Origin of the sequence: Mannheimia haemolytica, from assembly GCA_900638155.1 — a bacterium.
Taxonomy (GTDB): Bacteria; Pseudomonadota; Gammaproteobacteria; order Enterobacterales; family Pasteurellaceae; genus Mannheimia; species Mannheimia glucosida.
The window spans coordinates 2,018,504-2,076,174 of sequence record LR134495.1; the positions used below are offsets into that span (position 1 = coordinate 2,018,504).

General features: G+C 41.8%; 51 protein-coding genes and 2 riboswitches (2 of these 53 running past the window's edge). Of the genes, 23 read left to right on the top strand and 28 right to left on the bottom strand.

Annotation, left to right across the window (positions count from 1 at the left end; genetic code table 11):
* The 6 genes from EL242_RS09870 to adk form a co-directional block, all read left to right on the top strand.
* Window positions 1-958 carry the 3' portion of an AmpG family muropeptide MFS transporter gene (locus EL242_RS09870; protein WP_126302447.1) on the top strand. 323 nt of this gene lie to the left of the window's left edge, so 958 of the gene's 1,281 nt are visible here — the last part of the coding sequence; the start codon falls outside the window, past its left edge; the stop codon is at window positions 956-958.
* Window positions 959-1,189: 231 nt separating this feature from the next.
* Window positions 1,190-1,978, top strand: a complete 789-nt coding sequence (locus EL242_RS09875) for an ABC transporter ATP-binding protein (RefSeq protein WP_006251866.1) — start codon at window positions 1,190-1,192, stop codon at window positions 1,976-1,978.
* On the top strand, window positions 1,975-2,856 hold the full coding sequence (locus EL242_RS09880; RefSeq protein WP_126302448.1) for an ABC transporter substrate-binding protein: 882 nt from the start codon (window positions 1,975-1,977) through the stop codon (window positions 2,854-2,856). Before EL242_RS09875 ends, EL242_RS09880 begins: the two co-directional genes overlap by 4 nt.
* Window positions 2,856-4,805, top strand: a complete 1,950-nt coding sequence (fhuB, locus tag EL242_RS09885; protein ID WP_126302449.1) for a Fe(3+)-hydroxamate ABC transporter permease FhuB — start codon at window positions 2,856-2,858, stop codon at window positions 4,803-4,805. Before EL242_RS09880 ends, fhuB begins: the two co-directional genes overlap by 1 nt.
* A 27-nt stretch (window positions 4,806-4,832) precedes the next feature.
* The gene (locus EL242_RS09890; RefSeq protein WP_126302450.1) at window positions 4,833-6,965 is read left to right on the top strand and encodes a TonB-dependent siderophore receptor; all 2,133 of its coding nucleotides are present in this window, start codon (window positions 4,833-4,835) and stop codon (window positions 6,963-6,965) included.
* Window positions 6,966-7,076: 111 nt separating this feature from the next.
* Window positions 7,077-7,721 carry an adenylate kinase gene (adk, locus tag EL242_RS09895; protein WP_126302451.1) on the top strand — a complete coding sequence of 215 codons (645 nt, stop codon included), beginning with the start codon at window positions 7,077-7,079 and terminating at the stop codon, window positions 7,719-7,721.
* A 62-nt stretch (window positions 7,722-7,783) separates the two neighbouring features.
* On the opposite strand, the gene EL242_RS09900 is transcribed toward adk, so the two are convergent.
* Complete coding sequence (locus EL242_RS09900; RefSeq protein WP_126302452.1) at window positions 7,784-8,599, bottom strand: dihydroorotate dehydrogenase; 816 nt, start codon at window positions 8,597-8,599, stop codon at window positions 7,784-7,786.
* A 189-nt stretch (window positions 8,600-8,788) separates the two neighbouring features.
* Here EL242_RS09900 and EL242_RS09905 point away from each other — a divergent pair, with 189 nt between their 5' ends.
* Window positions 8,789-9,004, top strand: a complete 216-nt coding sequence (locus EL242_RS09905; RefSeq protein ID WP_006250034.1) for a YdcH family protein — start codon at window positions 8,789-8,791, stop codon at window positions 9,002-9,004.
* 58 nt (window positions 9,005-9,062) lie between these two features.
* Here EL242_RS09905 and EL242_RS09910 read toward each other — a convergent pair whose 3' ends face one another.
* The 6 genes from EL242_RS09910 to focA form a co-directional block, all read right to left on the bottom strand.
* Entirely contained in the window at window positions 9,063-10,220 is a 1,158-nt protein-coding gene (locus EL242_RS09910) for a chorismate mutase (protein ID WP_126302453.1), read from the bottom strand.
* A 121-nt stretch (window positions 10,221-10,341) separates the two neighbouring features.
* Entirely contained in the window at window positions 10,342-12,408 is a 2,067-nt protein-coding gene (prlC, locus tag EL242_RS09915) for an oligopeptidase A (protein WP_126302454.1), read from the bottom strand.
* A gap of 129 nt (window positions 12,409-12,537) precedes the next feature.
* A complete protein-coding gene (gene pflA, locus EL242_RS09920; protein ID WP_044426939.1) occupies window positions 12,538-13,278 on the bottom strand; it encodes a pyruvate formate lyase 1-activating protein in 741 nt (246 codons plus the stop codon).
* Between the two features lie 248 nt (window positions 13,279-13,526).
* Complete coding sequence (locus tag EL242_RS09925) at window positions 13,527-14,552, bottom strand: virulence RhuM family protein (protein WP_126302455.1); 1,026 nt, start codon at window positions 14,550-14,552, stop codon at window positions 13,527-13,529.
* 234 nt (window positions 14,553-14,786) lie between these two features.
* Window positions 14,787-17,111 carry a formate C-acetyltransferase gene (pflB, locus tag EL242_RS09930; RefSeq protein WP_126302456.1) on the bottom strand — a complete coding sequence of 775 codons (2,325 nt, stop codon included), beginning with the start codon at window positions 17,109-17,111 and terminating at the stop codon, window positions 14,787-14,789.
* Between the two features lie 89 nt (window positions 17,112-17,200).
* Complete coding sequence (gene focA / locus EL242_RS09935) at window positions 17,201-18,025, bottom strand: formate transporter FocA (protein WP_126302457.1); 825 nt, start codon at window positions 18,023-18,025, stop codon at window positions 17,201-17,203.
* Window positions 18,026-18,225: 200 nt separating this feature from the next.
* Between focA and EL242_RS09940 the strand changes: the two genes are divergently transcribed.
* Complete coding sequence (locus EL242_RS09940; RefSeq protein ID WP_006253683.1) at window positions 18,226-18,720, top strand: YqaA family protein; 495 nt, start codon at window positions 18,226-18,228, stop codon at window positions 18,718-18,720.
* A 53-nt stretch (window positions 18,721-18,773) separates the two neighbouring features.
* Here EL242_RS09940 and htpX read toward each other — a convergent pair whose 3' ends face one another.
* Window positions 18,774-19,643 (bottom strand): protease HtpX, encoded by an 870-nt coding sequence (gene htpX, locus EL242_RS09945; RefSeq protein ID WP_006253684.1) that lies wholly within the window; start codon window positions 19,641-19,643, stop codon window positions 18,774-18,776.
* Window positions 19,644-19,728: 85 nt separating this feature from the next.
* Window positions 19,729-20,811 carry a DNA polymerase IV gene (dinB, locus tag EL242_RS09950; RefSeq protein WP_126302458.1) on the bottom strand — a complete coding sequence of 361 codons (1,083 nt, stop codon included), beginning with the start codon at window positions 20,809-20,811 and terminating at the stop codon, window positions 19,729-19,731.
* A gap of 122 nt (window positions 20,812-20,933) precedes the next feature.
* Here dinB and EL242_RS09955 point away from each other — a divergent pair, with 122 nt between their 5' ends.
* From EL242_RS09955 to EL242_RS09965, 3 genes are all read left to right on the top strand, one after another.
* Window positions 20,934-21,845 (top strand): lysine exporter LysO family protein, encoded by a 912-nt coding sequence (locus tag EL242_RS09955; protein WP_126302459.1) that lies wholly within the window; start codon window positions 20,934-20,936, stop codon window positions 21,843-21,845.
* Between the two features lie 153 nt (window positions 21,846-21,998).
* Window positions 21,999-23,765 (top strand): aspartate--tRNA ligase, encoded by a 1,767-nt coding sequence (gene aspS / locus EL242_RS09960; RefSeq protein WP_126302460.1) that lies wholly within the window; start codon window positions 21,999-22,001, stop codon window positions 23,763-23,765.
* Window positions 23,766-24,086: 321 nt separating this feature from the next.
* Window positions 24,087-28,835, top strand: a complete 4,749-nt coding sequence (locus EL242_RS09965; protein WP_232019670.1) for a S6 family peptidase — start codon at window positions 24,087-24,089, stop codon at window positions 28,833-28,835.
* A gap of 74 nt (window positions 28,836-28,909) precedes the next feature.
* On the opposite strand, the gene EL242_RS09975 is transcribed toward EL242_RS09965, so the two are convergent.
* The gene (locus EL242_RS09975; protein WP_126302461.1) at window positions 28,910-29,746 is read right to left on the bottom strand and encodes a DUF72 domain-containing protein; all 837 of its coding nucleotides are present in this window, start codon (window positions 29,744-29,746) and stop codon (window positions 28,910-28,912) included.
* A gap of 77 nt (window positions 29,747-29,823) precedes the next feature.
* Between EL242_RS09975 and EL242_RS09980 the strand changes: the two genes are divergently transcribed.
* The 5 genes from EL242_RS09980 (at window position 29,824) to ruvC (ending at window position 33,286) form a co-directional block, all read left to right on the top strand.
* Complete coding sequence (locus EL242_RS09980; protein ID WP_232019671.1) at window positions 29,824-30,729, top strand: DMT family transporter; 906 nt, start codon at window positions 29,824-29,826, stop codon at window positions 30,727-30,729.
* 61 nt (window positions 30,730-30,790) lie between these two features.
* Window positions 30,791-31,231, top strand: coding sequence for a dihydroneopterin triphosphate diphosphatase (nudB, locus tag EL242_RS09985; RefSeq protein WP_126302462.1), 441 nt, complete (start codon window positions 30,791-30,793; stop codon window positions 31,229-31,231).
* Between the two features lie 12 nt (window positions 31,232-31,243).
* Window positions 31,244-31,984, top strand: a complete 741-nt coding sequence (locus tag EL242_RS09990; RefSeq protein ID WP_006249687.1) for a YebC/PmpR family DNA-binding transcriptional regulator — start codon at window positions 31,244-31,246, stop codon at window positions 31,982-31,984.
* A gap of 129 nt (window positions 31,985-32,113) precedes the next feature.
* Window positions 32,114-32,641: a hypothetical protein gene (locus tag EL242_RS09995; RefSeq protein WP_006251789.1), complete on the top strand. Its 528-nt coding sequence runs from the start codon at window positions 32,114-32,116 to the stop codon at window positions 32,639-32,641.
* Between the two features lie 66 nt (window positions 32,642-32,707).
* Window positions 32,708-33,286 carry a crossover junction endodeoxyribonuclease RuvC gene (gene ruvC, locus EL242_RS10000; protein WP_126302463.1) on the top strand — a complete coding sequence of 193 codons (579 nt, stop codon included), beginning with the start codon at window positions 32,708-32,710 and terminating at the stop codon, window positions 33,284-33,286.
* A gap of 75 nt (window positions 33,287-33,361) precedes the next feature.
* Here ruvC and murA read toward each other — a convergent pair whose 3' ends face one another.
* From murA to mlaF, 7 genes are all read right to left on the bottom strand, one after another.
* Window positions 33,362-34,642: a UDP-N-acetylglucosamine 1-carboxyvinyltransferase gene (gene murA, locus EL242_RS10005; protein ID WP_126302464.1), complete on the bottom strand. Its 1,281-nt coding sequence runs from the start codon at window positions 34,640-34,642 to the stop codon at window positions 33,362-33,364.
* 108 nt (window positions 34,643-34,750) lie between these two features.
* Entirely contained in the window at window positions 34,751-35,011 is a 261-nt protein-coding gene (locus EL242_RS10010; RefSeq protein WP_126302465.1) for a BolA family protein, read from the bottom strand.
* Window positions 35,012-35,043: 32 nt separating this feature from the next.
* Window positions 35,044-35,367 (bottom strand): lipid asymmetry maintenance protein MlaB, encoded by a 324-nt coding sequence (locus EL242_RS10015; RefSeq protein WP_006249692.1) that lies wholly within the window; start codon window positions 35,365-35,367, stop codon window positions 35,044-35,046.
* A gap of 11 nt (window positions 35,368-35,378) precedes the next feature.
* Window positions 35,379-36,014, bottom strand: coding sequence for a phospholipid-binding protein MlaC (gene mlaC / locus EL242_RS10020; RefSeq protein WP_126302466.1), 636 nt, complete (start codon window positions 36,012-36,014; stop codon window positions 35,379-35,381).
* 45 nt (window positions 36,015-36,059) lie between these two features.
* A complete protein-coding gene (gene mlaD / locus EL242_RS10025; protein ID WP_126302467.1) occupies window positions 36,060-36,584 on the bottom strand; it encodes an outer membrane lipid asymmetry maintenance protein MlaD in 525 nt (174 codons plus the stop codon).
* A gap of 20 nt (window positions 36,585-36,604) precedes the next feature.
* A complete protein-coding gene (mlaE, locus tag EL242_RS10030) occupies window positions 36,605-37,381 on the bottom strand; it encodes a lipid asymmetry maintenance ABC transporter permease subunit MlaE (protein ID WP_126302468.1) in 777 nt (258 codons plus the stop codon).
* On the bottom strand, window positions 37,374-38,177 hold the full coding sequence (mlaF, locus tag EL242_RS10035) for a phospholipid ABC transporter ATP-binding protein MlaF (protein WP_006249696.1): 804 nt from the start codon (window positions 38,175-38,177) through the stop codon (window positions 37,374-37,376). Before mlaF ends, mlaE begins: the two co-directional genes overlap by 8 nt.
* Before the next feature lie 224 nt (window positions 38,178-38,401).
* Between mlaF and EL242_RS10040 the strand changes: the two genes are divergently transcribed.
* On the top strand, window positions 38,402-39,796 hold the full coding sequence (locus tag EL242_RS10040; protein ID WP_126302469.1) for a Do family serine endopeptidase: 1,395 nt from the start codon (window positions 38,402-38,404) through the stop codon (window positions 39,794-39,796).
* 51 nt (window positions 39,797-39,847) lie between these two features.
* Here the strand turns inward: EL242_RS10040 and EL242_RS10045 are convergent, their stop codons facing one another.
* The 8 genes from EL242_RS10045 to nrfA form a co-directional block, all read right to left on the bottom strand.
* A complete protein-coding gene (locus EL242_RS10045; protein ID WP_126302470.1) occupies window positions 39,848-40,609 on the bottom strand; it encodes a cytochrome C biogenesis protein in 762 nt (253 codons plus the stop codon).
* Entirely contained in the window at window positions 40,596-41,048 is a 453-nt protein-coding gene (nrfF, locus tag EL242_RS10050; RefSeq protein WP_126302471.1) for a heme lyase NrfEFG subunit NrfF, read from the bottom strand. The genes EL242_RS10045 and nrfF overlap by 14 nt, the downstream gene beginning before the upstream one ends.
* Window positions 41,038-41,571: a redoxin family protein gene (locus EL242_RS10055; RefSeq protein ID WP_126302472.1), complete on the bottom strand. Its 534-nt coding sequence runs from the start codon at window positions 41,569-41,571 to the stop codon at window positions 41,038-41,040. The genes nrfF and EL242_RS10055 overlap by 11 nt, the downstream gene beginning before the upstream one ends.
* On the bottom strand, window positions 41,568-43,472 hold the full coding sequence (gene nrfE / locus EL242_RS10060) for a heme lyase NrfEFG subunit NrfE (protein ID WP_126302473.1): 1,905 nt from the start codon (window positions 43,470-43,472) through the stop codon (window positions 41,568-41,570). The genes EL242_RS10055 and nrfE overlap by 4 nt, the downstream gene beginning before the upstream one ends.
* A 274-nt stretch (window positions 43,473-43,746) precedes the next feature.
* On the bottom strand, window positions 43,747-44,694 hold the full coding sequence (gene nrfD / locus EL242_RS10065) for a cytochrome c nitrite reductase subunit NrfD (protein ID WP_126302474.1): 948 nt from the start codon (window positions 44,692-44,694) through the stop codon (window positions 43,747-43,749).
* Window positions 44,694-45,371, bottom strand: coding sequence for a cytochrome c nitrite reductase Fe-S protein (gene nrfC, locus EL242_RS10070; protein WP_006251782.1), 678 nt, complete (start codon window positions 45,369-45,371; stop codon window positions 44,694-44,696). Before nrfC ends, nrfD begins: the two co-directional genes overlap by 1 nt.
* Window positions 45,371-46,027, bottom strand: coding sequence for a cytochrome c nitrite reductase pentaheme subunit (gene nrfB / locus EL242_RS10075; RefSeq protein WP_126302475.1), 657 nt, complete (start codon window positions 46,025-46,027; stop codon window positions 45,371-45,373). The genes nrfC and nrfB overlap by 1 nt, the downstream gene beginning before the upstream one ends.
* An 18-nt stretch (window positions 46,028-46,045) precedes the next feature.
* Entirely contained in the window at window positions 46,046-47,548 is a 1,503-nt protein-coding gene (gene nrfA / locus EL242_RS10080) for an ammonia-forming nitrite reductase cytochrome c552 subunit (protein WP_126302476.1), read from the bottom strand.
* Between the two features lie 341 nt (window positions 47,549-47,889).
* Between nrfA and ilvG the strand changes: the two genes are divergently transcribed.
* The 6 genes from ilvG (at window position 47,890) to EL242_RS10110 (ending at window position 54,565) form a co-directional block, all read left to right on the top strand.
* Window positions 47,890-49,542 (top strand): acetolactate synthase 2 catalytic subunit, encoded by a 1,653-nt coding sequence (gene ilvG, locus EL242_RS10085; protein ID WP_126302477.1) that lies wholly within the window; start codon window positions 47,890-47,892, stop codon window positions 49,540-49,542.
* A gap of 9 nt (window positions 49,543-49,551) precedes the next feature.
* Window positions 49,552-49,770 carry an acetolactate synthase 2 small subunit gene (ilvM, locus tag EL242_RS10090; RefSeq protein WP_126302478.1) on the top strand — a complete coding sequence of 73 codons (219 nt, stop codon included), beginning with the start codon at window positions 49,552-49,554 and terminating at the stop codon, window positions 49,768-49,770.
* Between the two features lie 212 nt (window positions 49,771-49,982).
* On the top strand, window positions 49,983-50,456 hold the full coding sequence (gene nrdG / locus EL242_RS10095) for an anaerobic ribonucleoside-triphosphate reductase activating protein (protein ID WP_126302479.1): 474 nt from the start codon (window positions 49,983-49,985) through the stop codon (window positions 50,454-50,456).
* On the top strand, window positions 50,453-52,234 hold the full coding sequence (nrdD, locus tag EL242_RS10100; RefSeq protein WP_126302480.1) for an anaerobic ribonucleoside-triphosphate reductase: 1,782 nt from the start codon (window positions 50,453-50,455) through the stop codon (window positions 52,232-52,234). Before nrdG ends, nrdD begins: the two co-directional genes overlap by 4 nt.
* Before the next feature lie 56 nt (window positions 52,235-52,290).
* A riboswitch (TPP riboswitch) is annotated at window positions 52,291-52,385 on the top strand.
* Window positions 52,386-52,440: 55 nt separating this feature from the next.
* Entirely contained in the window at window positions 52,441-53,259 is an 819-nt protein-coding gene (thiM, locus tag EL242_RS10105) for a hydroxyethylthiazole kinase (RefSeq protein ID WP_126302481.1), read from the top strand.
* Window positions 53,252-54,565 (top strand): MFS transporter, encoded by a 1,314-nt coding sequence (locus tag EL242_RS10110; RefSeq protein WP_126302482.1) that lies wholly within the window; start codon window positions 53,252-53,254, stop codon window positions 54,563-54,565. The genes thiM and EL242_RS10110 overlap by 8 nt, the downstream gene beginning before the upstream one ends.
* A 66-nt stretch (window positions 54,566-54,631) precedes the next feature.
* Here EL242_RS10110 and cytX read toward each other — a convergent pair whose 3' ends face one another.
* The 3 genes from cytX to sppA all read right to left on the bottom strand — a co-directional run.
* Window positions 54,632-55,804, bottom strand: coding sequence for a putative hydroxymethylpyrimidine transporter CytX (cytX, locus tag EL242_RS10115; RefSeq protein WP_126302483.1), 1,173 nt, complete (start codon window positions 55,802-55,804; stop codon window positions 54,632-54,634).
* Window positions 55,797-57,326, bottom strand: a complete 1,530-nt coding sequence (gene thiE / locus EL242_RS10120; RefSeq protein WP_126302484.1) for a thiamine phosphate synthase — start codon at window positions 57,324-57,326, stop codon at window positions 55,797-55,799. The genes cytX and thiE overlap by 8 nt, the downstream gene beginning before the upstream one ends.
* A gap of 67 nt (window positions 57,327-57,393) precedes the next feature.
* Window positions 57,394-57,490: riboswitch (TPP riboswitch) on the bottom strand.
* Between the two features lie 55 nt (window positions 57,491-57,545).
* Window positions 57,546-57,671: the end of a signal peptide peptidase SppA gene (sppA, locus tag EL242_RS10125; RefSeq protein ID WP_126302485.1), read on the bottom strand. The gene runs 1,731 nt beyond the window's last position; 126 of the gene's 1,857 nt are visible here — the last part of the coding sequence; its start codon lies beyond the right edge, outside the window — the gene reads right to left on this strand; it ends in the stop codon at window positions 57,546-57,548.

Sequence of the window (57,671 nt, forward strand, 5' to 3'; positions counted from 1 at the left end):
CCCTGTGCAAGATATCTCAATTATTGTTACCCTTTCCGTGCTGTTAGCTTTTCTTTCCGCCACGCAAGACATTGTGGTGGATGCCTTTCGGCGTGAAATTTTATCGGATAACGAGCTGGGTTTAGGTAATTCTATTCACGTTAATGCTTATCGCATTGCAGGGTTGATTCCGGGTGGGCTTTCATTATTTTTAGCCGACCACTATGCCTGGGATACGGTGTTTCTGATTACCGCTGCTTTTTTAGTGCCTTGCTTATTCGTTACGCTAATCGCTGCCGAGCCGAATCATAAGCCAATCGACCGTTCTAAGCCGTTTTATATGGCGTTTGTCGATCCGTTCAAAGAGTTTTTCACCCGCAAAGGCGTGGCTGGGGCGATTGGGCTGATTCTGTTTATCTTCCTGTATAAATTAGGCGATTCCCTTGCCACCACGCTACAAACCAAATTTATTTTGGATATAGGTTTTACTAAATCGCACATTGCCGGCATTGTGAAAATGACTTCACTTTGGTGCAGCATTGGTGGAGGCATTATTGGTGGCGTGGCAATGTTGAAATTGGGCGTTAACCGAGCCTTATGGCTGTTCGGATTTGTACAATTAATTACTATTTTAGGCTTCGCTTACCTTGCCAGTTTTGGGCATTTTCCTACCGAGAGTATCGGTGCAACAGAGCTGTGGAAACTTGGCTTAGTGATGGCAGGCGAATATTTGGGCGTTGGGCTGGGCACTGCCGCTTTTGTTGCTTTTATGGCTCGTGAAACCAACCCGGCTTATACCGCAATGCAACTGGCGATTTTCACCAGTCTGTCTGCTCTACCAAGCAAAATGCTCGGGGCTTACACCGGGCATTTAGTCGAAATGATGGGGTATTACCAATTCTTTTGGCTCTGCTTTTTTGTCGGTATTCCCGGTATGCTGATGTTGTTTAAGGTTGCTCCTTGGGGACAAGCTGAATAGCTATTCATAAAAATAAGATTTTTTATTAAATATCCGACCACTTATAACCGATTGAATTACCTAGTAATTTAGTCGGTTATTTTTTATTTATCCTAAAATTTACCCTCACCTAAAACTAAATGATATTGACTTTCATTTATAACAAAAATATATTTAGCACCGTTTTCATAATAGATTTTCATCTACTCATTTTCATTTTGATTGATTTGGTGGGGTAATCCCACCTTTTTTATGCTCTTAAAACACAACACTATGATTCAAATAAATTCCATTAGCTACTCTGTTGAACAAAACCGTAAACTGCTAAGCAATATTTCCCTCAATTTAAGCAAGGGGCGTTTATATGGCGTAATAGGCCATAACGGCTCGGGTAAATCAACGTTAATGCGTTTACTAAGCGGAGATATAACGCCTACCAGCGGTTCAATTTTAGTCGATGGATTACCACTTCATCAGCTTTCTACCAAAGAAGCGGCAAAACATATTGCCTATTTACCACAACGTTTACCTGAAGCGGCGGATTTCTTAGTGCAGGAACTGGTTGCTTTAGGGCGATTTCCATATCAAAAATGGCTACAAAAACCAACAGAATTTGATGTTCAAATTGTTGAGCAAGCAATGGAAAGCACCTCCGTTACTCAGTTTGCTAAACAGCCTGTAAATAGTCTATCAGGCGGAGAAAAACAACGAGTTTGGCTTGCTATGTGCTTAGCCCAACAAACACCCTATTTACTGCTAGATGAGCCATTGGCTGCCCTTGATATTGTCTATCAAGTTGAAGTAATGCAGCTTATTCGCAAGCTAGTGAATGAACAAGGTCTAACTGTCATTATCATTATTCACGATATTAATCTTGCCTCCCAATTTTGTGATGAAATTATTGCGTTAAAGCAAGGCGAACTCTGTATTCAAGGTTCTGTTGATGAAATTATGCAAGAACAGAAATTACTTGAGATCTTCGGGCTAAAACTGCACTTGTTTAACCATCCTGCAGGCTTACATAAAGTGGCGGTATTATGATGTTTAGGCAATACAAGCGGTTCATTTTTCTCTTTATTTTGCAAATTTCTACCGTATTTGCTCAACCTAATATTTTTACACCAGATTGGTCTATTGCCTCTGCCCTTACTGAAATGGGAAATCCGCCCATTGCGATGGGGGATAAGCGAATTTATCCGCTATGGTCGCACCGCCCTATTCAGCCTAATAGCGTGTTAGATATTGGAGCGCGTTATCAGCCTAATCGCGAATTATTAGCACAGCTTCCTGTTGAATTGGTGCTATCAAACTTTTTCTACGCTCACTTGGCTTCTGTTTACCCGAAAGAAATTCCACAAATAGACGTGCTATTTGATGGTGGCAATACTGAACCTCAGCAACATTGGCATACTTACCAAAAAGCCACTCGTATGATCGGAACAGCGATTAAAAACCCTAATGCGGCAGAAGCATATTTAACGAAAACTGAACAAACGTTGGCTCAATGGGGGAAAGAAATCCTTAACAGTAATCCAGATATTGATTACTACTCTGTTGTTCAATTTGGCTCTCCGAGAGAGTTACGCATATATGCGTCTAATTCAATGTTCCGTGTAGCCTTTGATTTGATGGGCTTAAAACAAGCTGATTTAGGTGTGGGAGATCGCTGGGGAAATAAACTTATTCCTGTGAGTGATTTAGCTAAATTACCCGAACGCACCTGTTTAATTGTCATCTCACCTTTTTCTAAAATGACGCAAGCAGATTTAGAAAATAGCTACATTTGGCAACGTTTAGGATTTGGTAAAAACCGTTGTATGAAAGTATTACCGCCTGTTTGGCTCTTTGGTGGGGCTGATTCCATCTCGCACTTTGCTGAGTTTTTACACAATGCAATGACACAAGGAGAAAAAGAGTAATGAAATCATCATTCTTATTGATTGGCTGTATTCTTTTATCCTTAGTAACAGCTGTTATCCGTTTAAATATGGTCTGGGAGTGGGAATGGCAGTTACTACTCATAAATGTTGATTTATTGCCGATTAATCAAGCTGCGGTAAAAGCAGCTCTTTTACCTGAAATGACAACGTCATTTTTAGCAGGCGGTTTATTGGCTATAGCCAGCAGTGGCTTACAACATATTGTCAGAAATAATTTAGCGTCAGATAGCACACTTGCCGTCAGTAGCGGGGCTCAACTTGCATTGATGATTGCGGTTATCTTTTTCCCAGCCGCCGAGCTTTTTTCTAGTTTCTGGATTGCGTTACTTGGCTCTTTAGCTGCTATCGTACTGGTTTTATTTATTGCTAAAGCCTCTAAGCTCAATCCCCTTACCCTTATTTTAGGGGGATTGATTGTTAATATTTTGTTTGGAGCTATTGCCTCTTTACTGACCCTTTTCTACTTTGATTTTTTATTTGGCGTGATGGTTTGGGGAAGTGGCTCACTTTTACAAGATGGTTGGGCAACTTCTATTACCTTAGCGATAACGGTAGTAGTTGCATTTTTTATCTTTGTCTTACTCTTTCGTCCACTCACAATTTTAAGTTTAGATGATGAACAAGCTCGCCGCTTAGGCGCGCCTGTTAATTTACTACGCTACTTAGTTATTTTTGTTTGTGCCGCCATTACAGCATTGGTTGTAAGCAAAGTAGGTGTGATTGGCTTTATTGGATTTGCAGGTGCAAGTTTGGCCCATTTTGCCAAAATACGACATTTATTACTTCGCCTCTTGATTGCTTTTCTAGCGGGCGGATTTTTACTCTTTTTTACCAATAATCTCATCGGCATTGTTGGCAGAATTTACGACACTCTACTACCTGTTGGTGCATTTACCGCAACACTAGGCGCACCATTATTAATTTTCTTGGTATTACGCCAACGTAAAGCACAATTTGAAGCAAGCAATACAGCATACTTCCCCGTTAAACGCCTCAATTCGTGGAAACTGCCAATATTGTTGTTATGCGCTGGAGTTATCCTATTTTGTCTATTACAAATCATTGCTCCAACAATGAATGGCTGGGCTATTAGCATTGATGAAAACCTGATGAGTTCCTACCGCTTGCCTCGTAGTCTAAGTGCGATAGCAACAGGGGCAATGCTTGCGGTAAGTGGTAGCCTATTACAAATCTTAACGAGAAACCCAATGGCAAGCCCTGAAGTATTAGGTGTGAGTTCAGGGGCAACTATTGCTGCAGTACTGTCATTCTTACTTTTCCCAACATTATCTAGCATTGGCTTCTTGTTATTTGGTGTATTAGGGAGTTTGACTGTTCTCGCTCTTATTATGTGGCTCTCTCGTAAATTACAACCATCAGCGTTAATGATTACAGGTGTTGCTATTGGAGCTTTAGTCAGTGGCTTAATGGCTATTATTCAACTAAGCGGCAGCCCTCGTTTAACGGCAGTTATTAGTTGGCTGTCTGGCTCAACCTATTACGCTAATCCGAATACAGTTTGGATTTTATTATCTGTTGCAATCCTACTTATCAGTGCCACTTTACTGTTTATCAAACCTTTACGTTTGATCTCACTTGGCGAGACCGTTTCTTACCATTTAGGGTTAGAGGTTAAAAAAGTACAAATGATTGTATTACTTTTAATTGCCCTAATGAGTGCCGCCTCTACACTTGCGGTAGGGCCAATGAGCTTCATTGGGCTAATGACCCCTCATTTAGCTAAAAATTTAGGTGCAATTACACCGGAGAAACAGATCCCTATATCGGCATTATTAGGGGCAATGCTAATGCTCATTGCCGATTGGCTCGGGCGTTATCTAATTTTCCCTTATGAGATTGGGGCAGGCATTATTGCCTCTATTCTCGGGGGTATCTATTTCTTACTGTTACTCAAACAACATAAATAATTTTTTATTCATTACTTAGGAGAAATTATGAACACGCTATCTAAAGCGATAAAACTTGCCTTATACAGTTCTGGTATAGGGATTATCTCAACAGCTTACGCTGAAACAGTTACTCATCTTGATACCGTAGAAGTAAGTGCCGAAACGCCAAATGCCTCATCGGAAGAAACTGGACGTTATGCACAGAAAAAAGCCAAAGGCTCTAATGGAATGGCATTGAGTGCGAAAGACACGCCACAAAGCGTAACGGCTGTAACGCATCAACAAATCAGAGATCAAAATCTTAATACGATTGCCAAAGCACTTGAAGCAACTCACGGTGTTTCTGTTTCTTTACTTGACAGAGGACGCTATTCTTTCAGTGCTCGTGGTTTTGGGATTGATAAAGTCAAGGTAGATGGTATGGATCTCAAAGTAAATAACCAATGGACAACGGGCGAAAATACAGGCAACAGCGTGTTATACGACCGAGTAGAAGTTGTGCGTGGTGCTACAGGCTTAACTACTGGGGCAGGCGATCCTTCTGCAAGTGTTAATCTTGTTCGTAAACGAGCCAATAGCATTTCCCGTTATACTATTTTAGAAGCTGGAATCGGGCGTTATGCTGATTTCAATACAATGATTGACCATAGCCAAGCATTGAATAATTCAGGATCAGTAAGAGGCCGCTTTATTGCAGAGCATAAAAACGGTAATACGTTCATTAAAAATGAAAAAGAACGTTACACCACGCTTTATGGCAATATTGAAGCAGACTTAACTGACACTACCAAACTTGGGTTAGGTGTAAGCTATCAAAAAGAAAAACGTGATGCAGCACTTTGGGGTGGTTTACCCGCATTCTATAGCGATGGTGGTGAAACTAACTGGAGCAGAAGCAAAAATGCCAGTCCGGAATGGGCTTACTGGGATAATGAATCCGTAAACTATTTTGCCGATATTACACAAAAACTAGGCGAAAAATGGGAACTTGCATTAAAAGGCAATTACCGTGTAGGCAAACATAATTCAGAACTTTTCTATTTCAGCGGCTCATCACTTAATCGCCAAGATGGATTAGGTTGGTCGCCTTGGCCGGGTAAATTTAAAAATGATAATACACAATCTAATGTGCAGCTTGATCTTACCGGTTCATTCTCTGCTTGGGGATTAGAACACGATGCGGCAATCGGTATTCAATACAATCGAGCACATCGTAATTCCTACGCTGCCGATAACAGCACCTTTGACGGAGCTTTCGACTTTAATAATTGGAATGGCATTTATGCTAGACCAAACTGGGGAAGTATGTCTGAAAAATACTACCAAAACTTAAAAGAGTTCGGGGTGTATGTTTCTACCCGTTTACGTCTTACAGATAGACTTTCTATGCTTCTAGGTTCTCGTATTTCATCGTACCGCACAGAAGGCACTTTCTATGGTTCAACACAAAACTTCCACGCTAACGATGTTTGGACACCTTATGCAGGATTAACCTTTGATATTAATCCACAAAATACCGTTTATGTAAGTTATACCGATATTTTCAAACCACAAAGTCAAGTGGACATCAATAACAAACTACTCTCTCCTGTTACGGGCGAAACCTACGAAGCAGGTTGGAAAGGGAGTTATTTCAATGACAACTTGCAAACTCAAATTAGCGTATTTGAAACAAGACAAGATAATCTAGCTCAATCTGCCGGTATTAACCCTAATACATTATTAGCCTACTACACAGCCTCTAAAGGTGCGAAAGTTCGAGGCTTTGAAGTAGAAGCATCTGGAAATGTAACTGAAAAATTAAAACTCAGTGCAGGATATACTCAGTGGAAAGGCGATGATGCTTCAGGTAACCCAATTAACACAACTCAACCACGCAAACAATTTAAATTCTTTGCAACTTACGATATGAACCGTTTAGTGCAAGGTTTAACGGTAGGAGCAGGTGTAAACTGGCAAAGCAGAATTTATACCAAACACGCTACTTATGGCGAATATGGTCAAAAAGCTTACACTTTAGTGAATTTGATGGCTCGTTATCAATTTAATGACAACTTCTCAGCACAGCTTAACATTGATAACTTATTCGATAAAAAATATCGTAACGCCCTCAGCTTTAGCCAATATAGCTACGGTGAGCCATTCTATACACGCTTAAATTTACGCTATGAATTCTAATTCCGTATAACAAGCGGTCAAAAAATTAAAAAAATTTGCAATTTTAGGCAGTAATCGGTAAGGTTACTGCCTAAGTAATTTTATTATTTTTAGTTTAATTGAGGTTTACAAATGAAAGTGATTTTATTAGGTGCACCGGGTGCGGGTAAAGGTACGCAAGCTCAGTTTATTATGAATAAATTCGGTATTCCGCAAATTTCAACCGGTGATATGTTCCGTGCGGCAATTAAAGAAGGCACTGAACTTGGCAAACAAGCAAAAGCATTGATGGACGAAGGCAAGTTAGTGCCTGATGAATTAACAGTCGCCTTAGTAAAAGATCGTATTGCTCAACCGGATTGTGCGAACGGCTTCTTATTAGACGGTTTCCCACGCACCATTCCACAAGCGGATGCGTTAAAAGAGTCAGGTGTAAAAATTGATTTAGTGTTAGAGTTTGATGTAGCTGATGAAGTCATTGTTGAGCGTATGAGTGGTCGTCGTGTTCACCAACCTTCAGGGCGTACTTACCACGTGGTGTACAATCCACCGAAAGTGGAAGGCAAAGATGATGTGACTGGTGAGGATTTAATTATCCGCCAAGATGACAAACCTGAAACGGTATTAGAGCGTTTAGCGATTTACCATAAACAAACCAAACCGTTAATCGCCTACTACACCACAGAAGCAGAAGCCGGCAACACTCGTTATGAGCGTTTAGATGGAACAAAACCAGTGGAAGAAGTAAGTGCTGAGTTAGCGAAAATTTTATCTTAAATGGATTATTAAAATGAACAAGCGGTAATATTTTTCGAGAATATTACCGCTTGTTATTTGGCTTAAACACAATATTTGGTGAGCATTAAGATATCATCATAAATTGGTGAAATGAACACTTCCGGATTTTCAATCTTCATCTCCTTTGGTTTTTCTTCTAGCTTTTCTGGCTCTTTCTTATCTTTATTCTCTACCGGTTGAGTCGCTTCATTTGCCACGCTGGATTGGGTCTTATCTACCTCTAGGGTTTCTGTTTTGTTTGATTCTTGCTCTACAGCTTGAGACTCTTTCATCTCCTTAGAAACCTCAGTATTGGCAATAGGTTCTTGTGCTTTCACTTCCGCTGATTTTTCCTCAGCTTGTGATTCTATATTTTTTGACTCAATTCTTGGCTTATAAGAGGGATCAAGTAATTGATGGCTAATATCCATTTTCGGATCAAGCCAAATTGCTACAATGGCATCATTGAAAGCTTTATTAAACACATCAGAGACTACTTTATCATTTAAAATAAAATAACCTCTATCTTCTAATGCAATATAGTGCAATGTATCTTCAGGCTTAATATCTGGGAAAGTTTTTCTCAGGTGGGTAATAACCTCATCTAGCTCTTTTTCAGGTAGCTTAATGCCTAAATTATTCCAAGTTCTTGCTAAAGAAACCGCAAAATCACGTCCCTCCCACGGTTTTTTATATTGTAGAGTAAGCATTAAAGGACGTGTACCTTCTACATAGGTACCACTCTCAGTAAAAAGCGTAATATGGTAAATATTAAATGGCCCCCACGTATAATTCACATCATTAATTTTTGTCCAATTTGCATTTGCTGTTGATAAAAATAGAGAAAACAACAGCAAAAAGACCACTTTATAGCTCATTATTTTTGTGTCCTTAAATCTAAAATTCCTACGCATTATTATAGCCTTAAATATGACTCGCACACATTATAATTTTCGATATAAATTTTGTGATCAAGTTCAAAAAAATAGAAAGATTTAACAGTAAATCAACAAAAAAATGCTAGTATTTAATCAAGTAAAATTTGCAACCACTATTAGGAGTTAAATATGTTTCCAGAATTTCGAGATCTCATAACCCAATTAAAGCAAAACAATTCACATTTTGCTCGCTTATTTGATAAACATAATGAGCTAGACCAGCGTATTAAGAATATGGAGGCAAATATTGAACTGGCAACGCATGAAGAAGTTGAGGCACTAAAAAAAGAAAAATTGCATTTAAAAGACCAACTTTATGCAATTCTAAAACAAGAATCAGCTTAACCTAAAGTAAAAGCTCAGAAAATATTCTGAGCTTTAATTTCGGTCATATTAGACAATATTACAGTTTTACCGGCTCAATAATTTCACTTGGGTAGCAGCCCAGCACTTTGAGGTAGCTGGTAACTTGCTCCAATTCCGCCAATACTTTTTGGGTGTTCTCGGAATGAATATTAGCCTCTAGCTCCACATAGAACATCTCTTCCCAAGGCTTGCCGTAAATCGGGCGGGATTCCAGTTTCATCATACGAATATGGTGATTTTTGAATACCATTAACGCATCGACCAATGCACCGGCTTGTTGTGTGGTGGTCATTAACAACAACGTTTTGGTTTGTACCTGTGGCGAAACCTTCACTGCCTCTTTAGCAACCACAATAAAACGGGTGATATTGTGAGCTTGGTTTGCAATATCGGTTTTGATATTCGTCAAACCATACAATTTTCCGCCATCTTCATTGCCCAAGGCAACAATATTCGGCTTATTCAAGCGAGCCACCATTTGCATTGCGTGCGAGCTGCTTTCGCAATATTTGATATGTACTTTATCTAGCCCGGCTAAAAATTGGCTACATTGCTGAGCCGGCTGTGGGTGCGTGTAAATGGTATCCACCTCCGCCAAATCAACCGTGCCGTTTGCCAATACACAATGTTTGATTGGGTACGCCAATTCACCCACTAAGGTTAAATCGGTATGCTGCAATAAATCATACACTTCATTGATCGAACCTGAAGTCGTGTTTTCAAGCGGCAGTACGCCAAAATCGGCTTCGCCAAGGCTGACTTTCTCAAATACTTCATTAAAAGAATGGCAGCTTAATTCCGCCAATGTGCCTTGATATTTTTTGGCAAACTGGCGAGATGCCATATTGGAATAAGAGCCTCGCATTCCCAAAAACGCAATCGAAACCTGCTCTTCTTTTTGTACATTCAATTTATTTTGCAGATAATTTTGCTGAGTCAGCACCGAATCTTCAATAATACGTTGGAAAATTTGGGTCACATATTGCGGATCAAGCTGGTAATTCTCCGCTTCGGCAAAATTTACCAGCTCTTGAAGCAAAATCTTTTCCCGTTCTAAATCTCTCAAGGGTTTTTGCGTGATTTCTTTGCTCCGCACCACATCAAAGGCTAAGCGATGGCGTTCTGCCAGTAGCTTTAATAAATTGCGGTCTAGGTTGGTAATTTGGGTTCGAATATCGGCTAAATCTAAAGACATTATTTCACTCTCTGTCAGGCTAAATGCTCAAAATTATAACGAGTTGCAAAAGAAAGAAAAGACAAGCGGTCAAATTTACAAAAAAATTTGCAAATCTAACCGCTTGTAAAACGTGTTTACTTTATTGAGTGCAATCAACCGGCTCGGCATTACCTAAAATGCCTTTGTGTCTGAGCAAGGCATCAAGGGTTGGCTTACGCCCACGGAAGCGTTCAAAAAGCACCATTGGCTCTTCTGAACCGCCTCGGGTTAAGATGTTATCTAAGAAAGATTGCCCCGTTTCAGGGTTGAAAATCCCCTCTTCCTCAAAGCGTGAATAGGCATCGGCTGAAAGCACTTCCGCCCATAAATAACTGTAGTAGCCTGCCGCATAGCCGCCCGCAAAAATATGCGAGAAACTGTGTGGCGTTCTCGCCCACTCTACGCCTTTGGCAACAGCGACTTGGTCTTTCACCTCTTTAAGTAAGGCTAACACTTGTCCTTGTTTGCTTGGGTCATATTCGGTGTGTAGGCGGAAATCAAACAAGCCAAATTCTAATTGGCGAAGCACAAACATTGCCGCTTGGAAGTTTTTCGCTGCCAATAATTGCTCCAGTTTCGCTTTTGGTAACGACTCGCCTGTTTCATAATGCCCTGAAATAAAGGCTAATGCCTCTTCTTCCCAGCACCAATTCTCTAAGAATTGGCTTGGTAGTTCCACTGCGTCCCACGGCACACCGTTAATACCGGCAACATCGCCCACATCAATTTCAGTTAGCATATGGTGAATACCGTGTCCGAATTCATGGAACAAGGTAGTCACTTCATCGTGGGTAAACAATGCCGGTTTATCGCCAATCGGTTTATTGAAGTTACAAGTTAAATATGCCACCGGTTTTTGTAATGTGCCGTCAGCCAAGCGTTTTTGGTTGATACAATCGTCCATCCACGCCCCACCACGTTTATTTTCACGGGCGTATAAATCTAAGTAGAACGAACCACGCAAGCGGTCATTTTTATCAAAAATATTGAAAAAACGTACGTCTTTATGCCATACATCAACCTCTTTTTGTTCTTCCACACGCATACCAAAAATGCGTTTAATTACTTCAAATAAGCCTGATAATACGCGATTTTCCGGGAAATACGGGCGAAGTTCTTCATCATTAACTGAATACAATGCCTGTTTTTGTTTTTCGCTATAGAACGGAATATCCCATAAATCTAAATGTTCAATGCCAAAATGTTCTTTGGCAAATTTTTTCAAATCGCATAATTCATTTTTGCCTTGAGCTTTCGAGCGAGTGGCTAAATCGTTCAAGAAATCCAACACCTGTTGTGGATTTTCCGCCATTTTGGTGGCTAATGAATAATCGGAATACGTTTTGAAGCCAAGCAGTTGAGCTTTTTCGTGACGCAGTTTTAAGATCTCATCAATCACCGCACTATTATCCCATTTTCCTGCATTCGGTCCTTGATCAGAGGCACGAGTAACATAAGCACGGTACATTTCCTCACGTAGTGCTTTGTTTTCACAATAAGTCATCACCGGTAAATAACTCGGGATTTCAAGGGTGAAGCGATAACCTTTTTTGCCTTTGCTTTCTGCAGATAATTTTGCCGCTTCTAACGCTGATTCCGGTAAGCCTTTGAGCTGTGCTTCATCGGTAATCACAATATCCCAGCCCATTGTCGCATCAAGTACGTTGTTGCTAAATTGCGAGTTGAGTTCCGACAAACGGGCAGAAATTTCGCCATAGCGTTTTTGTTTCTCTGCAGGTAGTGAAATGCCGGATAATTCAAAATCTTGCAAGCTGTTTTCAATCGCCTTTTTCTGTGCAACCGAATAAGTTTCAAATTCAGGGCTGTTTTTTAACTTCACATAGCCTTGATATAACCCTTGATGTTGCCCCGCCCAAGTGCTGTATTCCGATAATAACGGCAAACACGCTTGGTAAGCCTCACGCAACTCTGGGGAATTTTTCACCGCATTCAAATGCCCTACCGGCGACCACGCACGGGAAAATTTATCCCCAGCCATTGCTTGTGGCATATAGAAATTTTCCCACGTCGGGTTTTCAATTTGTGCGACTTTTTCAACGGTTTCACGGCATTCTTTGATCACCGCTTCCACCGCTGGTTTGATATGTTCAGGTTTGATTTGTGAAAACGCAGGCAAGCCTGTGTAATTTAAAAGAGGGTTAGACATTATTTTTCCTTTTATGGTCAAAATGAAAATTCGTATCAAGATAATACACAAAGTTAGAGAGAAAAGAAAACAAGCGGTCATATTTCAATAATTTTTTGCAAAAAAATCACAAAATATGACCGCTTGTCTTTAGAATTTGACTGTATGCCCGTAACTTTCAATGATTTTTTGGATACGCTCTAAATCCTCTTTAGGCGGTGGCATTACCCCTTCCAGCTCATATTTATAGCCTAAGGTTTCCCATTTATGTGCCCCTAAGCGATGGTAAGGCAGAAGCTCCACTTTCTCAATGTTATCCATTCCTTGAATAAACTGCCCCAAACGGTGGGCGGAATCATCGTCATCAGTATAGCCCGGCACGACCACATAGCGAACCCAAGTCGGTTTATTTAATTTGTGTAGATAACGGGCAAAATCAAGGGTACGCTTATTCGACACCCCGACTAAATCTTGGTGAACTTCATCATTGAGCTGTTTTAAATCCAGCAAGACCAAATCGGTCACTTCAAGCATTTCATCAACCACCGGGCTATAATGGCGAACAAAACCATTGGTATCTAAGCAGGTATTAATGCCCTCCGCTTTACAAGCACGAAACCAATCCCGCACAAACTCCATTTGCAACACCGCTTCCCCACCCGAAGCTGTCACACCACCGCCTGTTGCTTTCATAAAATGCTTATAAGTCGTGACTTCTTTCATCAGCTCTTCAACCGTAATTTCTTTGCCGCCATCAAGATCCCAAGTATCACGATTATGACAATATTTGCACCGCATCAAACAGCCTTGCAAGAACAGAATAAAACGAATCCCCGGTCCATCTACCGTACCGCAGGATTCAAAAGAATGGATACGTCCAACAACAGACATTTGTCACCTCAACCCTCAAAAAATTTTGAGAAATTGTAGCAAATTTTTATGTTGTTCGCAGAAATAAATCACGCTGGTATATTTTAAGAAAGGAGAAATTCATACTATTTTTTTGCCTATTTCAGGAATAGGCTTTTATTAATCTATTGACTCCATCAACATATCAACCGAATTGTTTAAATTTTTGCATTTTTTAAAGCTATTTCGACCGCTTGCAAGCGGTCGGTTTTTCTGAAAAATTTACAAATCTAGCCGGCGTGGTACTTGGCGGCGACCTCTTTTACCAGTAAATCGAAATCGCTTTCGTAGGTGAGATCCTGCTTGACCCGGTATTTTTCAAATTCGCTGAGGGCGAAAGATTTAGCGATTTCAGCGGTAACTTTGCCGGCATCTTGTAAGATTTCTCGGTCGGTGGCGGCAAGAAAGCGGTTAAGGCGGGTTTCCCAGTCTGCCATTGTCATCGGAATTTGGCGTTCTGCCATATCTTCTGCCATATCCAAATAGGCAGAGACAAGCCGTTGTAATTGTGCCAATTCGTTATCCGATAAATAATTTTTGGCAACCACCACATCGAAGGGATAAATTTTGCCTTGCGGAGCGTCTTTCCAATTCGTTAGACCCATATTCGGTTTTTCAGCGTTCGCTCGTGTCATAATTAGCTCGGCGGCGGTATGACCGTGAATTGCCCAATGGAGCTTGTTCTGCACGGTGGCAAAAAAGCGTTTGGTGGCGGTAGCGGTGCGGTCGTAGTCCACAGCGGTGGCGTAAATGTCTGTGATTTTTTGGTAGAACTTGCGTTCGGATAACCGAATTTCCCGAATGCGGGCAAGCTGTTCTTCAAAATATTTTTTGCCCAAAATCGTGCCGTCATTTTTCAGCCGTTCATCGTCCATCGCAAAACCTTTAATCGCAAAACTCTGCACAATTTCGGTCGCCCATTTGCGGAACTGAACTGCTCGCTCGGAATTGACTTTATAACCCACCGCAATAATCGCCGAGAGGTTGTAATGCTTGGTGTGGTAGTTTTTGCCATCTTGGGCAGTTATCCAAAAAAATTGGATAACTGAATTTTCAGCTAACTCATTGTCACTAAAGATTTTTTTGAGATGATAGCTGATGGTTCGTACATCAACATCATACAATACCGCCATCATTTTTTGGCTGAGCCAGACATTTTCATCGGCGTAAACAGCATCAACTTGGCTTTCGCCGGTGGCAGTAATAAAAGTCAGGTATTCCGCCACAGAGGAACGAATTAAATCTTGCTTAGACATCTATCTCTCCCATATAGAATACTGTAATTATAAACAATATTACGGACGCTGTGTCAATGAATAGCCAATTTTTCGAGCGAGATCACAAAAAAACCGCTTGCGGCATAAATGCTACAAGCGGTTGATTATTACTCACAAAATTGTTTCCAATTTTGTTCGCTCCTACGGAGCCGTTGGCAAAGCCAACGCTCAAAACGCAATGCGTTTTGTGGCTAAAAGTTTTGTAAATTGTAATTACATACTTTCAGTGAAGGTGCGGGTAATTACGTCCATTTGTTGCTCTTTGGTTAAAGAGTTGAAACGTACCGCATAGCCTGAAACACGAATCGTTAATTGCGGATATTTTTCAGGGTGTTCTACTGCATCTAATAATGTATCACGGTTTAACACGTTCACATTTAAGTGCTGACCGCCTTCTACAGTTGCTTCGTGGTGGAAGTAGCCGTCCATTAAGCCAGCAAGGTTACGTTTTTGGGCTTCGTAATCTTTACCTAACGCATTTGGTACGATAGAGAAGGTATAAGAAATACCATCTTTCGCATAGGCAAACGGTAATTTCGCCACAGAAGTTAATGAAGCTACCGCACCTTTTTGGTCACGACCGTGCATTGGATTAGCACCCGGTCCGAATGGAGCGCCTGAGCGACGACCGTCCGGTGTATTACCTGTTTTCTTACCGTAAACCACATTAGATGTGATAGTAAGTACAGACTGAGTTGGCGTTGCGTTGCGGTATGTTTTGAGTTTTTGAATTTTCTTCATAAAACGTTCAACTAAATCAACAGCAATGTCGTCCACACGGTTATCGTTGTTACCGAATTGTGGATATTCACCCTCAATTTCAAAGTCAGTTGCTACATTTTTCGCTACACCAATCACTTCGCCAGCTTTGTTTTTGATTTCAATATCGGTACGGATTGGTTTTACTTTCGCATATTTAATGGCTGAAAGTGAGTCTGCCGCTACTGAAAGCCCTGCGATACCACATGCCATTGTGCGGAACACATCACGGTCGTGAAGTGCCATTAATGCCGCTTCGTATGCATATTTATCGTGCATAAAGTGGATAATGTTCAGTGCCGTCACATATTGGGTTGCAAGCCAATCCATAAAGCTGTCTAAGCGAGTCATTACATCATCGTAATCTAAGTATTCACTTGTAATTGCTTCAGTTTTAGGCCCTACTTGGTCGCCTGATTTCTCATCAACACCGCCATTGATTGCGTATAACAAGGTTTTCGCTAAGTTTGCACGAGCGCCGAAGAACTGCATCATTTTACCCACGATCATTGGTGATACACAGCACGCAATCGCATAGTCATCGTTTTGGAAATCCGGACGCATTAAGTCATCGTTTTCATATTGAACCGATGAAGTATCAATAGAAACTTTTGCACAGTAGCGTTTGAACGCTTCCGGTAATTGTTCAGACCAAAGAATAGTTAAGTTTGGCTCCGGTGACGGTCCCATTGTGTAAAGGGTGTGTAAAATACGGAAGCTGTTTTTGGTTACTAAGGTACGACCGTCTAAACCCATACCGGCTAAGGTTTCGGTTGCCCACATTGGGTCGCCTGAGAATAATTGATCGTATTCCGGAGTACGCAGGAAACGCACCATACGCAATTTCATTACTAAATGGTCGATTAACTCTTGGGCTTCTTGCTCGGTAATTTTGCCGGCTTTTAAGTCACGTTCGATATAAATATCTAAGAATGAAGATACACGACCGAAAGACATCGCCGCACCGTTTTGCGATTTTACCGCTGCAAGGTAAGCGAAATATGTCCATTGCACCGCTTCTTGTGCATTGGTTGCCGGACCTGAAATATCAAAACCGTAGCTTGCAGCCATCTCTTTCATTTTGCCTAAAGCACGGTGTTGCTCGGCAATTTCTTCACGCAGTTGAATCGTGGCTTGAATATCTTCGCCGGATTCTAAACGGGCTTGTAATGAGGCAAACTGGCGTTGTTTGTCTTTCATTAAGAAGTCTGCACCATAAAGTGCCATACGGCGGTAGTCACCGATGATACGACCACGACCATAAGCATCCGGCAAACCAGTAATTACACCTGATTTACGGCAGCGTAAAATATCTGGAGTGTAAACATCGAATACCCCTTGGTTATGGGTTTTGCGGTATTCAGTGAAGATTTGTTCGACTTCAGGTTTAAGCTCACGGCGATAAACTTTGCACGAACCTTTTACCATATTGATACCACCAAACGGCATAATGGCACGTTTTAATGGAGCATCTGTTTGCAGACCAACGATTTTTTCTAACGATTTATCAATATAACCCGGTGCGTGTGAGGTAATGGTTGATGGCGTGTCGCAGTCAATATCATACGGCTCGTGTGTTTTGTTTTCTACTTTGATCATTTCCATCACCTCTGCCCACAATTTGCTGGTTGCAGGTGTTACTTCAGCTAGGAAAGACTCATCACCCTCATAAGGTGTGTAGTTTTTTTGGATAAAATCACGTACATTTACTTCAGTTTGCCACTCACCTGCGGCAAAACCTTCCCACGCTTTTTGTTGAGCGTCTGTTAGTTGAGTCATTTTAAGTCCTCTGTGTTAGTAAGTTAAAACGGGAAAGCGGTGATTTTTTGCAAAAAATTTGCAAAATTTGACCGCTTGATTCTGAAATCTTAGTGCTTTCTAATGTATAAGAACCACTGCATTAAACCGATGAAAAACACACCGCCGACAACATTACCCAGAGTTGCCGGAATTAGGTTCTTAAACACAAAATGATATACATCTAAATCGGCAAATTGCGTTGGGTCAACATTAATTGCCGTCCAAAATTCAGGGCTTGCAAAGTGAGAAATTGCAATTCCCATCGGAATCATAAACATATTTGCCACACAGTGTTCAAAGCCGGAAGCCACAAACATTGCAATCGGTAACATCATAATAAAGGCTTTATCGGTTAGGCTTTTACCTGCATAAGACATCCACACCGCAATGCAGACCATAATGTTACAGAAAATACCTAAACAGAATGCCTCAAACCATTGGTGGTGAATTTTGTGCTGTGCGGTATTTAAAATGACCAAGCCCCATTGCCCTTTGGCTGCCATAATCTGACCACTGAACCAAATCAACAATACAATGGAAATCGCCCCAACAAAGTTACCGAAATACACCACTACCCAGTTTTTAAACATCTGTAACCAGTTAATTCTTTGGCTGGCTCTGGCTACAATCGTAAGTGTTGATGAGGTAAAAAGTTCTGCCCCAAACACCACACACATAATCACGCCGAGTGAAAATACCAAACCACCAATCAGTTTAGCCATACCCCAAGGCATTTGGCTCGCACCCACTTGGGTTGTGGTATAAAATACAAATGCTATTGCAATAAAACCGCCCGCAGTAATGGCAGAGAGAAAGGAATATAATTGATTTTTTGTTGCTTTATAAACCGCACCATCTTCTGCGATTTTTGCCATTTCAGCAGGAGAAAACATCAGACAACCTTAACAATGAGAATTGAAAAACCGATATATTATGTAGAAATTATAGACCTCTTGAGATAATCTTCAAATAAAAATATTACACAATCAGAGGTATTTCGATGTCTTTTTTTGATATAGAACAAAATCCATAAAAAACACAACATTCAAGAAAATTTATAGCTACATTTTAATAACAAACCAACTACAATTTTATGACAGAATATCTCACTTCCTTTTTCAGTTTATTCTTTTCCGAACAAAATCAACTCTTTACTATGTTTCTGAGTGGATTTCTAAGCGCTACCCTCTTACCCGGAAATTCTGAAATTATCTTCACTACCTTAGCAAGCCAACATCTCATCACTTATGGCTCTTTATCCTCATTTTCACTGTTCAATTTACTCTTGGTTGCAACCTTAGGTAATAGTTTAGGTAGCATAACCACTTATGCGATAGGGCTATTACTCCCTCGCCCACAGAATACTACCAATCGTTATTCACAATGGGCATTAGCCAAAAGTGAAAAATATGGCGTGTTAGTCTTGCTTTTTAGTTGGTTACCGATTGTAGGCGATATTTTCTGTGGCATTGCCGGCTGGCTACGGTTTAGCCTTTGGCAAAGCATTCTCTTTATTGTGATTGGGAAATTGTTACGTTATCTGTTTTTGCTGGCAACCCTCTATTCGGTGTTACCGCATATTTTATAGAAAACAAAAGCGGCTGTTTTGCAAAAAATTTTACAAAAACAACCGCTTGTGCTTTATAAGTTTCTTAACGCTTCAATACGTTTTTCTAACGGAGGGTGGCTCATAAACAACTCTTTACCACGGCTACCGTTAATCATAAAGGCAGCCAAAGAGCCTTCCATTTCTTGCGGTTCGTGAACACGTTGCAAGCGTTGTAATGCCGCAATCATTTTCTCTTTACCGACTAATTGAGCAGAGCCTGCATCTGCACGAAATTCACGTTGGCGAGAGAACCACATTGCAATCATTGTTGCTAACACACCAAATACCATTTGTAGCACAATATCCACCACCCAGAACACTAGCGTGTTAGTGCTTGAATTGCCATTTTCATCACGTGAACTTGCCGCCATTGTCGAAATAATACGAGCTAAGAAAATGACGAAAGTATTTAGCACGCCTTGTAATAAGGTCATTGTAACCATATCGCCATTCGCAATGTGCGCCACTTCGTGTGCTACTACCGCTTCAGCTTCGTCTTTAGTCATTGAATTCAGCAAGCCGGTGCTGACTGCAACTAAAGAATTACTTTTCGTTGCTCCTGTAGCGAATGCATTTACATCAGCCGAATGGTAAATCGCAATGTCCGGCATTGGGATATTCGCTTGCTGAGCCTGACGTTGTACAGTGTTGAATAACCATTGCTCCGCTTCGTTACGAGGCTGTGTAATCACCTCTGCCCCAACCGAACGCAATGCCATTGATTTCGACATAAATAGCGAAATTAAAGACCCACTGAAACCGAAGACTAACGAAAGCACCAAAATACCGGCAGTGCTTTGCCCTTGAATGCCGGTCACTTTAAAAATAAGGTTTAATACGATCCCTAAAACAAAGGTAATCGCTAAGTTAGTTAATAAAAATAGAATGACACGTTTTGCCATAATGTTTTAAATCTCCAAATATAGATGCAATAATTGCCCAAATAAGATAATGACTTTGTGCTTAATTTCAAGTCATTATTTACAATTATTCCCACAAATTTAACTGTTTATTCACTTTTTTCTCGGGAAAGTGAACATTTAGACCAATTAGTCGGATCTTTCGTTCCTTTCTTCTAGTAAAAATTTGCTGTAATAGCTCGCCAAATCGTACATAGGCAAAGCCATCGGTGGTTCGCTCAAGCGTGGTTTGGCTAAAATCATCAAACTTTAATTTAATCCCTAACTTTTTGAACTCGTTTAACGGCATATCGCCCCAATTTCGTTGCAAGCGAAACACCAGTTTGTCGAATAAATCTGCCACAATCTTTTCCGCTTGTTCAAGAGTTGAAATATCGTGCAACAGCGTATTTTCCACCGCCAGCGATTTTCTTTCACGATAAGGCTCTACCGCTCGTTCATCAATGCCGTGGCTAAAATCCCAAAGCCGTTGCCCAAATTTGCCAAACTCTCGGTAAATAACCGCTTTTTCTGCTTGCTGAATATCGCCACAAGTTTCAAAACCGAGCTGCTTTAGCTTTTCATTGGTTACTTTTCCCACACCCGGAATCTTCGCAAGCGGTAGATTTTTCACAAAATTTTGCACTTCATCAGGGGTAATCACACATTGCCCGTTGGGTTTGTTTTGATCGGAGGCAATTTTTGCCAAAAACTTAAGCGGAGCCACCCCAGCCGAGGCGGTTAAATGCAATTCATTGAAAATATCGTTACGGATTGCTTGAGCAATCCAAGTGGCGGAGCCAAAATAGCGTTCGCATTCACTTACATCTAAATAGGCTTCATCAAGCGACAAAGCCTCTATCACATCTGTATAGCGATGAAAAATTTCGTGAATTTGGGCGGAAACTGCTTTATACAACGCCATATTCACCGGCAATAAAATTAAATTCGGGCATTTTTTTAACGCTGTGGCGGTTGCCATCGCACTGTGTAAGCCGAATTTTCGAGCCTCGTAATTACAAGTTGTCAGCACACCCCGTTGATTGGCATTGCCTCCCACCGCCACCGGTTTGCCGACCAACGCCGGGTTTTCCCGCATTTCGACCGCTGCATAAAAACAATCCATATCAATATGGATAATTTTTCGCTGATGTTTAGCTTGGCTCGGCATTTGCAATATTTTCCCTAAAAACGACCGCTTGCAATACAAATAACTGTATATAAAAACAGTTTTATTTTATGCCCTTATTGTTAGAATTTCAAGTTTAAAAATAACGATAAAAAGGATAAAAAATGCTCTACGGTTTAGCCATTGTGCTGATTCCACTTTTTCTCGGCTACTTAATTACCCTTAAAAACCACCGCTATATGGCAATAGTAAACAGAGTGGTCAGCCTCTGCCTTTACTTGATTTTATTAGTGATGGGGATTTCACTCGGGCAAATTGACAACATTCTCACCGAGCTGCCACAAATTGGCAGTACGGCGTTTAGTTTAGTGGCGATTTTACTCCTTTCAAACATTATCGGCTTGGTGATTTACGACAAATTACAGCCGATGAAAAGAGACAAAGTCAATCAAGATCAACTCCCTTCCCGCCTGCATTTGTTGATTGATTCCTTTAAATTAATCGGCATTACCTTATTAGGCGGGTTCATTGGCTATTTCACCAAAGGCGTAGTGGATTTCCCTCTGCACGCCAGTACCTATGTGTTAGAAGTCATGATTTTTGGGGTAGGGATTCAACTGCGAAACAGCGGTATTCCTCTGCGTGAAGTATTCTTTAACAAGCGGGGAATTTATACCTCGATTGTAATGGTGGCAAGTTCCCTGATTGGTGGCGTGATTTCGGCATTCGCCTTAGATTTATCCCTTGCTAAAGGATTAACCTTTGCCTCTGCATTCGGTTGGTATTCCCTTTCAAGCGTGTTGGTAAACGATGCTTGGGGCCCGATTTACGGCAGTATTGCCTTTTTTAACGACATCTCGCGTGAAATTTTATGCCTATTTTTAGTGCCGCTGTTTATGCGTCAATTTCCGTCCACAGCAGTCGGTATTGGCGGTGCAACCTCGCTGGATTGTATGCTCCCTATTATTCAAAAATCGGGCGGTATTCAAATTGTGCCGCTGGCAATCAGCTTCGGCTTTATTGTTAATTTAGCCGCTCCATTGTTATTAGCCGTTTTTATCGGGCTGGAAGGATAAATCACAAGCGGTGATTTTTATCCCACTTTTTGCAAAAATGGAATAAAAATCACCGCTTGTTTGCTTTTATTTATCCATCTTCACTGAATTTTCCGCTATAATCCTTAAGTTTTCCCCGAAACTTGGGATGTTTATTTTCAAAAGGATAATTTTATGATGCGTTCTCACTACTGCGGTGCATTAAACCGCTCACACGTTGGACAAGCTGTTACCCTTAGCGGCTGGGTTCATCGTGTTCGTAACCTTGGTCGTTTTATTTTTATGCAAATTCGTGATCGTGAAGGAATTGTACAGGTGTTCTTTGATGAAAAAGACGAAGTGCTGTTCAAACAAGCCTCCGCTCTGCGTTCAGAAGCTTGCGTGCAAATTCAAGGTGAAGTGATTGCCCGTGATGAGTCGCAAATCAACCGTGAAATGGCAACCGGTGAAATTGAAGTATTGGTTAAAAACTTGGTGGTTTATAACAATGCCGAAGTATTGCCGTTAGACTTCAACCAAAATAATACCGAAGAACAGCGTTTGAAATATCGCTATTTGGATTTACGCCGTCCGGAAATGGCAGAAAAGCTCAAAACCCGTGCAAAAATCACCAGTTTTGTCCGCCGTTTTATGGACGATAACGGTTTCTTAGACATTGAAACCCCAATGCTGACCAAAGCCACCCCTGAAGGTGCGAGAGATTACCTCGTGCCAAGCCGTGTGCATAAAGGCAAATTCTATGCCCTACCGCAATCACCGCAGTTATTTAAACAGTTGCTGATGATGTCGGGTTTCGACCGTTATTACCAAATCGTGAAATGTTTCCGTGATGAAGATTTGCGTGCCGACCGCCAGCCGGAATTTACCCAAATCGATGTGGAAACCAGCTTTATGACCGCCGAAGAAGTGCGTGCGTTAATGGAAGCAATGATCCACGGCTTATGGAAAGAGACCTTAGGCGTTGATCTCGGTAAATTCCCAATGATGACGTGGAATGAAGCAATGACCCGTTTTGGTTCAGACAAACCGGATTTGCGTAACCCACTGGAAATGGTTGATGTGGCAGATATTTTAAAATCGGTTGATTTTAAAGTATTCAGCGGCCCGGCAAACGACCCGAAAGGGCGTGTGGTGGCACTTCGTGTGCCAAACGGTGCGGCTCTAACCCGTAAAAATATTGATGACTACACCCAATTTGTCGGGATTTACGGGGCAAAAGGCTTAGCTTGGTTAAAAGTGAATGATGTGAACGCCGGTTTAGAAGGCATTCAAAGCCCGATTGCCAAATTCTTAAATGAAGAGGTGCTAAAAGCCTTATTTGCACGTTTAAACGTTCAAAAAGACGATATTATCTTCTTCGGTGCGGATAACTGGCACGTTGCGACCAATGCGATTGGTGCGTTACGCTTAAAAGTGGGGAATGATCTAGGTTTAACCGATACCACAGCGTGGAAACCATTATGGGTGATTGATTTCCCAATGTTTGAACGTGATGACGAGGGCAACTTATCGGCAATGCACCACCCGTTCACTTCACCGAAAGAATTATCGCCGGAAGAATTAGTGCAAGATCCGGAAAATGCTGTTGCAAACGCTTACGATATCGTGATTAACGGCTACGAAGTAGGTGGCGGCTCGGTGCGGATTTTCAGCCAGCAGATGCAACAAACCGTGTTCAGCATTTTAGGCATTAACGAAGAAGAGCAAAAAGAGAAATTCGGTTTCTTATTAGATGCGTTAAAATTCGGCACTCCGCCACACGCAGGTCTAGCCTTCGGTTTAGACCGCTTAACGATGTTGATTACCGGCACCGACAATATTCGTGATGTGATCGCTTTCCCGAAAACCACCGCTGCGGCGTGTTTAATGACGGAAGCACCAAGTTATGCGAATCCAAAAGCTCTGGAAGAGTTAGCAATCCGTACAATTCCACAGGAATAATCTTGTAGGGGCGAATCATTATTCGCCCTTTTTATTTTAACAAGCGGTCGAAAAAGAGAAATGCTTTGCAAAATAGTAATCGCAAAATTATTCTCTAAATAATATAGTAAAGACTCTTTTCTCCTCTCTATATTACTACTCAATAGCCCCCTATTATTTTAATTATTACCTTATTTAGGTATTGAGCAGATTTGTGCCGAACAAGATAATCGCGCAGAATAATTGTATGTTATTTAAATGAATATTTAATCAATTTAAATAATCTTTTTAATAGCACTCAAATCTGATCTACTTACATATTTATACAGGTTTCAAATAATAATGAAGCATACTTTCAAGCTCTCTCTTCTAGCAACATCAATTGCTATTTCTCTTTCACCAACATTACTGGCATCTATTGTACGTGGTGATGTTGATTATCAATATTTTCGTGATTTAGCAGAAAATAAAGGCAAATTTTTTGTTGGGGCAACCAATATTCCAGTTATTGATAAAACAGGCAAAAATATAGGTACTTTTTTACAGGTTACACCAACTAAGCAGGTTGAAGTGGAATCAAATATTTCACCTAAGCCGAATGTAAGCCTATCTGAATGCCTTAATAATGAAAGTTTACCCGGTTGTTATGAATTTCTCTACGGTGGAGGTGATGAAGACTCTAACGATCTACCTGTTTTTGAAACAGTAACAGGTGAAACTATCTCTATTCCAATGATTGACTTCTCTTCCATTACTCGTCAAACAGGGATTGCAACATTAGTTAATCCACAATACGTTATTAGTGTAAACCACAACCAAGGCTATCGAGACATTCAATTTGGTGATTCATCTAGCGAAAAAGCCGACGACCATCATTACAATTATAGTGTGGTGCGCCGTAATAACTATATGCCTGATCCAAATAAAGAAAGAACAGATCTCGGGAAAGGCACAGAAAAACGTGAACGTAATGACGAAGGAGAAAAACTGATTTTAGATGGTTCAGGTAACCCAACGCCCCGCTGGGACTACCACGCACCTAGATTGTCGAAATTAGTAACTGAAGTCGCTCCAGCTAATGAGATTGAACGCACTACCGAAAATGTACAAGATTTTTATAGTGTATTTAGCGACCCTTTTATTTTCCCTATGTTTATTCGTGCCGGTTCTGGTAGACAAGCAGTGGTTAACAACGAAAGAGATCGCTTAAACAACGGGCGTATTGAAGTCGGTAACGGCCCTTTTTTGACAGGAGGTAGCGTTCTGCCTGTTACTAATGGCGATCCAAACGTTTCAGGCAGCGATTTTAACAGCCGTATTTTAGTGGCAAAAACTGAAAAGAACACCGTAAACGATGTATTTAAAGACCACGGCTATGGTCCTTTAACAACGCTTGGTTTACCTGGCGATAGTGGCTCCGCTCTTTTTGGTTATGATGTTCGTACCCAAAAATGGGTTGTGTTAGGTGTATATAGTGACTATTTCTCAGAGAATAATACGCCTGGGGGAGATGTTTATAAATCTTACTGGAACTATCACCACCCACATTATGTACGTGCTTTAGAAAAAGAAAATAATGCAGGTGCTATTAATGCAAATGGTGCTAGACTCACTTGGACACCTTCTGGCAATACCAGCTCAATCGTAGGAGGGAATGCTCCTCTTACAGTTAATTTAGCAGATACTTCATTACCAACACTTCAAGGTCATAATGGTAATACAGGCGATAACCCTTGGAATCCTCAACTCCAACACGGTAAAACATTCCATATTTTGGGTGAAAACAATACGCTAAGTCTCACAGAGAATATCAACCAAGGTGCAGGAGCAATCCATTTTCATGGTAATACCACTGTGGAAGGTATGAAAGCAGGCATTACTTGGTTAGGAGCCGGTGTTGATATTGATAAAGATAAAAATGTGATCTGGAAAATCAGTAACCCTGCTGGTGACAGATTATCAAAAATCGGGCAAGGGACACTAACTATCAACGGCAAAGGAGAAAATAAAGGTTCCGTTAGCGTTGGTGATGGCACCGTTGTATTAAATCAACAAGCGGATGAAAATAACAAAAAATCTGCATTTTCAGAACTAGGTATTGTGAGTGGCAGACCTACCGTAATCCTCAACTCATCAGATCAAATGGATCCTAATAATATCTATTTTGGTTATCGTGGGGGGCGCTTAGATGTCAATGGCAATGATCTCACTTTTCGCCGTATTCAGAATAGCGATGAAGGAGCGATGGTTGTCAATCATAATATAGCCCAAACGGCAAACATTACACTAACCGGCATAGTTAGTCCAACAATTGACCAAGTGAAAGTTCAAGCAATTACTAGTCCAGATCAGGTTTCTCGTCATTTGGACAAAGATATTTTCACATATCAACGTTTTCCACACTTGCCAACTAATTTTATCCGTTTGAAAAAACCTTTAAGCGTTGCAGAGATCACAGCTATTTTTAATGCGCGTAAAGTTTTCATCGATTTAGACTTTGCTACTGGTCTCATTCGTGAAAATGAATACTTTGAAGTACTCAAAGTAGCAAATGAAAGTGCAGCCAAACAACAAATACTTGCTGAAAAAATCAAAGCAGCAGAAGGTACCGTCCAAGGTTTTAACGGTTATTTTGGTGAAACTGATCCTAGCAAAACCAATGGTCAATTGAACATTACAATGAACAGTAATGAAGTGGCAAACGGCAAATTGCTTATCACTGGGGGAACTAACCTCAACGGTACACTTTCTGCAGAAGGTACAAGCGAAATCATTTTATCGGGTCGCCCAACGCCTCATGCCTATGACAAAGTAGCGAATAAAGAAGTCCTGATTGAAGGTGACTGGCTCAACCGCTCATTCAATGCAACAATCTTTGCAGCTAAAGGCAACGGCAAGCTTGAAATCAGCCGTAATGTTTCCGCTGTTAACGGTAATTTTAATTTAACAGATAATGCTACCGCTCAAATTGGTTTTACCCAAGGTACCTCACAAGCATGTATTCGCTCTGACCGCACAGGCATAGCAACCTGTAATATTAACGCTACCTTATCAGAGACTGATTTAAACAGCTGGGAGAGAACCAAAGTGGCTGGCAATGTCTCTTTAGCTGACAATTCAACATTTTCGTTAGGCAGTAAAGCAGACTTAACTGGCTCAATTACAGCTCAGGAGTCCACTAAGGTTCAACTTAATGATGGAAGTATTGCTAATTTAACCGGCTTGAGTACAACAGGAATATTTAATGGTGAAAATGGTTCAACCGTTAATCTTTCTGGGGTATGGACAACCTTAACCAACACCATTGTAGATGTCTTAAATGTCGCAAATGGTAGCCAAATCCATTTAAATACTCCGACAGCTACAAAACAGAATACGCTTACAGCTAATACTCTCACAGGGAATGGAATATTTAAATTTGTTGCTGACTTAACTAAAACAGCGAGCGATATAGTCACAATTAAAGACACCGCAAGCGGTCAATTTTCGATAGAAATTAGCACAAATGGTAGCGCCCATTCAGCCCAAAAGATTAAATTATTTGAAACAACAAATGAAGAAGACTTTTCTCTTAATTTAGCAAATGAAGTGCGCTCAGGCGAATATCGCTACCATTTACTCAAAGAAGGGAATGTGTATTACCTCAATCCAGAGAAAGAGGAAGAGGAAGAACCTAAAATTACTCAAAAAGGGCCAAGTGAAACCGCTGACCCATTACCTGAATACACCGGAGATATTGAGCATTCAGAAAAAGGGCCAGGCGAAACCGCTGACCCATTACCTGAATACACAGGAGACATTGAGCATTCAGAAAAAGGGCCGGGCGAAACCACTGACCCGTTACCTGAATACACTGGGGATATTGAACATTCGGAAAAAGGCCCAAGTGAAACCGCTGACCCGTTACCTGAATACACTGGGGATATTGAACATTCGGAAAAAGGCCCAAGTGAAACCGCTGACCCGTTACCTGAATACACAGGAGACATTGAGCATTCTGAAAAAGGGTCGGGTGAAACCGCTGAACCGTTACCTGAATACACCGGGGATATTGAGCATTCTGAAAAAGGGCCGGGTGAAACTGCTGATCCGTTACCTGAATACACAGGAGATATTGAGCATTCGGAAAAAGGGCCGGGTGAAACTGCTGATCCGTTACCTGAATACACAGGAGACATTGAGCATTCAGAAAAAGGATCGGGTGAAACCGCTGAGCCATTACCTAAATACAATGGAAATGCACATTTGATCGCATCCGAGTTAACTGCGCAAACTAATGCTGTATTAGGTGTAACTACAGTATTAGATCATGTAATTCATTCGGAAGGGACCCAAAATTGGAAAGTATGGTCTAAAACAGATTATCAAACGACAGAGCATCGCTCTGCCGGATATGGATTTAAACAAGATGCGAACGTTATCCATCTAGGATTAGAGAAAGCCTTAGATAATCAGGTCACACTTGGTATGATATTATCTCAATCAAAAGCGAGAAATAATTTTGACCATTATTATAGCGGTAAAGGCCGCTTAACAATGCTATCAATGTATGCGAAGAAAACATGGCAAAATGGTGTTTTTGTTGCGATAGATACCGGTTTTGGGAAAGCAAGCAATCGCTTAACTTATCAAGCAAATACAGTAAAATTAGATCGTTCAGTATTTGTAACAGGGCTTAGTATCGGTAAAGCATGGGAATCTGCAAACGTGAATATAATCCCATCATTTAGCGCCCGTTATCATCATTTATCTTCAGCAGGTAATCAACTTGTAGATGCAAAAATCGAAACAAACGCTGTTGATCTTCTCGCTCTTCAAGCCGGTCTGTCAATTAATAAAACGCTTGAACTAAATGGCCTGCAAATAAAACCGGAAATAGGTAGCTATTTTGTTGATGCAAGCCATGGGAAATTAAGAACTCGTTTCAATAATTTACAAATAGAGCAGCAAATGGGGCGTTATTTTAAACAAGAAGCAGGTATATCCGCTAATTATCGCAATATAAACGCAGGAATTCAGGCAGGTTTCTTAACGGGGAATACGCTAAATAAACAGCGTTATATCTCGTTCAAAGTTACATATGAATGGTAAATATTGAGATTAAGGGCTATCCATTACTAAATGGCATGGCCCTTTATTTACTCCTCAACAATGTAAATTACCCATCAAAACAAACTCTGCTGCCCAAGCAGACTCTCCGGCACAGGTTTAATTTGAAAGCCTTTCTCCGCCAAAAAGCCTTTTAGGGTTTGAATATTATAAAAGGCGTGGCTTTTGGTGGTGTTTTCAAAGTAGAGATATAGCCTGTCAAATTCCGTTCTGCGGTTAAAAAGCAATTCTGCCAAGCCTTTTAATTCCTCATCTGAATAGCGGTAATCGTGGCGTTCTGCCGCACTCTGTCCTTTCCACCAATTCGGGTTGCGACCGTGCAAGCGTAAATAAGCAGTGCGTTGGTTGGCAAAAAAGTGAAATGCCGGCAAACCGATATTTTGTGGGTAATCCACATTACACCAAATCAGATTGGGGCTTTTAGTAAAGGTATCAAACACCACCGGAATATGCCAGCTTGGGTGGCGAAATTCAATCGCTAACGGATAATCCGCAAACCATTGGCACAGCTCGGCAAGATAGCGGCGATTAAGTGGCGTGCGTTCAAATTGAGTCGGGAACTGAACAAATAAATTTGCCAATAACCCTTCAGCAGTGAATGGAGCTAACGCATTGAGAAAAGCTTGAGCTTGCTCTAAAGTCGCCGTGCGTTGATGGCTGAAATCTTGATGCAGTTTCACCGAAAAATTCAGCCGACCTTCCGCTTTCTGCACCATTCCTTCAAAGGCTTTCTGCCCGATGGGGGCGTGGAATGTACTGTTAATTTCCAGCGTGTCGTAATGTTGGCTATAGACAAACAGAAAATCCTCTTTTGCCGTGCCGAATGGGTAAAGCGTGCCGATTAAATCTGTGTCGGCATAGCCGCCGGTGCCAATGTAAATATGAGGGAGCATTGTGTTTATTCTTTCAATTTTTTGCAAATTTTAATGTTTTTTTAACCGCTTGCAAACTGCGAATAAAAGAGTAAGATTTGGCTATCTTGTCTTATTTCATCATCGTTATGTGGATTTGGTTTACTCTGCTGGCAGCCGTGGCTCAAGCCGGTCGCAATGCCTTTCAAAAGCAATTAAGCGTCAATGTGCCTGTATTGGGGGTAACGCTCGCCCGCTTTTTCTACGCTATGCCGTTGGCAAGCGGTTATCTCTATTTTTTATACCAATATGACGAGACCCTCAACATTCCCCATTTTCCACCGCTGTTTTTTGTGTATGCCATTGGGGCTGGGTTGGCTCAAATTCTGGCAACTTCGCTAATGGTGCAACTTTTTCACTTAAAAAATTATGCAATAGGTGTCGGGCTGGCGAAAAGCGAGGCAGTATGGGCGGCTTTACTTGGCGTGTTATTTTTTGGTGTAACCATCAGTGGTATTGGCTGGCTTGGCGTGGTACTAGGCGGGGTGGCGATTTTCTTAATGACCGGCAGCGGTAATCTACGCCAACTTTCGTGGAAAACGCTATTTCTCGGCATAGCCAGCGGTTTATGCTTCGCTCTCACTTCCCTTTGGGTTAGGGAAGCCAGTCTGCAACTCAACAGCCACTATTTGCTTTCAGCGGCGTGGGTACTTTTTAGCGTGATTAGCTTTGAGGCGGTGATATTGGTTATATACCTAGCTCTTCTCCAAAAAGAGACGCTGATTAAATTCTTTCGTTTTCCAAAATTAGGTATGATAACCAGCCTGTTTTCATTTCTCGGCTCATTCGGTTGGTTCAATGCAATGAGCCTGAACCACGTTGCCTTTGTAAAAACGCTTGGACAAGTGGAAATTTTCTTTATTCTCGGTATTTCCTATTTTGTGTTTAAAGAACGGCTTAAAATTCAAGATTTTATCGGGCTGATTTTAGTAGTGATTGCCGCAATCTTGGTGGTGCTGGGATAATTAATTTCCTAAATGAAAAGACAAGCGGTTAAAATAGGCAAAAATTTTGCAAATAACAGAAATGAATTATAAAAATCCTCACAGCGTTTTGGTGGTGATTTATGCTAAAAACACCCAACGAGTATTGATGCTACAACGCAAAGACGATCCTGATTTTTGGCAATCGGTAACCGGTTCTATCAACATTGGTGAAACACCGCTGGAAGCAGCTAAACGGGAAGTGTTGGAAGAAACCGGTTTGCAAACTTTTGAGCAAAAACAACCGCTTGTTGATTGCCAAAAGCAGATAGAATTTGAAATTTTCCCACATTTTCGGTATAAATACGCACCTAATATCACACATTGTGTCGAACATTGGTTTTTGCTACCGCTTGAAAGCGAGCAAGAACCTGTTTTAACCGAACATTTGGCATATCGTTGGGTTTCAGTGGAAGATGCGGTTCGACTGACTAAATCTCCTAACAATGCCCAAGCAATACAAGAATATTTAACATCAAAATAAGGAAACAACAGAATGGCAGGCCATAGTAAGTGGGCAAATATTAAACACCGTAAAGCGGCACAAGATGCACAACGCGGTAAAATCTTTACTAAATTAATTCGTGAATTAGTTACTGCAGCAAAATTAGGCGGTGGCGATACTTCTTCTAACCCACGTTTACGTGCGGCAGTGGATAAAGCCTTATCCAGCAATATGACCCGTGATACCATTAACCGTGCAATCGAGCGTGGTGTCGGTGGTGGCGATGACACCAATATGGAAACCAAAATCTACGAAGGTTACGGCCCGGGTGGTACAGCAGTTATGGTGGAATGTTTAAGTGATAACGCTAACCGTACGATTTCCCAAGTTCGTCCAAGTTTCACCAAATGTGGCGGTAACTTAGGGACTGAAGGGTCGGTAGGTTATTTATTTAGCAAAAAAGGTTTAATTTTAGTGGCAAATGCCGATGAAGATGCCTTAACTGAAGCAGCTATTGAGGCCGGTGCGGACGATATTCAACCACAAGAAGATGGTAGCTTTGAAATTTATACTGCTTGGGAAGATTTAGGCTCAGTGAAAGACGGCATTGAGGCTGCAGGCTTTAAAATTGAGAATGCAGAAGTAACGATGATTCCATCAACTACCGTTGAACTTGACGCAGAAACTGCACCAAAACTGCTTGATTTAATCAACCGCCTTGAAGATTGTGATGATGTACAAAACGTGTATCACAACGGCGAAATCAGTGATGAAGTGGCTGCATTACTGTAATAAAAAATCACGCAAAATAAGCATAATTTAGGTTATGCTTATTTTTTTATGAACTTTTTTCCTATATTACTGACTAACCTAATGTAGTTTATATGCTACTACTTTACTATAACATTTTAAGGAGAGTCTATGAAATTAGTGAAATTCGTTCCGGCATTGGCCGCTACTTTAGTCTTAGCTGCTTGCTCTAATGCAAACACACAATCTGCTCCTCAGCAAGCTCAGGACGCTGTGACTAAAGCGGCTGAACAAGCAACACAGCAAGTGAATGAAATTGCAGGTAATGCACCTCGTGCAAGTGGTGCAGTAAAAGTAGAAAAAGCAACTGATGGTGCAAAATCAATTGTATATCGTTGCCAAAGTGGTAAACGTGTAACTGCGAATTATGTCTTCCAAGGAGAAGAGGCAAAAGCAGTAAATCTATTAGTCCAAAGCGGCGGTAAAACACAAAAGATCCCAACATTAACTCGTGATGCCTCAAACCAAGATTCTACTTCATTCAAAACGGATAAATATTCTTGGGATTTAGACACAGGCTTTACCTTATCATCTAATGGCCAGTCAGGTATGCTAACCAAATATGGTGCTAAAACAGATACCATCGTTGCTAAATTATGTGATGTAGATAAAGCATTAACCTCAAAATTAAATAAATAATCTTTCTTGATTTTACTACTCATAAGCGAGAAGATAATATCTTCTCGCTTATTTTATTGCACAAAGATGGCTATTATTTTAGGAATTGACCCCGGCTCAAGGGTAACAGGTTACGGTGTGATTCGCCAAAACGGGCGACAGCTAGAATATTTAGGAAGTGGGGCTATTCGCACTACGGCTGAAGATCTGCCTACCCGTCTAAAACGGATTTATGCAGGAGTGAGCGAAATCATCACTCAATTTCAACCAAATATGTTTGCTATAGAACAGGTTTTTATGGCGAAAAACCCTGATTCTGCCTTAAAACTAGGGCAAGCTAGAGGAACAGCGATTGTTGCAGCAGTTAATCACGATCTACCTGTGTTTGAGTATGCCCCCCGATTAGTCAAACAAACCGTAACGGGTATTGGTTCTGCCGATAAAGTTCAAGTGCAAGATATGGTAACCCGTATGCTTAAACTCTCCGCCAAACCACAAGCTGATGCGGCTGATGCATTAGCCATTGCCATTACTCACGCTCATTCTATTCAACATTCACTGATTGTTGCTAAGCAAAGCCAGCAGAACGTAAGTAGTGAAAAAGAGCAAATCCTAGCCCTAATGAAAACCCGTTATAGCCGGGGAAGGTTTAGGTTAAAAGGCTAACCACAGCGGCATAATGTATAAAAACCGCTTGATAGTTGCCTATCAAGCGGTCATTTTCAGTTAAAAATTTGCAATTTACTCGCCTTCAAAAGGAGCAGAGAAACGTTCAATTCTTGCTCCAATCTGACGCAATTTTTCTTCGATGTGTTCATAGCCACGGTCGATATGGTAAATTCTATCCACAATCGTTTCACCTGTTGCAATACAGCCTGCCAACACTAAGCTGATGGAAGCACGCAAGTCAGTTGCCATTACTTCTGCTGATTTTAACTGCTCTACACCATAGCAAATTGCAGTATTACCTTCAATTTCCGCTTTGGCGCCCATACGAATCAGCTCAGGAATATGCATAAAACGGTTTTCAAAAATTGTTTCTGTAATACGGCTTGTACCTTCTGCAACGGTATTTAATAAGGTAAATTGAGCTTGCATATCGGTTGGAAAGCCCGGGTGCGGCATAGTACGAATATTTACTGCTTTCGGGCGACGACCTAGAGAATCAAGCGTGATAGTATTTTCCGTCACATCAACCTGCATTCCAGCTTCACGTAATTTTTCGATCACTGCATCAAGAGTGTCTGCTTTGGTATTACGGCAAGTAATTCGACCACCGGAAATAGCCGCTGCAACTAAAAATGTACCGGTTTCAATACGATCCGGCACTACGCTGTGTTCACAACCGCCTAAATGTTCTACCCCTTCAATAGTAATCATATCGGTGCCAGCACCTGAAATTTTTGCTCCCATTGCATTTAAGAAATCGGCAGTATCCACAATTTCAGGCTCACGAGCAGCATTTTCAATAACAGTAGTGCCTTTTGCTAGAGTACCTGCCATCATAACAGATAAAGTTGCTCCTACGCTCACTTTATCCATATAGATTCTTGCACCGTTTAAACGACCGCTTGAAGTGGCTTTGACATAGCCTTCATCAAGCTCGATCTTTGCCCCCATTTTTTCAAGACCGGAAATGTGCATATCCACCGGTCTTGCCCCGATAGTACAACCGCCCGGTAAAGAAACTTGCCCAAGTTGGAACCGGGCAACTAATGGAGCTAACGCCCAAATTGAAGCACGCATTGTTTTCACTAATTCGTAAGGTGCAACGTAATTATTGATCTTACTCGCATCAATATGTACCACGCCTTTATCGCTACCTTTTTCAACCGTTACCCCTAATTGGCGTAAGATTTTAAAAGTGGTGTCTACATCTTTTAAATCAGGCACATTTTTTAACGTAACTGGTTTTTCAGCCAAAATAGCGGCAAATAAAATAGGGAGTGCGGCGTTTTTCGCACCTGAAATATCGACAGTACCATTTAAAGAAAATGGACCATACACACGAAATTTTTCCATTTGGGAGATCCTAAAAATAATAATTTGTAGGGGCGAAAAATTTTTCGCCCAATTTTCCAACGTTTACAAAAGAGTTTGGGCGAATAGTGATTCGCCCCTACATTTCATCTATCCAACCATATTTAGCAAACGCTCAGTTTTCCATTTTTCCACGCTGAATACTTTAATGGTTAAAGCGTGAATCGCATTAGTAGTGAAATACTCAGCTAAAGGGGCATAAACCGCTTGCTGTTGTTTTACTTTTGAAAGAGAGGCAATGCTGTCACTTACTACAATAACGCCAAAGTGGGCATTTTCGCCTTGAGCGTGGACTTCTGTTGCATCAGGTAATGCTTGTTTTAAAATTTCTTCAATTTGTGATGGATTCATTCTGACTTCCTAAAATATGATTGGTAACTCACTCAAATAATAAATTGCTCAAACCAACCGTCTAAATCGTATAATGCAGCCAAAGTTCTGACAGAATCTGGCGTATTAATCAAACTGTTTGGTATGATTTTATGGTAATGATTCAGTAATTCAGCAAGTAAGGTAAAACCAGCAGAATCAATCCGAGTGATTTCTTTTAAATCCCAATATAGGCTTTGTTTCCCTGTTGGAGATAAAAAAGAAGCACGTTGCTTCCATAAAGGGAGCAACGTGTTACGAGTTAATTCGCCTGATAGTTTCACAAAAAGACTTTCGTTATTTTGCTGAATGTCCCATTGTAATGTTTTTTGAGGCATAACTAAACTACTTATTTTAAGGTGATAGGCTGTTTTGCAGCTTGTGCCACTTGTGCAGTTAAGGCATCAATCCCTTTTTGACGAATCACGCCTGCCCATTCATTTTGTTTGGTTGCAACCATACTCACACCTTCCGCTGCCATATCGTATGCTTGCCATTCGCCAGTTTTGCTGTTTTTACGCCATTTAAAGTCTAATTTGATCGGCTGTGCAGCACCTTTGCCTGACACGTTTACACGAATGCTTACGATAGATTTACCATCCACTGATTTCGGGCTTTCAATTTGCACACTTTGATCTTGATACTGGGTTAACACCTGAGCATAAGACTGCTCAACAAATTGACCAAAAGCATTAAAGAATGCCTCTTTTTGTGCGTCAGTCGCAGCCGATAAGTTTTTACCTAACACTAATTGACCTGCATATTTCACGTGAACGTGTGGCATTAAATCGTTACGCACAATGGTACGCAAATATTCAGGGTTTGATTTAATTTTCGCTTGATTTGCTTTAATATCGCCAAATAATTTATCTGCGGTTTGTTGCATTAATACATAAGGGCTAGTTTCAGCAAATGCGGTGGTTGAAAATAATGCAGAAACTGCCACTAAGCCTGTTACGATAATTTTTTTAATGTTTTTTAACATTATTGATGCTCTCCAAAACTCTACATTAGAGGTTGTTGTACTTAATTACTCTGCTTTTGGTTCAGCAGAATCACTTGCTTTTTCATCTTCAGTTTTATCTGACTTTTTATCGCCATATAAGAACTGACCGATTAAATCTTCTAACACCATTGCAGAATTGGTATCTACAAAAGTATCACCTTCTTTCATCATTGCAGTTTCACCTTCGATTACGAAGCCAACATTTAACGCAACGTATTGCTCGCCTAATAAGCCTGAGGTTTTAATTGAAAGCGAGCTGGTATCGGGAATTTGATTAAAACTTTCATTTACCGCTAATGCCACTCTCGGAGTGTAGGTTTTGTTATCAAGTGAAATATCAGCTACTCGGCCAACTACCACACCGCCAACTTTAATAGGCGCACGAACCTTTAGTCCACCGATATTATCAAAAGTTGCATACAGGGTGTAAGTTTTCTCATTTGAGAAGCCCTGCACATTTGCTACTCTTAATCCTAAAAAGACAAGAGCTGCAAGCCCGAGCAGTACAAATAAACCTACCCAAAATTCATATTTAATTGATTGACGCATTGTCTGTTCCTTTTAAAAAATCAACCGCCGAACATTATCGCAGTTAAAATAAAATCTAATCCCAAAATCACCAGTGAGGCATTTACCACCGTTCTTGTGGTCGCTTGGCTGATCCCTTCTGAAGTCGGTACACAATCGTAGCCGTTAAATAAGGCAATCCAGACTACTGCAAAGGCAAAAATCAGACTTTTAATAAAGCCATTAATTAAATCGCTGGCGTTCACCGAGTTTTGCATTACCGACCAGAAACTGCCGCTATCAACACCTTTCCAATCTACCCCAACAAGTGATCCGCCCCAAATTCCGATAGCGGTAAAAATAGCAGCTAAAATCGGCATTGAAATCACGCCCGCCCAAAAGCGAGGGGCAATGATACGTCTTAATGGATCAACCGCCATCATTTCAAGGCTGGAAAGTTGCTCTGTAGCTTTCATTAGCCCGATTTCTGCGGTTAATGCCGAACCGGCTCGTCCGGCAAATAAGAGTGCGGTAACAACAGGGCCGAGTTCTCTTAAAAGCGAGAGTGAAACCAAGGTTCCTAAACTACTTTCAGCAGCAAAATCGACCAATACCACATAACCTTGTAGGCCTAATACCATTCCGATAAATAAGCCTGACAGCATAATAATCAAGAGTGATTGCACGCCTAGCACATAAAGCTGTTTAATCAGTAATGGGGGGTGTTTTCTAAATTCAGGCTTACCAATTAATGCTCCCCACAACATGAAGGCTGAACGCCCAAATGTACGGATAAAATTAATCACAAAAGCCCCAATAGAGCTAATAAAATTAACCATTAAATAGCTCCTCCGTATAATCTTTTGCCGGATAATGGAAACGCACAGGCCCGTCTGCTTTACCGGCTAAGAATTGCACTACTTGTGGATCTTCACTAGCTTGTAAGATTTCCGGCGTTCCTTCTGCAATCACTCGTTTATCTGCCACAATATAAGCATAATCGGCAATACTTAATACCTCTTTCACATCGTGAGACACCACAATGGAGGTCAAATTCAATGCCTGATTTAACTCTTTAATCAGCTCGACAATCACCCCCATACTAATCGGATCTTGCCCGGTAAACGGCTCATCATACATAATCAGATCCGGATCTAACGCAATCGCTCGAGCAAGAGCGGCACGTCTTGCCATACCGCCGGAAAGTTCGGACGGCATTAAATTTGCCGCACCTCGCAACCCAACCGCCTCGAGCTTCAATAATACCAATTTGCGAATCAGCTCTTCGGGTAAACGGGTATGCTCCCGAATCGGGAAAGCCACATTATCGAAGGTAGAAATATCGGTAAATAACGCCCCCGATTGAAACAACATCCCCATTCGTTGGCGAATTTCATACAACTCTTTGTTATTGGCTTTGCAAATATCTCTGCCATCAAATAAAATTTCGCCCGATTCAGGTAAAATCTGCCCACCGATTAGCCTCAACAGGGTGGTTTTACCAATCCCAGAAGGCCCCATAATGGCAGTCACTTTACCTTTCTGCACTTGCAGATTCAGGTTATCGTAAATCACTCGCTCCCCTCGCTTGAAGGTCAAGTTTTTTACTTCAACCAAATTTTCCGTTTTTGTCATCAAATAGGACTCAAATTAATAAAAGTGATATTTATGGTCTATCAAATTTGCCAGAATGTCAAAAAACTTTTAATAATCTGACAAAAATCTGCCTTTACAAGCGGTCAGATTTGCTAAATTTTTTGCAAATCGGCTGAACTGAAAAAGAAAGGTTTTGTCTTAGCCAATACGAGCGTTTTCACTCGTAGATTATAAAAACATAGGATATGAGGAACATTCACAATATGAACAAAACAATGAAAAAATCATTTTTAACTGCATTCATTTTAGGCTCAACCATTGCCGCAATGCCGGCGTATGCAGAAGCAACATTACCCACAGCCGTAAACGGACAAGCGGTGCCAAGCCTTGCACCAATGCTGGAAAAAGTTCGCCCGGCGGTGGTGAGTATTGCAGTAGAAGGTAAAACCAAAGACGATAGCCGCCGCAGTCGTGAAATTCCGGAAGAATTTGAATTTTTCTTCGGTCCTCACGCCGATTTATTCGGCAACCGCTCATCAGCTCCACGCAATTTCCGTGGCGTTGGATCAGGTGCAGTCATCAATGCCGAAAAAGGTTATGTGATTACCAATAACCACGTGATCGCCAATGCCGATAAAATTACCGTAAAACTTGAAGACGGACGTGAATTTAAAGCCAAATTAGTCGGTGCCGATCCCCTTTCAGATGTGGCGTTAATTCAAGTTGAAGATCCAAAAAACTTAACTGAAATTAAATTCGCCGATTCCGATAAATTACAAGTGGGCGATTTTACAGTTGCAATCGGTAACCCGTTTGGCTTAGGACAAACTGTTACTTCAGGCATCATCTCGGCACTTGGTCGTTCAACAGGTCAATCCGATGAAGGCTATGAAAACTATATTCAAACCGATGCAGCAGTAAACCAAGGTAACTCTGGCGGTCCGTTAATTAACTTAAACGGCGAATTAATCGGGATCAATACCGCTATTATTTCCCCAAGCGGTGGCAATGCCGGCATTGCCTTTGCAATTCCAAGCAATATGGCAAACAGCCTCGTGACGCAAATTATCGAATTTGGCGAAGTAAAACGCGGAATGTTAGGCATTAAAGGCGGAGAGTTAAATGCTGACCTTGCCAAAGAATTCAATATTTCCACCCAACAAGGGGCATTTGTAAGCGAAGTCTTACCGGATTCTGCCGCAGCCAAAGCCGGCTTTAAAGCAGGTGATGTGATTACTGAAATCAACGGGCAAAAAATCCGCAGTTTCAGCGAATTACGAGCAAAAGTGGCGACTTCCGGTGTAGGTAAAGAGATTGAACTTACTTACCTGCGTGACGGCAAAGAAGCCAAAGCAAAAGTGACCTTACAATCGGATTCTGAAGCCAAAGTTACTGCTTCAAACCTCATTCCGGCATTAAAAGGGGCAGATTTTAACAACTATAGTGCCAAAGGCATTAAAGGGGTTGAAATTTCTAACGTAGAAAAAGGCTCGATTGCTGAAATGCGAAGTCTCAAAAAAGGCGATATTATCATCGGCGTGAACCGCCACTCGGTAGAAAACATTGCTGATTTACGCAAGATCTTAGATACCAAACCTTCCGTTGTAGCACTTAACATTGTGCGTGACGGGGCGAATTTCTATGTAATTTTGCAATAAACCTTTTGATCCACTCAAACAAAAGCCGATGACAAAAATCATCGGCTTTTGTTATTGCTGGGAATTTAACATCTGTCGTGCCATTTCCATACTTTGGATAATCGCTCTGCGGTTGATAGAATCATTATTGCTATCTAACACTTTACGCCAATTATCGAGAGCTTGTTGGTAGTTGTTATTTAAAAAGCTGTCAGAGGCTAACAGCAGCAAGCTGGCATTTTCATTTTTATCCAACTGTAGGGCTTGTTCGATAATGGCTTGAATTTCATCGGTCATTTTCTGCCCGTTATCGTAATAACGGGCCGTGGCAATCGCCCCTAAAATAGCCGCTCGTTTTCCGAGTAGCTTCTCGGCATTATCGTAGCAAACCAGTGCCGAATCAAAATCATTGCTTAACGCATAAGCCTGCCCGAGTTCGTACCATAAATCACCGTTATTCGGGTTTTCTCGAAGCTGATTTTGCAGACTCAATACATAGCGTTCGTTTTTCGATGTGCCGTGCGGATCACTCACCTGTTGTTGGAAATTTTGATGCTGTTGCAAGCCAGCTTGCACCACTTGATAGCGTCCGGAAAGCCCATAGTAAGCCATTCCTAACAACAAAATTGCCACGCAACTCAGGATTGCTATTTTAGCAAGCGGTCGATTTTGAGCGTTATTTTGCAAAGTAGTCTGTTCAAATTGCGTTCGCTCAAATTGGTAACGTTGCTCTGCCTCACGCTCAAACTCTTGTCTAACGTCATCTGCAAAATGTTGGGCAAATTTGACCACTTGTTGGTAGTTTTCTTGGCTTAATTGCTCACGAGTTTTCATTTTTGTTGCCTTTACTTTTGCGAGTTCGCCACAAAATGGCTAAAAATAACAAGCTAAACAGACCAACCGGCAAGCCCCATAATACCCATGTTTGTGGCGTGAACGGTGGATCGTAATTCACAAAACTGCCAAAACGTTCGGTCATAATGCGGATAATCTCCTCATTACTTTTCCCTTGATTCACCATTTCATACACTTCAATTCGCATATTGTAAGCCGCCGTAGCATTGGATTCGACCAAGTTTTGGTTTTGGCATTGCAAACAGCGTAGCGAACGAGCCAGTGAAATCGCCCGTACTCGATCCGCCTCATTTTGAAATTGTAAAGTGTCCACCATTTCAGCTTGAGCCGTGCCGACAAATAGCCACAAACCTAATACAAGCGGTAATATTTTGCGGATTTTTTGCAAAAAGCCGGTGGAAATGGTGCTATTTCTCATTCCTGAGAGCCTCTAATTTAGGGAGAAAATCCTGTGCAAAATCAGGGTTGTAGCCTTTTTGCTGGTAGCGCACCACACCGTGTTTATCAATCAAATAACTGGACGGTGCAGAAGATACTTTAAGGGTTTGAATCAAAAAGCCTTTCTCATAATCATCGATGATTAAGCTAAACGGATTTCCCCAGTTTTTTAATGCGTTAAGTGCATCATTTGGGCGATCGCTATAGGTTAAGCCAACAATCGGCACGCCTTTTTGTTTTAATTCCAACAAAATCGGGAACTCTTTAATGCACCAAGTACACCAACTTGCCCACACATTGAGAATATAGGGTTCTTTCGGCAAGCTGTTGTTGTTTAAATGCGCGTTACTATCAAGTAAGTTCTTGCTTACAAACTCAGGAAACGGCTTGCCCTGCCAATCTTCGGTAGGGACTAGGGCATCTTTGTTCATTAACGGCACAGTTAAAAAGCCAACAATCACTACTAGCAATAGTAGTGGAATAAGCAACAAGATTTTTTTCATTTTTTATGTTCTCTACGATAACCGAATAACACTAACAGCGCAGCAAGCATCATTATCATACCACCTAACCACAAGGCTTGCACATAAGGCTTGTAGTGCAAACGGAAGGCATATTCCAGATTGCCGAACTTATCCCCCATCACAATGTAAATATCGTCTAAATTGTGGTGGAAAAGCCCCACTTCCGCCATTGTCATCGTTCTTACATCATAATAGCGTCTTTCCGGTGTGACGGTTGCCAACAATTTGGCATCTTGGCTGATAGAAAAAATGGCTTGCTCGGCGGTGTAGTTCGGGCCAATGAGATCATTATAATTTTCATATTTGAAGGTATAACCGGCAAGTTCCGCCTCTTGATTCGGCTTTAACCGCACGCCGATTTCATCGCCGTAATAACTGTTCATCATTGCCCCAATCACGCAAACCGCAAAGCCGATATGGGCTAACCGCATCGCAAGCGGTCGAATTTGCCACATTTTTTGCGAATAGGGCAAATGGGTGAGAATAATCCAGATCGCAAGGCTGATAAATATGGTGGGTAACGGCTGCAAAGCAAAATGCTCTCTTTGCGAGATGGAGGCATAAATCAACCCTAACGCTAAACCGACTGCAATCGGCAGTAACCAAAGTTTTACCAATATCTGCTTATTTGAAATCTGTTTCCAGCCCAGCACCACCGCAAATCCCATTACAATCATTAGCGGCAACGCTAATGGCGTGAATACGCTTTTGAAATAAGGTGCACCCACTGAAATCGATCCCCAGTTCATTACCGTGAAGATCATTGGGTAGAAAGTCCCCAGCAACACCACAGAGGCTGCCACACTAAATAAGCCATTAATCAATAAAAATGCCGTTTCTTTAGAAAGCAAATTGAAACGCACTTTGCCTTGCCAGAGATTCGCTCGAAATGCAAACAAGGAAAGGGCAATGAAACTTAAGCCGAAGAATAAGATCAGCAGTGCCATTCCTCTGTCCGGATCGACCGCAAAGGCGTGAACCGAGGTCAGTACGCCCGAACGAACAATAAAAGTGCCTAATAGGCTTAAAGCAAAGGCGAAAATGGCAAGTAAAATCGTCCAATAATAGAAAATGCCCCGCTGTTGGCTCACAATTAAACTATGCACCAATGCCGTACCGAGTAACCAAGGCATTAGGGAGGCGTTTTCCACCGGATCCCAGAACCACCAGCCACCCCAGCCGAGTTCGTAGTACGCCCACCACGCCCCTAAAATAATGCCGGCGGTGAGAAATCCCCACGAAATCATCGTCCAAGGGCGAATCCAACGCATAATGGCTGCGTCCATTCCGCCTGAAACGAGGGCGGCGACAATCATTGCAAAACTTACCGCAAAGCCGACATATCCTAAATAGAGCAAAGGCGGGTGAAAGATGAGCCCAATATCTTGCAACATTGGGTTGAGATCTCGCCCTTCAGGTGGTGGTGGAAAGCCACGTTCAAATGGGCTGGAAACCAATAGAATGAAAAGTAGAAAACCTAGTGCAATTAGCCCTAACATCGCTAAGGTTCGGTTGGCAAACAAGCGGTCAATTTTTTGCGAAAATTTGCAAAATACCGCAGACCAAATCACAAGAGCGGTGAGCCAAAACAGCATTGAGCCTTCGTGTCCGCCCCAAGTGGCGGCAAATTTAAAGAAATCGGGAAGTTGGCTGTTGGAATGAGCGGCAACATAGATAACCGAAAAATCATCGGTTAGAAAAGCATAAGCTAAGGCAGAAAAGGAAAATGTGGTAAAAGCAGCTTGCAAATAAGTGAAAAGCGGAGCCAATGCCAGCCAATGATATTGCTTGCGAACTTCGCCTAGCAGTGCAAAACCAACTTGAAAAATGGCGGTAATTGCAGCCAATAAAAGTGAAAAATAGCCGAGTTCCGGTAGCATAAAAAATCCAAAAAATGACCGCTTGTAAAGGCAAAATAGGACGAAAATATACAGTCGATTAAATTCCCCTCTTTAGCAAAGAGGGGATAGGGGAGATTTGGCAGAAGTCATTAACGAAGAAAATAAATAAAACTGACTTTAAAAATAAGCCTATTCATTCTCTCACTTCGCCAATTGCGACTGCCAAATCTCCCCCTGCCCCTCTTTGCTAAAGAGGGGGGCTATATAGCCCCCACCCTATTACTTAAATAAAATTACTCAAACTTACTTCTTTTTAGCTTGCAACCGTTAGTTGCCCTGCATAAAGGATAAAGTAACGTAAGCAGAGTACACCGATTAAGTCGAAAATGGAAATTAAGATAATAAATTTCGCATTGTGTTTCAAGCGGTGGCTACCAAAAATATTGGCAACAAGCGGAATCGCAATACCGATTAACATTACGCCTATCCAGAACACATTCCCCCAGAAGCCGTTAAGTGCATTGGTTAAAGCGAGCGATTTATCTGCTCCACCGAAGTGTAAGCCCACAAAGAACGCTACAATTAACCCCAATTCGGTTACCATAATCGGCACTTCAAATTTGTGCATAAAGTGGACTTCGTGGCTTTCACCGGATAACTTGCCTGCGAGTAAAATCACTAGGAAAGTTGCTGCAATACCTGACGATGCCCCTGATGCCAAGAATAGTGCCGGTAACACAGGGTTATTCAGCATCGGGTAACTCACTAACGCCGAGAGTAAGAAACCGGTGTAAGCACCAAGTACAGCAGCCAACACGAATAACACAAACTCGATTGGTTTTAATAATTTTGCTTCAGCAAAATCGATCAAACCAGAGACCACAGGTAGATACCGAACAATCCAATCTTTAAACATTATGGCGATCCAAACCACCAATACTGCCATATAAAGTTGGAATAACATTACCCCCATCGACATTACTGAGGTAAAGTTATAGTTGAACATTAATTTCCAGAATGTCCAAGGTTTGGTTAAGTGGAAAATCAGTAACAGTAAGCCAATAATGGTTGGTAATGTGCCAAGAATAGCTGCACTACGAATAATCCAGTTTTGGCTTGGTTTTTCCATTTTGACACCGCTATTGCGGTAAGCAATCGCTAACTGAACCGCACCTGATGAAATACCAAGTAGGAACAAGTAAATGGCGATAGTGCCGTCCCAAACAAGGTTTGGGGTTTGGAAAGGTACATATTCATTCATTATCTATGTTCTCCTTTACCAAATGGAATGTGATATAAATTCGGCTCCGTGCCTAATGCCGTTTTGGTGCGATAAACCGGATTATTTTTCACTTTATGGAAAATATCGCTACTTGGATCATTCATATCACCAAAGGTTAGTGCTTTAGTCGGACAAGCCTCTACACAAGCAGGCTGTTTGCCTTCTGCAAGATTGGTATCTCGGCAGAAATTACATTTATCCGCCGATTTTTTCTCAGGATGAATAAAACGTACACGATACGGGCAAACCGCAATACAGTATTGGCAACCGACACACAAATCTGAGTGTACATCAACAATCCCGGTTTCAGGATCGATAAATGAAGCACCGGTCGGGCAAACACTGACACAAGGAGCATTGGTACAGTGTTGGCAAGATTGGCGGAAAAACTCATATTGTACGTTCGGAAACTCACCGAAAGGCTCACTACGGATAATTTCTAAACGAGAAACCCCTTCCGGCACTTTGTTGGTGGTGCGACAAGCGTCCATACAAGCAGTACAGCCGATACAAGCGGTTTCATCGTGAACCATCGCATAGCGGATTTTCTTTTGTTCTTTCTCAGTAGCAAGAGTTATGGAGGTGGCAAGCCCTGTACTTGCCACAACTGCGATAGCACCTGCCCCTGAGACGAAATCTCTACGGGTGCAAGTCATTATTTTGTTCCTTTTGCTTCTGTGGCTTTCATTTCAGGATTTTTAAATTCGCCTGAATGAATTTTGGTATGACAATCTGTACAAAGTTTAATACGTTGTTTTTCAGAAATGTCTTTCATCGGATCTTTTTCCGGGTGAATTTCATGACAGTTGGTACAAGCAATTTTAGTTGCGTGCGTGTCGTGAGCCCAGAATTTTTCACGCAATTTCTCTGCCGTATGGCAAGCAAAACAGACTTGATTTTGCTCATTTACCGAACGTTCAAGTGATGGGTTACTTGCTTTACCGTGTGGGTTAAAACGCATTACGTCTTTTGCCCCTTTGCGGTGGCTTTCAGAAATATTACCGTGGCAACTTACACAAGTGAGTGGCTCTCCATTATTCGGGCTTTTCACATCTTTTTGGAAATGTTTGCCTGCGTGATGGAAAGGCTTACCTGTTGCGTTTGCCGATTCGTGACATTGAGTACAATATTTATTTGGATCACGGCGTGCATCTTGAGCTACTTTTGCATCATCAGCCGTTTCTGATTGCCAAAGAGGTTTTGGCTGCTCAGGCATTAACGCATTCGCACTGGAAATTGCAAAAAAACCTGCAAATACGACCGCTTGTATGAGGGCGACTGCTCGCCCTGCTTTTGAGATTAATTTTTTCATAGTTCACCTCAAGCTACATTATTTTGCTTCTGCTTTTGGTGCTGCTACCGGTTTGTCTGCTTCTTCTGCGGGTAATAAACCTTTAGCACGAGCTTCTTTTTCCCATTGAGGAACCACAGTTTTTAAGAACTCATCTTTTGCTGCTTGCTCTTTAGGAATATCTAAACCAATAGCAAGTTGTGCTTTCTCTTTAGTTGAGATGTCCGGAATCGCCACTGGCGTTGTTACACCGTGTTTCGCTAACACTACACCTAATTTAGCACGGGCATCTGCCGCACGGTCGATACCTGTTGCGATGGTACGTAACATTACATCAGGTGCGTGGAAGTGGTTACCGTGACCTGCTGCAGAGTAATCCCAACGCCATTGAGCGTGACGAATTGCCATTAAGATCTCTTTCATCTCTTCTTGAGTTGCTCCAGCTTCCCAAGCAGCTTTCGCTTCAAAGTGAGCTTTCACTAATTGATCTTCTAAGCGAATCATTGCCTCTTTTACTTCGTGTTTATACTCTTTTACACGTTTTTCCAATGTTTCTTTGCTTTGTTCATGACAAGTTTTACAAGTCGCTTCAAATTGGTCAAACGGATTACCGATTTTGTGGTCAGTATAAACTTTGTCGTCTTTGTCTTTCACTTTTGGCATATGGCAATCAATACAGGTTACACCATTTTTCCCATGTGTACCTTGTGACCAAACTTCAAAATCTGGGTGCTGCGTTTTTAGCATAGGAGCTTTCGATAAAGCATGAGTCCAGTCTGTAAAATTGATTTCATCGTAGTATTTTTCAATGCTATCTACATCTACACCTTTATCCCAAGGGAAAGTTACATCTGTTTTATTTTTGAAATAGTACTCCACATGGCAGTTAGCGCACACAGCAGGGCGTTTACCATGTTTATCTAAATCCTCAAACTTCCAACCAACCGTATTCAATGCACGTAATACGTGAGGACGTGCAACACGTAGTGCAGGTTTACCTTGTTTAAACTCTTCTGATGTCGTGTCATGGCAGTCTGCACAACCTATTGAGTTTACAATTTCAGCACCATATTTCGCCCATTTAGGATCAAAATATCCTCGCTCACCTTTCTCCTCAATTAAGCGTGGAACATCAGGGCCTTTACATGTCCAACAAGCCATAGGTTGTGGACCATCATTTTCATCTTTAGGCGCACCGGTACGCAAAATATCACGCACATCGGTAACGGCATAAAAGTGACCTCGTGGTTTATTATAATCTTTCGCAAAAGCATAGCCTGCCCACAAAATAACATAACGAGGGTCAGCCTCTAACGCACTTCCTCGATCTGTGGATTGGGCAGTTGACTTCCAAGAATCGTATTGTAGCGGATATTTTTCTGCAAATAGGTGGTTTGCAGACTCAATTTTCACGCCTAATTTTTCATGCTTAACTGCTTTATCTGTTAATGATTCAGTTTTCGCCTCTTCAGCTAAAGCAGTTTGTAAACACCCCAATATTGAAATTGTTGCCACCGCTAGGCTTTTTATTAAAAATTTCATTTTGGCTCTCCCACTCAGGTAAAAATAATTAGATAAAAATAAGAATTTTTCCTATTAAAATTAATAAGATAATCCCTGATATTCAGTTGCGAGAATATGAAATTTAAACCAAGCCGACTATATCAAAATGAAGATTTATTGAATTAAATCAATAAAATTCAGCAAAATACCTCTTAAGTAGTAAACCCTTTGTCTACCTAAATAAAAACGACTTTTATTTATCCAAATAAATAATGAAATCATACTGAGTTTTACCGAAAATAAAGTTTAAAAAACAGGGAATTTATGTTATCTATATTGCCTGGTTTTAAAATAATAAAAATATTAAGGACACAACATCCATGAATGGAGCAAGATTTATCACCGAGAGTTTAAAAGCTCACGGGGTAACGACACTTTTTGGCTATCCGGGCGGGGCGATTATGCCTACCTACGATGCAATTTATGATTCCGGTTTAGATCATTTACTTTGTCGCAATGAACAAGGTGCTGCAATGGCGGCTATCGGTTATGCCCGTGCAACAGGCAAAGTAGGGGTTTGCATTGCGACCTCCGGCCCAGGGGCAACTAATTTAATCACCGGTTTAGGCGATGCCGCACTTGATTCTATTCCTGTAGTTGCGATTACCGGACAAGTTGCCAGCCATTTAATCGGCACTGATGCCTTCCAAGAAGCTGATGTATTAGGTCTGTCGCTCGCTTGTACTAAACACAGTTTTATTGTTCAGAATATTGAGGAGCTACCTGAAATTTTAGCCCTTGCATTCCAAATTGCACAAAGTGGCAGACCGGGTCCTGTTTTGGTTGATGTACCACGAGATGTTCAGTTAGCACTAACCAATGCCCAGCCTATTGTTTATCCTAAAGAACCTGCCGATGCACAAGATCCCAACAAATTAGTGGTTGCCAAACAATTATTAGTCACCGCCAAACGCCCGGTACTTTATGTCGGCGGTGGCGTTGGTATGGCTGATGGTGTACAAGCGGTCAGAAATTTCATAAAAATTGCAAATATTCCCTCTGTTTCGACCTTAAAAGGCTTAGGTACAATTGAGCCTACCGCTCCGCTTTATATGGGGATGATCGGAATGCACGGCACAAAAGCGGCAAATTACGCCGTGCAAGAGTGTGATTTATTAATCGCCTGCGGGGCTCGCTTTGATGACCGTGTTACCGGCAAATTAGACACTTTTGCCCCTCACGCTAAAGTGATTCACATTGATATCGACAATGCGGAAATCAACAAGCTCCGTCAAGCACAAGTTGCCTTAAAAGGGAATTTAATTGAAGCCGTGGATTACTTGGCTCAACCATTAGATATTGAAGCATGGCGTGAAGATGTGCGTAATTTAAAGCAGCAATTTGACTTTCAATATCAAGAAAATAGTGGTGATGGCGATATTGATGCCGTGGCATTATTACATACGCTTTCACAGCGTAAAGCCAAAAACAGCATCGTCACTACCGATGTAGGGCAGCACCAAATGTGGTCGGCACAACATTTAACGTATCACGATCCGAAAAACTATATCACCTCTGCCGGTTTTGGCTCTATGGGTTTTGGCTTGCCTGCGGCGATTGGGGCAATCAAAGCCCGATCGGAAGATCAGGTTATTTTAATAACCGGTGATGGCTCGATTATGATGAATATTCAAGAACTCGGCACGCTTAAAAGAGCTGATTTAGCGGTCAAGATCCTATTACTGGATAACCAACGTTTAGGTATGGTTCGCCAATGGCAATCGCTGTTCTTCCACGGGCGACACAGCCAAACCATTTTAGATGATAACCCTGATTTTGTGTTGTTGGCGAAAGCCTTTGATATTGATGGCGAGCGAATTGAGAAAGCGAGCGAAGTTTCAGATGCAATAGACAGAATGCTCAATGCCAAAGGGGCTTACTTACTTCACGTTTGTATTCCACAGGAAGATAACGTTTGGCCACTGGTGCCGCCGGGGGCGTGTAATGCCGATATGTTAGACGATGAGGTATAGGAGAATAAGATGGAAGAATATCAATTAACGCTTAAAGCTAACAAACGCCCTGAAACCTTAGAGCGTATTTTACGGGTTATACGTCACCGTGGTTTTGAGGTGAAATGCTTAAATGTAGAATCAACAGGCAGCACCTTTAACCTAAATTTTACATTAGCAAGCAAACGCCCACTCTCTCTTTTAAGCCATCAATTAGAAAAACTGTTTGATATCATTGAAATCAATTAATCAAGCTTTTCATTCGCCGTGTAAAAAAATACACGGCTTTTTTATGCTTAAAATTTATCATTCGCTATCCTTTTGATTTTATTCATTTCTTCAAATTTCAACTCTTTTTTTTCGCTTATTGCTCTTTATTTTCCCATTCAATAGATCTAACATACTACATATAGTGTTAAATAATGTTAAAAAGCACAATATATTGTGTTAATGAATTAGTAATGGAAAATCTCAGATTCAGTTCGGAACAAATTGTTTGGCAAGAAGTGCCGAATGAAACCTCACTTGCTTTTCTGATTACAGGCTGCCCGCTTGGCTGTAAAGGTTGCCATAGTGCGGATAGTTGGAAAGCCTGTCTTGGGAAAGAGCTTAGCAGTGAATATCTCTCTGAACGCCTAAAACGCTACCAAGGCTTAATTAGCTGCGTATTGTTTATGGGCGGAGAATGGGAAGCAGAAAAATTACTGCCGCTGTTGCAACTGGCAAAAAAACAGGGGCTAAACACCTGTCTTTATAGTGGTTTGGAGCAGCACGAAATCGCCGATACTTTATTACACGAGCTAACCTACTTAAAAACCGGGCGTTGGATTGCCGAACGAGGCGGGCTGGAAAGTTTAACCACTAATCAACGCTTTACTGATTTACGCAATAACCAAAATCTTAACCATCTTTTTATTCGAGGAGCTTCAATATGATTCGCTTACAACCGACACAATTAGACGGAAAACTACACTTCATTAATCAATATATCCAAGCTAAAAATGCCGCAGACGGTTCAAAAATGGATGCTAACGCCAATGTCACGCAAAAAAACATAGCGACAATGGAAAATGAGCTGATGAAAGACTTTTTTGTGCAAATCAATCGAGCAAAAGTGAGTGAAAAAATTGCAAAACTTTTTGGAAAAGAGACCGCTTGTGAATATTTACGTCAAATTGAAGCACACGAAATTTACGTACACGATGAAACCAGCCTAAAACCCTACTGCGTTTCAGTCACTATGTACCCTTTCTTGCGTGATGGTTTGACTAAACTTGGCGGCGAATCCAAAGCCCCGAAACATTTAGCCTCATTCTGCGGTTCTTTTATCAATTTTGTATTTGCAGTCAGCTCTCAGTTTGCCGGCGCAGTCGCCACGGTTGAATTTCTGACCTATTTTGACTATTTTGCCCGCAAAGATTACGGCGATAATTACTTACAAACTCATCGCTCAGACATTGAAAACCACCTGCAACAAGTTGTGTATAGCATCAACCAACCGGCAGCCGCGCGTGGTTATCAAAGCGTATTTTGGAATATTTCGGTATATGACAAATTCTATTTTGAAGCGATGTTTAATCGTTTTGTTTTCCCTGATTTTGAGAAACCAAATTGGGAAACCACTTCAAAATTACAACTTTTCTTTATGCAATGGTTCAATAAAGAGCGAAGCAAAGCGATTCTCACTTTCCCTGTTGTGACCGCAGCAATGCTTACCGAAAAGGGTAAATGTAAAGATGACGAGTTTGCCAATCAAATGGCAAAAGAGCTATCTCAAGGCAATTCATTCTTTATTTATCAATCAGATAATCCGGATTCCCTTGCTTCTTGCTGTCGCTTGAGAAATGAAATCAGCGATCACAGCTTCTCCTATTCATTAGGGGCTGGTGGTGTTGCGACAGGTTCAATCAATGTAATTACTATTAATATGAACCGTTTGGTGCAAGATAACCGTGATTTAAGCGAAGAAGTCAGCAAGATCCATAAATATCAATACGCTTACCGCAAACTGATGGAAGAGTATTTAGCTGCCGGTATGTTGCCGGTTTACGATGCCGGTTTTATTTCACTGCATAAACAATTCCTGACTATTGGCATTAACGGAATGGCAGAAGCTGCTGAATCACAAGGTTTAACCGTAGGTTACAATCCAGACTATATTGATTTTGTGCAATCTCGGTTAAAAATTATTTTCCAAGCTAACCAAGCAGCCGGTGAAAAGTATGGGGTAAAATTTAATACCGAATTTGTGCCTGCTGAAAATTTAGGGGTCAAAAACGCCAAATGGGACAAAGAGGACGGCTATTTCGTACCACGAGATTGCTACAATTCCTATTTCTATGTGGTAGAAGATGAAGAAATTAATGCTTTGGATAAATTCTTACTGCACGGCAGAGAGCTGATTGAATGGCTGGACGGAGGCTCCGCTCTACACTTGAATTTAGACGAAGCCTTAACCCAAACCGGATATCGCTCCTTGTTGGATACCGCCGCTAAAACCGGCTGCAATTATTTTTGTATTAACGTTAAAATCACGATTTGCAACGAATGTAGCCACATCGACAAACGCACGTTGCACAGTTGTAGCAAATGTGGCTCCGATAATATTGATTACGGCACTCGGGTAATCGGCTATTTAAAACGAGTCTCCGCCTTTAGTTCCGCCCGCCAAAAAGAGCATAGCTTGCGTTTCTATCACCGAGAAGCAGCTTAATTGAAAACTGCGGTTGTAGCCCTTTACAACCGCTTTTTTAGTGATTATATTAAAGCCTCATTTAGTCGGGGTGCTTGTTTTTACAAGCTGAGAAATACCCGTTGAACCTGATGCAGTTAGCACTGACGTAGGAAACTAAAGGCGTAAACCCATCTATTCCCCGTTGGTGTTGGTGCGTTGTTTTTCAATCATATTAAGGAATAACGATGACCACATCACTCCCCTATCACTCGCATTATTTGCAAAAAATTCGACAAAATCGACCGCTTGTTCACAACATTACCAACATTGTTGCTGCTAATTTTTCCGCCAACGGCTTATTGGCTCTTGGTGCTTCGCCCATTATGGCAGCCGCTATTGAGGAGATGGAATCCGTGCCGGCACTCAGTAACGCCGTGGTGATTAATATCGGCACGCTTATCGGCAAAGAAGTAGAAGCAATGGAGCTTGCCGGCAAAACCGCCAACCGTTTAGGCATTCCGGTCATTCTTGACCCTGTCGGCGTTGGAGCAACACCTTTCCGCCGTCAAACAGTTGAAACCTTACTCAAACAAATTCACTTCACCGCCATTCGTGGAAATGCGGGGGAACTAGCTACCCTCGCCGATGTAGAATGGCAAGCCAAAGGCGTTGATGCCGGCGAAGGTTCACATAGTCTTGTAGAAATCGCTCAACAAGTTGCTACCCGTTACCAAACTCTAGTGGCGATAAGTGGCGAAACCGACGTGGTAAGCGATGGCTTACGCACGGTATTCCTCAAAAATGGTAGCCCGATGTTCCCCCAAATTACCGCCTCAGGTTGTCTATTGAGTGCCGTGTGCGGGGCATTCTTAGCCGTTGCCGAAAAAGAGCAATATTTCAACGCTCTTGTTGAGGCTTGCGCCGCTTATGCCATTGCAGGCGAAGTAGCCGCTAAAGCACTCAAACCGACCCAATACGGACAATTTGCCGTCAATCTACTGGATACACTTGGAGCATTAACGCCTGAAACCGTTGAGCAATATGCGAGGGTTGAATATGTCTAAAACTCACTCAAACCCAACTAAAGTGGCGGTTGCCTCAATGGTCGGCACGGCGATTGAATATTTTGATAACTACATCTACACGATGGCAGCAGTGCTGGTGTTTAACGTGCAGTTTTTTAATAGCGATGATCCGGTTTCCAACCAATTAATGTCGCTTTCCGTGCTTGCCCTTGCCTTTTTCACCCGCCCGATGGGGTCGATTTTATTCGGGCATTTTGGTGATAAATACGGACGCAAACAAACCCTGATTGCCTCGCTCTTATTAATGGGCTTATCTACCGTAGCAATCGGGCTTTTGCCTAATTATGCCGCCATTGGCATTTGGGCAACCGTGTTGCTCTGCCTCTGTAGAATCGGACAAGGTTTAGGCTTAGGCGGCGAATGGGGCGGAGCTGCTCTCGTTGCCACCGAACACGCCCCGAAACACAAGCGGGCATTTTTTGGTATTTTTCCGCAAATGGGCGCACCAATCGGCTTGCTATTGGCAAACGGAGCGTTCTACTTGGTAAATTTAATTTACGGTGAACAAGCCTTCTTGGATTGGGCTTGGCGAATACCGTTTGTAGGCTCGATTGTGATGATTGCTATTGGGCTTTATATCCGAATTAAGATCAGCGAAAGCCCGATTTTCCTTAAAGCAGAACAACAAGGTAAAAACCGCCATACCCCACTTAAAACCTTGTTCAGCCAACACCTCAAGCCCTTTATTATCGGTGTGTTGATTGCCACCGCCGGCTATGTGTTGTTCTACATTTTAGTTGCTTTCACCCCAATTTTCGTCAAAAGCCCGGTGGCAGTTTCTCAAGCAGGACTCGCTACAGGCTTAGGTTTACCGGCAAATCTCTACACCCAATATTTGCTGATTACCTCCGTGATTTTCGGCATTGCGATTTTCTTCTCCGGCATTTATGCAGACAAAATCGGACGCCGTTTACTGCTGTTAATTGCCACAGGAGCAACCGTAGTTTACGGCTTAACAATGCCGTTTTTCCTCGAAAACGGCACACCGACTTCGATCTTTATTTTCCTCACCATTGGAATGATCTTAATCGGCTTAAGCTTCGGCCCGATGGCTGTGATTCTGCCCGAACTCTTCCCAACAGAAGTACGTTACACAGGGGCTTCGCTTGCCTACACCGCTGCCGGTATTTTAGGAGCTAGCGTGTTCACCATTATTGCAGTCAAAATCAATGAAAATTTTGGCTTATTCGGTGTAGGGGGCTATTTATCTATCGCCTCATTACTGAGCTTCTGGGCATTGTGGCAAGTTCACGAAACCAAAGACTTGGAATTAGCGGAGATTTAAAGAAAGGGCAAAGAAAACAAGCGGTCGATTCTGCCATTTTTTCTGCAAAATCGACCGCTTATCTTTCTATTTTGTGAACCTCCTCACAAAAATGGTGCTGATAAAAATAACTAACATTACCGGAATGGTTAAACCAAGAGGTAAATGCACTTGGTGGTAAGAAAGAAGGTGGTATAAGACGAATCCGGCAAGCCATAATCCGGCGGCAATCCAATCAACATTAGGCTGTGCTTGGCGGCGTTTTAACACAAAGAAGTCCGCAATTTGCACGGCAATCATCGGGGCGAATACCGAGCCTATCAGCAACAGGAAATTTTCATATTGAGTAACCGGTAAACTGATTGCCAAGAGTGTGCCGATGATTGCCACTAAAATAGCGGTAGGGGTTTCTTTAAATTTTACCGTGATATTGCTGGCACTGACACCGGCGGAATAGGCATCAAGAAACGTGGTAGTCACAGTCGAAAGAATCATCACCATAATGCCGATAAGGCTCATTCCTGTCATCAGTAACATCGGGGCAATTTCGGTTTGTCCGGTAAATAACACCATACCCAGCCCTAACGCATACATCCACGCACTGGTTATCAAATAGCCTACAGTTGCCGAAAGGGTTGCGGCAAAAGGCTTTTTCGCTTTAGCTGTGTAGTCTGATACCAGCGGTAGCCACGAAAGAGGCATAATAGTCGCTAGCTCCACGGCGGTGCTAAACGGCATTTCACCCGAAACGGGGAAGTTTTCCCGCCCATTCAACACTTTAATGCTTAGCCATAAGGTGAGTAAAAACATAGCAACTAAGGTGAATAACTTGAATTTTCCAACCTGATTAGAGCCGGTAAACAGCCATAGCACAATCATCAATCCAAGCACGATTGCCCAAAGTGAGAATGCCGAATATTCCCATAAGGCAAGGCTTAGGGCATTGCTGATTTCCGCTCCGGTGTAAATCATAATAGCCGTCCAACCCACAAGCTGTAGCACATTGGCAAGGGAGAAAAACACTGAGCCTTTGCCGAAGGAAATCTGCACTGTTTGCATCGCATTTTTGCCGGTTTTCGCTCCAATTAAGCCAGCAGCAAAAAACAATACACCGCCTAATAAATGCCCTAACACTATCGCTAGTAAGCCTTGTTGCCAGCCGAGTGGGGCAATCCAAGTGCCGACCACGATTGCACTGGCACTAATGCCGGCACCCGCCCAAATCAAACCACTGTTTAGCGTACTAAGTGTTCTATTCATCACTGCCTCCATTTGTAAAATTTGCCAAGTTTTTGACCGCTTGTTGCCAATCTTTTTCTTGGGTAATGGCACTTACCACGGCAGCACTGCCAACACCGGCTTGCATCACCTGTTTGATATTATCTTGTTGGATACCGCCAATCGCCACGGTTGGAATCTTAAGCGGTGCAACCAGTTGGACATATTTAGCTAAATTGGTTAAGCCTTGTGGTTGAGACCGCATTGCTTTGGTTTGGGTAGGGAATACGTGACCAAAAGCAATATAAGAGGGTTTAACTGCCAACGCCCGCATTATTTCAAAGTAGCCGTGAGTTGAAACACCAAGCCGCAGTCCGGCTTGTTGGATTGTATTTAAATCGGCGGTGGCTAAATCTTCCTGCCCTAAATGCACGCCGTAAGCCCGATATTTAACCGCTAACTGCCAGTAATCATTTACAAACAAACGTACCTTGTGCTGTTTCGCTAGTTCCACCGAACGGGCAATTTCCTGCTCAATCTCTGCAAGCGGTCGATTTTTGATTCTAATTTGCAAGGTTTTTACCCCTCTCAAAATCAAGCGTTCAATCCATTCAAGGCTATCGACCACAGGGTAAAGCGCAAGTTGATACTCCGTTGGAGTAAAAGGCTCTATCGGCGATGTAAGTGGTGCAGAAATCAGCTCAGTTTGTGGGAAGAAAGCGATATCATCAGGGTAGCTGGTGTGGCAAAGTGAACTGAGAGCAGTTTGCCCTCTGCCTTGTTTTTCCGATAAGCCTTTTTGCAAATAAGCGGTGGCAACAGTGACGGCATCAGCTAAATCAAAGCCGGTTGCCAACATCGCTCCAATCGCTGAAGCGTAGGTGCAACCTGTGCCGTGGGTATTCACACTTTGCAGTCTGGCGTGGCTAAAGGCATAAATTTCATTTGCAGTGAGGAGGTAATCAGTTACCGTTTCCCCTTGCCATTCAAAATGTCCGCCTTTGGCTAACACGGTTTTGATTCCCTGTGCAAACAGTTTTTGGGTAGCGGTTTTCACATCATCAAAGGTCAGGATTTCTGTTTCGCTTAATAAAGCAAGTTCAGTACCGTTTGGAGTGATTAAATCCACCAGTGGATACAATTTTTGTTGCACAATCGGCAGTAAAATACTGTCAGATAACGCCTGCCCACTGCTTGCTACCGCCACAGGGTCGTAAACCACATAGCAATAATGCGAACTTTCCGCACGGATTTTTTGAATATATTCACACAATATCTCTACTTGTGCTTGCGAGCAGAGTAAGCCGATTTTGATTGCATTCGGGCAGCCTTGAACCAGCAAGGCTTCAAACTGTTGGCGGAAAGTGTGATCATCAACAGGGGTGACACACAGCACACCGTGCGGATGTTGAGCCGTTACAGAAGTAACCACCGAGCAACCCACTAGGTTAAAATCGTGAAAGGTATGTAAATCGGTTTGCAGACCGGCACCGGCACAAGAGTCAGAACCTGCAACCGTCCAAATGACGTTAGGTTGGTATTGAGAGCTTGAATAATTAGACATCGCAAAATCCTCATAATATGTTTAAGATTTTGCTTGCCAGAGATGTGGTGATGAGCCAAAAATCTGAATTTTGGTAAAACTTGTTCCCTACGCAGGTACTAACCTACAGGTTCCACGGATCTCGCATTTGCGATCTCAGCCTTACGGCACTCCGACAAGCGTTTTTAGTATAGCTTACAAGCGGTTATTTTCCATCAAAAATTTGCAAGCGAGCTAAATTTAATCGATCTTCCCACAATTTAAACAGTAAAGGTACATCTGTTTCGGGTCGTTAAAACGTGAAAGTGTTTCGAGCTGTTGTTGCGATTGCTTCAACAGCGGTAAATCAAGCCAATTTGCCACGCT

What these genes read in the sequence shown, in the direction of transcription:
- EL242_RS09875 (WP_006251866.1), top strand. Translation starts at nt 1,190, where the DNA reads ATGCTCTTAAAACACAACACTATGATTCAAATAAATTCCATTAGCTAC.
- EL242_RS09880 (WP_126302448.1), top strand. Translation starts at nt 1,975, where the DNA reads ATGATGTTTAGGCAATACAAGCGGTTCATTTTTCTCTTTATTTTGCAA.
- fhuB (WP_126302449.1), top strand. Translation starts at nt 2,856, where the DNA reads ATGAAATCATCATTCTTATTGATTGGCTGTATTCTTTTATCCTTAGTA.
- EL242_RS09890 (WP_126302450.1), top strand. Translation starts at nt 4,833, where the DNA reads ATGAACACGCTATCTAAAGCGATAAAACTTGCCTTATACAGTTCTGGT.
- adk (WP_126302451.1), top strand. Translation starts at nt 7,077, where the DNA reads ATGAAAGTGATTTTATTAGGTGCACCGGGTGCGGGTAAAGGTACGCAA.
- EL242_RS09900 (WP_126302452.1), bottom strand. Translation starts at nt 8,599, where the DNA reads ATGAGCTATAAAGTGGTCTTTTTGCTGTTGTTTTCTCTATTTTTATCA.
- EL242_RS09905 (WP_006250034.1), top strand. Translation starts at nt 8,789, where the DNA reads ATGTTTCCAGAATTTCGAGATCTCATAACCCAATTAAAGCAAAACAAT.
- EL242_RS09910 (WP_126302453.1), bottom strand. Translation starts at nt 10,220, where the DNA reads ATGTCTTTAGATTTAGCCGATATTCGAACCCAAATTACCAACCTAGAC.
- prlC (WP_126302454.1), bottom strand. Translation starts at nt 12,408, where the DNA reads ATGTCTAACCCTCTTTTAAATTACACAGGCTTGCCTGCGTTTTCACAA.
- pflA (WP_044426939.1), bottom strand. Translation starts at nt 13,278, where the DNA reads ATGTCTGTTGTTGGACGTATCCATTCTTTTGAATCCTGCGGTACGGTA.
- EL242_RS09925 (WP_126302455.1), bottom strand. Translation starts at nt 14,552, where the DNA reads ATGTCTAAGCAAGATTTAATTCGTTCCTCTGTGGCGGAATACCTGACT.
- pflB (WP_126302456.1), bottom strand. Translation starts at nt 17,111, where the DNA reads ATGACTCAACTAACAGACGCTCAACAAAAAGCGTGGGAAGGTTTTGCC.
- focA (WP_126302457.1), bottom strand. Translation starts at nt 18,025, where the DNA reads ATGTTTTCTCCTGCTGAAATGGCAAAAATCGCAGAAGATGGTGCGGTT.
- EL242_RS09940 (WP_006253683.1), top strand. Translation starts at nt 18,226, where the DNA reads ATGACAGAATATCTCACTTCCTTTTTCAGTTTATTCTTTTCCGAACAA.
- htpX (WP_006253684.1), bottom strand. Translation starts at nt 19,643, where the DNA reads ATGGCAAAACGTGTCATTCTATTTTTATTAACTAACTTAGCGATTACC.
- dinB (WP_126302458.1), bottom strand. Translation starts at nt 20,811, where the DNA reads ATGCCGAGCCAAGCTAAACATCAGCGAAAAATTATCCATATTGATATG.
- EL242_RS09955 (WP_126302459.1), top strand. Translation starts at nt 20,934, where the DNA reads ATGCTCTACGGTTTAGCCATTGTGCTGATTCCACTTTTTCTCGGCTAC.
- aspS (WP_126302460.1), top strand. Translation starts at nt 21,999, where the DNA reads ATGATGCGTTCTCACTACTGCGGTGCATTAAACCGCTCACACGTTGGA.
- EL242_RS09965 (WP_232019670.1), top strand. Translation starts at nt 24,087, where the DNA reads ATGAAGCATACTTTCAAGCTCTCTCTTCTAGCAACATCAATTGCTATT.
- EL242_RS09975 (WP_126302461.1), bottom strand. Translation starts at nt 29,746, where the DNA reads ATGCTCCCTCATATTTACATTGGCACCGGCGGCTATGCCGACACAGAT.
- nudB (WP_126302462.1), top strand. Translation starts at nt 30,791, where the DNA reads ATGAATTATAAAAATCCTCACAGCGTTTTGGTGGTGATTTATGCTAAA.
- EL242_RS09990 (WP_006249687.1), top strand. Translation starts at nt 31,244, where the DNA reads ATGGCAGGCCATAGTAAGTGGGCAAATATTAAACACCGTAAAGCGGCA.
- EL242_RS09995 (WP_006251789.1), top strand. Translation starts at nt 32,114, where the DNA reads ATGAAATTAGTGAAATTCGTTCCGGCATTGGCCGCTACTTTAGTCTTA.
- ruvC (WP_126302463.1), top strand. Translation starts at nt 32,708, where the DNA reads ATGGCTATTATTTTAGGAATTGACCCCGGCTCAAGGGTAACAGGTTAC.
- murA (WP_126302464.1), bottom strand. Translation starts at nt 34,642, where the DNA reads ATGGAAAAATTTCGTGTGTATGGTCCATTTTCTTTAAATGGTACTGTC.
- EL242_RS10010 (WP_126302465.1), bottom strand. Translation starts at nt 35,011, where the DNA reads ATGAATCCATCACAAATTGAAGAAATTTTAAAACAAGCATTACCTGAT.
- EL242_RS10015 (WP_006249692.1), bottom strand. Translation starts at nt 35,367, where the DNA reads ATGCCTCAAAAAACATTACAATGGGACATTCAGCAAAATAACGAAAGT.
- mlaC (WP_126302466.1), bottom strand. Translation starts at nt 36,014, where the DNA reads ATGTTAAAAAACATTAAAAAAATTATCGTAACAGGCTTAGTGGCAGTT.
- mlaD (WP_126302467.1), bottom strand. Translation starts at nt 36,584, where the DNA reads ATGCGTCAATCAATTAAATATGAATTTTGGGTAGGTTTATTTGTACTG.
- mlaE (WP_126302468.1), bottom strand. Translation starts at nt 37,381, where the DNA reads ATGGTTAATTTTATTAGCTCTATTGGGGCTTTTGTGATTAATTTTATC.
- mlaF (WP_006249696.1), bottom strand. Translation starts at nt 38,177, where the DNA reads ATGACAAAAACGGAAAATTTGGTTGAAGTAAAAAACTTGACCTTCAAG.
- EL242_RS10040 (WP_126302469.1), top strand. Translation starts at nt 38,402, where the DNA reads ATGAACAAAACAATGAAAAAATCATTTTTAACTGCATTCATTTTAGGC.
- EL242_RS10045 (WP_126302470.1), bottom strand. Translation starts at nt 40,609, where the DNA reads ATGAAAACTCGTGAGCAATTAAGCCAAGAAAACTACCAACAAGTGGTC.
- nrfF (WP_126302471.1), bottom strand. Translation starts at nt 41,048, where the DNA reads ATGAGAAATAGCACCATTTCCACCGGCTTTTTGCAAAAAATCCGCAAA.
- EL242_RS10055 (WP_126302472.1), bottom strand. Translation starts at nt 41,571, where the DNA reads ATGAAAAAAATCTTGTTGCTTATTCCACTACTATTGCTAGTAGTGATT.
- nrfE (WP_126302473.1), bottom strand. Translation starts at nt 43,472, where the DNA reads ATGCTACCGGAACTCGGCTATTTTTCACTTTTATTGGCTGCAATTACC.
- nrfD (WP_126302474.1), bottom strand. Translation starts at nt 44,694, where the DNA reads ATGAATGAATATGTACCTTTCCAAACCCCAAACCTTGTTTGGGACGGC.
- nrfC (WP_006251782.1), bottom strand. Translation starts at nt 45,371, where the DNA reads ATGACTTGCACCCGTAGAGATTTCGTCTCAGGGGCAGGTGCTATCGCA.
- nrfB (WP_126302475.1), bottom strand. Translation starts at nt 46,027, where the DNA reads ATGAAAAAATTAATCTCAAAAGCAGGGCGAGCAGTCGCCCTCATACAA.
- nrfA (WP_126302476.1), bottom strand. Translation starts at nt 47,548, where the DNA reads ATGAAATTTTTAATAAAAAGCCTAGCGGTGGCAACAATTTCAATATTG.
- ilvG (WP_126302477.1), top strand. Translation starts at nt 47,890, where the DNA reads ATGAATGGAGCAAGATTTATCACCGAGAGTTTAAAAGCTCACGGGGTA.
- ilvM (WP_126302478.1), top strand. Translation starts at nt 49,552, where the DNA reads ATGGAAGAATATCAATTAACGCTTAAAGCTAACAAACGCCCTGAAACC.
- nrdG (WP_126302479.1), top strand. Translation starts at nt 49,983, where the DNA reads ATGGAAAATCTCAGATTCAGTTCGGAACAAATTGTTTGGCAAGAAGTG.
- nrdD (WP_126302480.1), top strand. Translation starts at nt 50,453, where the DNA reads ATGATTCGCTTACAACCGACACAATTAGACGGAAAACTACACTTCATT.
- thiM (WP_126302481.1), top strand. Translation starts at nt 52,441, where the DNA reads ATGACCACATCACTCCCCTATCACTCGCATTATTTGCAAAAAATTCGA.
- EL242_RS10110 (WP_126302482.1), top strand. Translation starts at nt 53,252, where the DNA reads ATGTCTAAAACTCACTCAAACCCAACTAAAGTGGCGGTTGCCTCAATG.
- cytX (WP_126302483.1), bottom strand. Translation starts at nt 55,804, where the DNA reads ATGAATAGAACACTTAGTACGCTAAACAGTGGTTTGATTTGGGCGGGT.
- thiE (WP_126302484.1), bottom strand. Translation starts at nt 57,326, where the DNA reads ATGTCTAATTATTCAAGCTCTCAATACCAACCTAACGTCATTTGGACG.